The sequence below is a fragment of the Paenibacillus daejeonensis DSM 15491 genome (assembly GCF_000378385.1).
GTDB classification, from domain to species: domain Bacteria; phylum Bacillota; class Bacilli; order Paenibacillales; family Paenibacillaceae; genus Paenibacillus_D; species Paenibacillus_D daejeonensis.
Genome location: NZ_KB899677.1, coordinates 57672 through 106940, shown reverse-complemented (window position 1 = coordinate 106940; position 49269 = coordinate 57672). Strand labels below are relative to the sequence as shown.

General features: G+C 53.4%; 46 protein-coding genes, 1 pseudogene and 1 riboswitch (1 of these 48 cut by a window edge). Of the genes and pseudogenes, 34 read left to right on the top strand and 13 right to left on the bottom strand.

Features of this window, described 5'->3' with window-relative positions:
• Positions 1-601 precede the first annotated feature (601 nt).
• From F556_RS0130015 to F556_RS0130005, 3 genes are read left to right on the top strand one after another with little or no spacing between them, the layout of a single operon-like run.
• Positions 602-1372 (top strand): ABC transporter ATP-binding protein, encoded by a 771-nt coding sequence (locus F556_RS0130015; RefSeq protein ID WP_020620711.1) that lies wholly within the window; start codon positions 602-604, stop codon positions 1370-1372.
• Positions 1359-3209, top strand: coding sequence for an FtsX-like permease family protein (locus F556_RS0130010; RefSeq protein WP_020620710.1), 1851 nt, complete (start codon positions 1359-1361; stop codon positions 3207-3209). Before F556_RS0130015 ends, F556_RS0130010 begins: the two co-directional genes overlap by 14 nt.
• Positions 3210-3225: 16 nt before the next feature.
• The gene (locus F556_RS0130005; RefSeq protein WP_020620709.1) at positions 3226-3591 is read left to right on the top strand and encodes a YxeA family protein; all 366 of its coding nucleotides are present in this window, start codon (positions 3226-3228) and stop codon (positions 3589-3591) included.
• Positions 3592-3644: 53 nt separating this feature from the next.
• Here F556_RS0130005 and F556_RS0130000 read toward each other — a convergent pair whose 3' ends face one another.
• Together F556_RS0130000 and F556_RS0129995 are read right to left on the bottom strand one after the other, a co-directional pair.
• The gene (locus tag F556_RS0130000; RefSeq protein ID WP_020620708.1) at positions 3645-4274 is read right to left on the bottom strand and encodes a GyrI-like domain-containing protein; all 630 of its coding nucleotides are present in this window, start codon (positions 4272-4274) and stop codon (positions 3645-3647) included.
• Positions 4275-4341: 67 nt separating this feature from the next.
• Entirely contained in the window at positions 4342-5313 is a 972-nt protein-coding gene (locus tag F556_RS0129995; RefSeq protein ID WP_020620707.1) for a helix-turn-helix transcriptional regulator, read from the bottom strand.
• 497 nt (positions 5314-5810) lie between these two features.
• Between F556_RS0129995 and F556_RS0129990 the strand changes: the two genes are divergently transcribed.
• Positions 5811-6425 (top strand): TetR/AcrR family transcriptional regulator, encoded by a 615-nt coding sequence (locus F556_RS0129990; protein ID WP_020620706.1) that lies wholly within the window; start codon positions 5811-5813, stop codon positions 6423-6425.
• A complete protein-coding gene (locus tag F556_RS0129985; RefSeq protein ID WP_020620705.1) occupies positions 6418-6765 on the top strand; it encodes a DUF4260 domain-containing protein in 348 nt (115 codons plus the stop codon). The genes F556_RS0129990 and F556_RS0129985 overlap by 8 nt, the downstream gene beginning before the upstream one ends.
• 92 nt (positions 6766-6857) lie before the next feature.
• Here F556_RS0129985 and F556_RS0129980 read toward each other — a convergent pair whose 3' ends face one another.
• The 8 genes from F556_RS0129980 to F556_RS0129945 form a co-directional block, all read right to left on the bottom strand.
• The gene (locus F556_RS0129980; protein WP_020620704.1) at positions 6858-7610 is read right to left on the bottom strand and encodes an amino acid ABC transporter ATP-binding protein; all 753 of its coding nucleotides are present in this window, start codon (positions 7608-7610) and stop codon (positions 6858-6860) included.
• 15 nt (positions 7611-7625) lie between these two features.
• On the bottom strand, positions 7626-8297 hold the full coding sequence (locus tag F556_RS0129975; protein ID WP_020620703.1) for an amino acid ABC transporter permease: 672 nt from the start codon (positions 8295-8297) through the stop codon (positions 7626-7628).
• Between the two features lie 36 nt (positions 8298-8333).
• Positions 8334-9137 (bottom strand): amino acid ABC transporter substrate-binding protein, encoded by an 804-nt coding sequence (locus F556_RS0129970; RefSeq protein ID WP_020620702.1) that lies wholly within the window; start codon positions 9135-9137, stop codon positions 8334-8336.
• Between the two features lie 261 nt (positions 9138-9398).
• Complete coding sequence (locus F556_RS0129965; protein ID WP_026297584.1) at positions 9399-11321, bottom strand: copper amine oxidase N-terminal domain-containing protein; 1923 nt, start codon at positions 11319-11321, stop codon at positions 9399-9401.
• A 108-nt stretch (positions 11322-11429) separates the two neighbouring features.
• Entirely contained in the window at positions 11430-12284 is an 855-nt protein-coding gene (locus F556_RS0129960; RefSeq protein ID WP_020620700.1) for a cytochrome c oxidase assembly protein, read from the bottom strand.
• Complete coding sequence (locus tag F556_RS0129955) at positions 12285-12761, bottom strand: DUF2243 domain-containing protein (protein WP_020620699.1); 477 nt, start codon at positions 12759-12761, stop codon at positions 12285-12287. It abuts the gene before it with no gap.
• Between the two features lie 467 nt (positions 12762-13228).
• Positions 13229-13663, bottom strand: coding sequence for a hypothetical protein (locus F556_RS0129950; protein WP_020620698.1), 435 nt, complete (start codon positions 13661-13663; stop codon positions 13229-13231).
• Positions 13664-13695: 32 nt separating this feature from the next.
• On the bottom strand, positions 13696-14163 hold the full coding sequence (locus F556_RS0129945) for a hypothetical protein (protein WP_020620697.1): 468 nt from the start codon (positions 14161-14163) through the stop codon (positions 13696-13698).
• Between the two features lie 222 nt (positions 14164-14385).
• On the opposite strand from F556_RS0129945, the gene F556_RS0129940 reads away from it, so the two are divergent.
• The 24 genes and pseudogenes from F556_RS0129940 (at position 14386) to F556_RS0129825 (ending at position 42569) form a co-directional block, all read left to right on the top strand.
• Positions 14386-15363 (top strand): ABC transporter permease, encoded by a 978-nt coding sequence (locus F556_RS0129940; RefSeq protein ID WP_020620696.1) that lies wholly within the window; start codon positions 14386-14388, stop codon positions 15361-15363.
• A 24-nt stretch (positions 15364-15387) separates the two neighbouring features.
• Positions 15388-16263, top strand: coding sequence for a carbohydrate ABC transporter permease (locus F556_RS0129935; RefSeq protein ID WP_020620695.1), 876 nt, complete (start codon positions 15388-15390; stop codon positions 16261-16263).
• Positions 16264-16328: 65 nt separating this feature from the next.
• Positions 16329-17876: an extracellular solute-binding protein gene (locus F556_RS0129930; RefSeq protein ID WP_020620694.1), complete on the top strand. Its 1548-nt coding sequence runs from the start codon at positions 16329-16331 to the stop codon at positions 17874-17876.
• 148 nt (positions 17877-18024) lie between these two features.
• A complete protein-coding gene (locus tag F556_RS0129925; protein WP_040718902.1) occupies positions 18025-19782 on the top strand; it encodes a sensor histidine kinase in 1758 nt (585 codons plus the stop codon).
• Positions 19757-20497 carry a response regulator transcription factor gene (locus tag F556_RS0129920; RefSeq protein ID WP_020620692.1) on the top strand — a complete coding sequence of 247 codons (741 nt, stop codon included), beginning with the start codon at positions 19757-19759 and terminating at the stop codon, positions 20495-20497. The genes F556_RS0129925 and F556_RS0129920 overlap by 26 nt, the downstream gene beginning before the upstream one ends.
• A 227-nt stretch (positions 20498-20724) precedes the next feature.
• Positions 20725-20809, top strand: a riboswitch (cyclic di-GMP riboswitch).
• 73 nt (positions 20810-20882) lie between these two features.
• Positions 20883-22556 carry a pyridoxal phosphate-dependent decarboxylase family protein gene (locus F556_RS0129915; RefSeq protein WP_026297581.1) on the top strand — a complete coding sequence of 558 codons (1674 nt, stop codon included), beginning with the start codon at positions 20883-20885 and terminating at the stop codon, positions 22554-22556.
• A 1-nt stretch (position 22557) separates the two neighbouring features.
• Positions 22558-24294, top strand: a complete 1737-nt coding sequence (locus F556_RS0129910; RefSeq protein WP_020620690.1) for a methyl-accepting chemotaxis protein — start codon at positions 22558-22560, stop codon at positions 24292-24294.
• Positions 24295-24409: 115 nt separating this feature from the next.
• Positions 24410-25228 (top strand): AAA family ATPase, encoded by an 819-nt coding sequence (locus F556_RS0129905; RefSeq protein ID WP_020620689.1) that lies wholly within the window; start codon positions 24410-24412, stop codon positions 25226-25228.
• Positions 25229-25309: 81 nt separating this feature from the next.
• The gene (locus F556_RS0129900; RefSeq protein WP_020620688.1) at positions 25310-26356 is read left to right on the top strand and encodes an ABC transporter substrate-binding protein; all 1047 of its coding nucleotides are present in this window, start codon (positions 25310-25312) and stop codon (positions 26354-26356) included.
• Positions 26357-26371: 15 nt separating this feature from the next.
• A complete protein-coding gene (locus tag F556_RS0129895; protein WP_020620687.1) occupies positions 26372-27394 on the top strand; it encodes a FecCD family ABC transporter permease in 1023 nt (340 codons plus the stop codon).
• Entirely contained in the window at positions 27387-28463 is a 1077-nt protein-coding gene (locus tag F556_RS0129890; protein WP_020620686.1) for a FecCD family ABC transporter permease, read from the top strand. The genes F556_RS0129895 and F556_RS0129890 overlap by 8 nt, the downstream gene beginning before the upstream one ends.
• Before the next feature lie 94 nt (positions 28464-28557).
• Positions 28558-29511 (top strand): D-2-hydroxyacid dehydrogenase, encoded by a 954-nt coding sequence (locus F556_RS0129885; protein WP_020620685.1) that lies wholly within the window; start codon positions 28558-28560, stop codon positions 29509-29511.
• A gap of 295 nt (positions 29512-29806) precedes the next feature.
• Positions 29807-31474, top strand: a complete 1668-nt coding sequence (locus tag F556_RS0129880; RefSeq protein ID WP_083938208.1) for a cache domain-containing sensor histidine kinase — start codon at positions 29807-29809, stop codon at positions 31472-31474.
• Positions 31471-32604 (top strand): response regulator, encoded by a 1134-nt coding sequence (locus F556_RS0129875; protein WP_020620683.1) that lies wholly within the window; start codon positions 31471-31473, stop codon positions 32602-32604. Before F556_RS0129880 ends, F556_RS0129875 begins: the two co-directional genes overlap by 4 nt.
• 175 nt (positions 32605-32779) lie before the next feature.
• A complete protein-coding gene (locus tag F556_RS0129870) occupies positions 32780-34072 on the top strand; it encodes an ABC transporter substrate-binding protein (RefSeq protein ID WP_020620682.1) in 1293 nt (430 codons plus the stop codon).
• 68 nt (positions 34073-34140) lie between these two features.
• Entirely contained in the window at positions 34141-35022 is an 882-nt protein-coding gene (locus F556_RS0129865; protein ID WP_020620681.1) for a carbohydrate ABC transporter permease, read from the top strand.
• A complete protein-coding gene (locus tag F556_RS35635; RefSeq protein ID WP_020620680.1) occupies positions 35023-35850 on the top strand; it encodes a carbohydrate ABC transporter permease in 828 nt (275 codons plus the stop codon).
• A gap of 22 nt (positions 35851-35872) precedes the next feature.
• Positions 35873-37246 (top strand): mandelate racemase/muconate lactonizing enzyme family protein, encoded by a 1374-nt coding sequence (locus F556_RS0129855; protein WP_020620679.1) that lies wholly within the window; start codon positions 35873-35875, stop codon positions 37244-37246.
• 320 nt (positions 37247-37566) lie between these two features.
• On the top strand, positions 37567-38472 hold the full coding sequence (locus tag F556_RS0129850; protein ID WP_020620678.1) for an RraA family protein: 906 nt from the start codon (positions 37567-37569) through the stop codon (positions 38470-38472).
• A complete protein-coding gene (locus F556_RS0129845; RefSeq protein ID WP_020620677.1) occupies positions 38456-39466 on the top strand; it encodes an aldo/keto reductase in 1011 nt (336 codons plus the stop codon). Before F556_RS0129850 ends, F556_RS0129845 begins: the two co-directional genes overlap by 17 nt.
• A pseudogene (locus tag F556_RS35630) lies at positions 39463-40476 on the top strand (dihydroxyacetone kinase subunit DhaK). Before F556_RS0129845 ends, F556_RS35630 begins: the two are co-directional and overlap by 4 nt.
• Complete coding sequence (gene dhaL / locus F556_RS0129835) at positions 40476-41120, top strand: dihydroxyacetone kinase subunit DhaL (RefSeq protein ID WP_020620674.1); 645 nt, start codon at positions 40476-40478, stop codon at positions 41118-41120. The pseudogene F556_RS35630 and the gene dhaL overlap by 1 nt, the downstream one beginning before the upstream one ends.
• On the top strand, positions 41117-42070 hold the full coding sequence (locus F556_RS0129830; protein WP_020620673.1) for a D-2-hydroxyacid dehydrogenase: 954 nt from the start codon (positions 41117-41119) through the stop codon (positions 42068-42070). The genes dhaL and F556_RS0129830 overlap by 4 nt, the downstream gene beginning before the upstream one ends.
• Before the next feature lie 22 nt (positions 42071-42092).
• A complete protein-coding gene (locus F556_RS0129825; RefSeq protein WP_020620672.1) occupies positions 42093-42569 on the top strand; it encodes a heme-degrading domain-containing protein in 477 nt (158 codons plus the stop codon).
• Positions 42570-42665: 96 nt separating this feature from the next.
• Here F556_RS0129825 and F556_RS36775 read toward each other — a convergent pair whose 3' ends face one another.
• Positions 42666-44252: a copper amine oxidase N-terminal domain-containing protein gene (locus tag F556_RS36775; protein WP_020620671.1), complete on the bottom strand. Its 1587-nt coding sequence runs from the start codon at positions 44250-44252 to the stop codon at positions 42666-42668.
• 389 nt (positions 44253-44641) lie between these two features.
• On the opposite strand from F556_RS36775, the gene F556_RS0129815 reads away from it, so the two are divergent.
• Entirely contained in the window at positions 44642-45064 is a 423-nt protein-coding gene (locus F556_RS0129815) for a VOC family protein (RefSeq protein WP_020620670.1), read from the top strand.
• Here the strand turns inward: F556_RS0129815 and F556_RS35620 are convergent.
• Both F556_RS35620 and F556_RS0129805 read right to left on the bottom strand, forming a co-directional pair.
• Positions 45061-46143 carry a saccharopine dehydrogenase family protein gene (locus tag F556_RS35620; RefSeq protein ID WP_020620669.1) on the bottom strand — a complete coding sequence of 361 codons (1083 nt, stop codon included), beginning with the start codon at positions 46141-46143 and terminating at the stop codon, positions 45061-45063. The genes F556_RS0129815 and F556_RS35620 overlap by 4 nt on opposite strands.
• A gap of 33 nt (positions 46144-46176) precedes the next feature.
• Positions 46177-46623, bottom strand: a complete 447-nt coding sequence (locus F556_RS0129805) for a MarR family winged helix-turn-helix transcriptional regulator (protein WP_020620668.1) — start codon at positions 46621-46623, stop codon at positions 46177-46179.
• Between the two features lie 124 nt (positions 46624-46747).
• On the opposite strand from F556_RS0129805, the gene F556_RS0129800 reads away from it, so the two are divergent.
• From F556_RS0129800 to F556_RS0129785, 4 genes are all read left to right on the top strand, one after another.
• On the top strand, positions 46748-47332 hold the full coding sequence (locus F556_RS0129800) for a dihydrofolate reductase family protein (RefSeq protein ID WP_020620667.1): 585 nt from the start codon (positions 46748-46750) through the stop codon (positions 47330-47332).
• Complete coding sequence (locus F556_RS0129795; protein WP_020620666.1) at positions 47325-47885, top strand: dihydrofolate reductase family protein; 561 nt, start codon at positions 47325-47327, stop codon at positions 47883-47885. Before F556_RS0129800 ends, F556_RS0129795 begins: the two co-directional genes overlap by 8 nt.
• Before the next feature lie 99 nt (positions 47886-47984).
• The gene (locus F556_RS36770; RefSeq protein WP_020620665.1) at positions 47985-48602 is read left to right on the top strand and encodes a TetR/AcrR family transcriptional regulator; all 618 of its coding nucleotides are present in this window, start codon (positions 47985-47987) and stop codon (positions 48600-48602) included.
• A 117-nt stretch (positions 48603-48719) separates the two neighbouring features.
• Positions 48720-49269, top strand: the 5' portion of a protein-coding gene (locus F556_RS0129785; protein ID WP_020620664.1) for a hypothetical protein. It continues 47 nt past the right edge of the window; only the first 550 of its 597 coding nucleotides appear in the window; it begins with the start codon at positions 48720-48722; its stop codon lies beyond the right edge, outside the window.

Sequence of the window (49269 nt, the reverse complement as noted above, 5' to 3'; positions counted from 1 at the left end):
GAATTCATCCCAAACGGTATCCCAAGCGTCGGTTACTCTTCTATTAGAACCAAGTGATGAGGTTTTTAATTGCATAACTAACTAAAAAAAGTCTTGTTCTCCTAGCTTATTTGAGGTGTGTCCATTTAAAGTTACTGCTTGTGCGGTAGTAACAAAGACCACTCCATGCGGGCGTAACTACAAAAGAGTACGATGCCTCCAACTGCATGGAACATGAGGCCTTTGATTGAACACTTTTCGTCCTTGCATGTTAAATTGTTTGCAAGGTTTCTGGTGAAAACGCTGAAAATCCCAGAATAAGTGCTTCCATGGCCGTTAGAGTTTCTAAGCCCCGGTTTTGCACCAAATAAGTGCATCTGTGGCCGTTAGAAAACAAACCTACCCATCAGCGTTGACCAGCGCATGATGATCTACGCTCTATACTACCACTTTATCGTTATTAAAAAGTACCGAAGAGATCGGAAGAACAATCCATTACCTAGAGGCTCTTTTTAATAAATCCCCCCTAATTAAAGATTTTGTAAGGTTGGCGTGAATTGGGGTTAAGGTAGGGGCGGTATAGTTATGTCATCAGCTACTACGAACCCAAGAGGTGAGGGACATGACGGACGCTCTGCTCCAAGTGAAGAATGTAGAAAAAACCTATGGCAAAGGCGCGAATGCCTTTCAGGCGTTAAAAAACATCTCCTTTGATATGGCACCCGGCGAGTTTGTGGGAATCATGGGACCCTCCGGGTCCGGCAAATCGACGCTGCTGAATGTACTGGCTACGATCGACTCGCCAACAAAGGGTGAGATTCATATCGAGCAGGATGAGATCGCAAGCCTAAATGAAGATAAGCTGGCAGATTTCAGACGACATCATCTGGGCTTCATCTTCCAAGATTATAATCTGCTGGATTCCTTGACTGTCCGCGAGAATATTCTGCTGCCGCTGGCTGTAGCGAAACGGCCAGTGGCGGAGATGAAGCAGCGCGTGGACAGCATCACGGCCGCGTTCGGCATTAACACCCTACTGGATAAATATCCATACCAGATCTCCGGCGGTCAAAAGCAGCGTACAGCGGCCTGCCGCGCGCTCATCTCCGACCCCAAGCTGGTGTTCGCCGACGAACCGACGGGCGCGCTGGATTCGGCATCCGCGACGGATCTGCTGGAGAGACTCAGCAAACTCAATGAGACACAGGCCTCCACCATTATGATGGTGACGCATGATGCCTTTGCGGCCAGCTTTTGCCGGCGCATTCTATTCATCAAGGATGGCAGGCTATCGCAAGAGATCTTTCGGCGCAACCTGACGCGGAAGCAATTTTTTCAACAGATTCTGGACACTTTGTCCAGCATGGGCGGTGCTGCCGATGACATTATTTAGTCTAGCACTCAAAAACATAAGAAGAAATCTAAAGAGCTATGGCCTGTATATCGGTTCGACCATCTTTTCCATTTTGATTTACTTTAGTTTTGTTACCCTGCAGCACAGTGAGGAAATCAGCGCCTTAACAGAGTCCTCACAGCGGGTCAGCAGCCTCATGAACGCATCCGCCTTTGTCTTAGTTCTATTTGTGGCGATATTCATCGCGTATTCCAATTCGTTCTTTATCAAGAAACGGAAGAAGGAAATTGCATTGTACGCTCTGATGGGAGTGCGCAAACGTTCCATTGGCTGGATGCTCTTTTTCGAAAATATGGTGATGGGCATCCTCGCATTACTGGCGGGCATTGGATTAGGCTTTCTGGCTTCGCAACTGATGTTATCCCTGTTGCTCATGCTGATGGGACTCGAGACGACGATTGGTTTGGTTTTTTCTTCCCGTGCGGTCGTGCATACCTTGGTTGTCTTTTTGCTCATTTTCATCGTGACGTCGTTCCAAGCATATCGAGTTGTGTATCGCTTCCGGTTAATCGATCTGTTCCAGGCGGACAAGAAGGGCGATGAGCTTCCCCAAGCACGAATCCTCTCGGCATTAATGGGTGTCATCGCACTCGCTGGGAGCTATTGGCTGGCACTTCAAGATCTGACGTCTTCGGCAGCCTGGCGACAGTTGGGCATGTCCATGCCACTCGTAATCATCGTTCTGGCGGTTCTGGGATCCTACTTTATTTTTCGGAGCGTGTTGGTCTACGTGCTTCACATCATGAAGAACCGGCCGAAGCTAGCCTGGCGGGGTCTCAATCTCCTGTCCGTGTCTCAGTTGCTGTACCGAATCCGGGGCAATGCCCGCACCTTGACGATCATCGCGACCCTGAGCGCTACGACGATTACTGCGGGTGGTGCAGTGTTTGGCATGTACTACAACGCAGAGCAAAACGTACGAACCTCGACCCCATTTACGTTTATGTGGGAAGGCGAGGCGCAGGACATCGATTCTTCGCAGGTTGTATTCGAGACAGCCATTGCCAGCAAGTTTGTACGTGTAGAGCAGGACGGAAGGGAGCGGGAGTATGCGCTTCTCGACCAATCGACCTTTGAACAACTAGCTGGGCGTCTGGGCTGGGAGAACATCGCAACGCCACAGGACGGCCATGTCATAATGATTGATGCCTTCTATGACGAGCGTTGGTCGCCAGAAATCACCGCTGTGCCATTGGCAGGCGAGAACTTTCCGGTAGACGCTCTCTTCCAGGAGCCGGTGGTTAATGTTTCAACGGTGGGCGGGGTTACGCTGGTTGTCACGGATCAGGACTATGCTCTCATAGAGGCAGAAGAACGAGAGTTCCAAGCGGTCCTCATGACGGACTTCAAAAATCAGATGCCGTTGTCCCAGCAGTTGTCCGCTACAACTGAGAATTTCTCCAGTGCCACTGAGCAATATAGCGATACCATCGAGGCTTCGGGTTCCCTGCTCTTCGTTGGCAGCTTCCTGGGACTTGTGTTCCTGGTGGCGACGGGAAGCGTCATCTTCTTCAAGACAATGACCGAGGCGGAGGAGGATAAAGCGAAATATCAGGTGCTACGTAAGCTTGGGGTCTCTAAGAAAGAGATGAAGCGCAGCATTCGCCATCAGGTTGGGATGATGTTTGCGGCTCCCCTGGCTCTGGGTCTGCTGCACGGTGGCGTCGCGCTCGTGGCCTTCTCCAATCTGCTGCAAATGAACTTATGGATTCCTATTCTGATATGGATGCTGGTTTATACGATGATTTATCTGATCTATTATGCTGCCACGGCAAGAAGCTTCAGGCAAACCGTATTACACCGTACTCAACAATAATAAGGAGGCGTTTAACATGAAAAAAAGAATGGCAGTTATCGCTATGTGTTTGCTGATCGTTAGCATCATGTCCGCTTGTATAGATATCAACCGGATGTGGAAGTCAAATCTGTATGTTCAAATTACAGAGCCTGTCCGTGTGGAAGAGACACAAGTCGATTCAGGTGAGGTTCATAAGCGATACTGGTACGAAGTGCCGGCTTATGACGAGGACGGTGAACAGTCGCTGACCAGCTTCTCCGCCATTAGAGAGCTACGCGAGGGAGGCTATCTCATGCTTTATGTGAAAAGCGATGGCGGTGTCACCTCCTACGACGAAGTCCAGTGGGAAGCGATTCCTCAGAGAGCACGTGAACAGCTGCAGCGGGCTGACAATCAATAATCAGCACAAGCGCCGCCCGGTTCGGGCGGCGCTTGCTGGTGTCTGATATTCGCTTAGGATTCGTTCAATGGCGTAACAGGATATCGAATGATCGTCTTCATCTGATCCGGCTTGACCTTGCGAGGATCGGACAGATAGATCTCGTGATGCAGGCCAGCTTGAACGAGCCGACGAGCTTCGATATAGCTGTGCATTTGCTCAATCGTCTCCGGTTCTGTGCTGTAAGGACCGACGTGCAGCATTTGGACGCATGTTCCCTCATTCAGAATCTCGAAGGTTACGCGACGAATGGGTTCAAGTGTTTTCTTCTTGGCAGCGGCAAGCTTCGAGGCATCCTCCGTGTTACGGGCATCGACGTAATCTGGCATCCGGATAAGCAGCTTCCACTGCCACTGATCTCGCGGAATGTCGAGCATGTGACGCTCACCGTTAGCCCACCATAACCCCTCCAGTTTAGGGACGACGAAGTCCTGTGATTCCTTTTTGCAGCTATTCTTTATCGCATAAGCGACGGTGTACAACGATTCAACAGCCTGTACAAAAGGTTCACGATCTGGCGCACCCTGTCCCGTAATCGATAGATAAGGGATAGGGGTCAATTGAACTAATTGCGGAGCAGTTGTCGCTCCATAGTACGGTTTGTCCGATTTGAACAAGTCGAGCTTGGTTTGAAATAGGCTCATAATACTGATCTCCTCTCTGATGATGGAATGTATCCATCATACACAAACTCCCCTGACAGTATGGGTGTCAGGGGAGTTCGGAGGTCCCATAATAATGGGCCAAATCATAAGCAATTGAAGACAGTTGCTCCCGCAAGGCGAGGGGCTCCAGCACGCGAACATGTCTGCCGAAGGAGAGGAGAAGCGAGGGCATATACGTGTTCATGGTCTCCGGGGGCATGTTGAATACCAGCTCGCTTTCGTTACGTTCAGATACATATGCACGCAGATACCAATGATTCGCAATCTGATCCAATAGTTCCTCGTTTCCCGCCAGTCTCACATTTACCAAGCTACCTGTTGGCTCGGACTTGTGATGGAGTCGCTCGAAGATGAAGCGAATGTCCACATCCGCCGGTTTCTCGAATTGACTCTCGCTCAGAGTTAATCGGGTGATCCGGTCGACACGGAACACGCGCTCTTGCTGACGACTATGGCAAAAGGCAATAAGGTACCATTTGGTGCCGCTGAGCAATAGACCGTATGGATTGATGGAACGTTCTTGGATTGGCTGCGTAAGGGACTTGGCATAATGTATAGAGACGGTGGTTTGCTCCAGAATCGCTTGCTCCAGCTGGCGCAATTGCTCTTGCAGCGAATCCTGGCGAGACGGTTCAACTACATGAAGTCCCAGGCTCTGTCGTTGCAGTTCCTCTCGGTGCGAGTCCAATAAACGCTGGGAAATTTTACTCATTGCGCGCTCTAGGGAGTCGGCATGAGGATAATTGGCTTGGCGTGCAAACATCACACTTTGCGAAATCGCCTTGAGCTCGGTTGAATCAAAAAAGAGCGGCATGGCTGTAAAGGACTCCGGAAGCTTGTACCCGCCCCCGTGACCAGGCTCGGAGATAATAGGAACTCCGCTAATACAGAGGATATCAATATAACGATAGACCGTTCGCACGCTCATCTCCAATTGCTCTGCGATTTGTGCAGCCGTAGAAACGGGCTTGCTTCTAAGAATCCATAACACGGATAACAAATAGTCCAGTTTTTTCATGGGTACCTCCAGCATTTTTAACAATCGCATCCATCACCGTCGCAGATTATATGCAACCCACCATCATTCGAAGGATGGGCTTGGCATTTGCCTCCGCAGGAAATCGTTGAATCGCATCACGGCAGTATTTTAATTCCATTATATCGAAGTTTGGTACTCACAGTCCTGAATTTGCGACGAAATCGACTCCTTACACTCTAACGGCCACCACCGCAGTTATTTGGCACAAAACAGGCTGTTTAACATTCTAACGGACATGAGCGCACTTATTTTTGCTTTTTGGGGGGCATGGCCCCGAATTTGACTGAAATAACAGACTATATGTCCGTTAGCCGCTCAACCGTCACTAATTTAGCGAAATAAGCGCATTTGTGGCCGTTAGAGTCGGGGAGATGATGGTGTGTGGTTAGAATAAAGTGTTGACTGTTCGACCAAACAGTTTTATACTCATAAAAAAGTGACTGTTCGACCAAACAGTTTTTAGAGGGGGCAATAAGATGACCAATCAGGATGAACGAAGAAATGCCATTCTGCAAGCCGCGTTCACCATCTTCGGGCAGAAGGGCTATGCCAAGGCGACAATGAAGGAAATTGCAGCTCAGGCCGGAGTTGCACAAGGCCTTATCGGCTATCATTTTACGACGAAAGAAACGCTGTTAGTTGAAGTTGTGAGGGAGTGGATGCTTCATCGAGGCATGAAGGATGCATTCGCCAAGCTGGACCCGCTCGCATCCCCGGCAGAGTTGTTGCAGCAGGCTTTGCTGCATGTCGTGGAATTTCGCAAGCACAATCCGGAGTGGTTTACCTTGCTAATCAGTTTGTGGACAGAGAGCCTGAACAACGAAGCGCTGGCCCAGGAGTTAGTGAAGCTGTACAAGGAAATGAAAGCTGGGATGCTGATGGTTCTTGAGCAATTGGAGCTGCCATTGAATGATGCGGAGAAGGAAACCTTGGCCTCTGTCATTCAAGCTGTATTCGACGGACTCACGCTTCAAGCACCCATGATCATCTCCGAACAGCCGATCTCCCACGAACAAATCTCCAAGGGGATGCAATGGTTGCTGGACGGCGTTCGAGCTTCTGCACAGAAAGGGGAATCTAACGATGAATAGACAATTGATTCAGATCGAAGGCTTTGTCATCTTGGCGTTGGGCACGTACTTGTACTTCTCCCAAGGCTACAGCTGGGTTGTCTTCTTGCTGCTGCTGTTCGCGCCTGATGTGTTCATGCTCGGTTATGCGTTCAACAAGAAGATCGGTGCCTACCTCTATAATGCGGCCCATACGTTCATCACACCTTTGCTGTTGGTGGCGGCGGGGCTGGCTTTTTCGACCGGCTTTCTGATCATGATCGGTTTGATCTGGCTCGTGCACATCGGTATGGACCGCATGTTCGGGTATGGACTGAAATATGAAACGGACTTCAAAGACACACATATTCAGCGGCTGTAACAGGGAGCCATGTCGCCAAAATAAAGAGAGGATGGCCGCCATCATCTGGCAGTCATCCTCTCTTGTGTAACCGGTCATTAACCCTTATGTTGTTAGCCCCTGTTTTGCTTCTCCCCATAATAATTCCGCAAGAATTGCTTGGTGCGGTCTTTTTGGGGATTGTTGAAGAATTCGGAGGAGGTGCCTTCCTCGACAATGTAACCATCCGCCATGAAGATGACATGATCGGAGACCTCACGAGCGAATTCCATCTCATGCGTGACGATGATCATGGTCGTATCTAGCTCCGCGATGGACTTGATAACCTGCAGCACTTCGGAGACGAGCTCGGGGTCGAGCGAGGAGGTCGGCTCGTCGAACAGGATGGCATGCGGGCGCTGGGCCAAGGCACGGGCAATGCTGACCCGCTGTTGTTGTCCGCCGGATAGCGTAGCCGGATAATTATCGCGTTTCTCCACCAGTCCGACCTGCTTCAGCAGCTCCATGCCGAGCTCCTCGGCTTCTTTCTTCGGTATCTTTTTGACGACAATCAACGATTCGGTTACATTCTGCAGCGCGGTTTTATTCCGGTACAGGTTGTAATTTTGGAAGACCATGGCCGTTTGATCACGCAGCTGCTGAATCTCTTTGCGCGTTGGCTTTGTCGCATCCAGCTTGGCGGAGCCGATCTCGATGATGCCTTCCTCGGGCGTCTCCAAAAAGTTCAGACAGCGGATCAGTGTGGATTTACCGGAGCCGGACGGTCCGATAATCGACAGCACTTCCCGGTCTTTGATTTCGAAATCGATACCCTTCAGCACTTCTAAATCATTGAAGCGTTTCTTGAGGTTCGTCACTTTTATCATAGGTTACCCGCCCCTTTAGGTCCGATATGGACGGTCCAAGTATTTCTCGAGCCGCTCCTGCAAGTAAGAGTAGATGATGATGAGTACCCAATAGATTAAGGCAACAGCCAGATAGGCTTCAAAAAAGCGGAACGATTCCGCGGCTTGCATCTTGGCCTCTGCGAAAATTTCGACGACGCCAAGCGTAAAGGCCAGGGAGGTCTCTTTGATTAAACTGATGAAGATATTGCCCGTAGCTGGCAACGCATTACGAGCCGCCTGCGGCAGGATAATGCGACGGTAAGCCTGAACACGGGTCATCCCGCCGGTCAAACAAGCCTCCATCTGCCCTCTGTCGACGGACAAAAAGGCGGCACGGAAAATCTCGGCCAGAAAAGCCGCTTGCTTGAAGCCAAAAGCAATAATGGCAGCGGTCACCGCATCCATCTTCGTGAAAATCGGGAAAAGCTGTGGCAAGCCGTAATAGATCAAAAAGAGCTGGACGAGCATCGGAATCGCACGAAAAAAGGAAATATATACGCTAGCGGAAGAGCGCAACAGCGGATTATCGCTATTGCGCATCAGTCCAAGCACCATGCCCAGCACCACGGCAATAATCATGGCAACAACAGCCATAAACAAGGTGATGGGAATGTATTTTGCGATTGTCGGCAGCAGCTCAAGAATATACTCGGGGTGAAAATTCATTGTCGATGCCTGCTTTCATTCCGCAATTTGGTGGTGCTATTCTACCTTCTGGGTAACATCCTCGCCTGCAAAATATTTCTCGGAAAGCTCGGTGAGTACGCCTTCCTCCTGAAGAGCTGCAAGAGCTTCATTAATTTGTCCAACGAGCTCTGCATTTTTCTCATTTTTGACAAACGGGAAAGCTACACTTTCGTAGTGGAACGGGTCGCCTACAAATTTAAGTGGCAGATCGTTCTTCTCAATTTCGGCCAGCAACGAGTTTCTGGAGTTAACATAGCCATCTACCCGTTTGTTCAGGGCATCGTTTTGTGCGCCGTCACGGTTCTCGTACGTACGGACATTGATTTCGTTGTTAGCGTCGAAGTTCTGCAGATTCTTCACATTCTGCGAACCCAGTACGCCGGACACCGTTTTGCCCTTGAGATCATCAAGTGTATTGATATCTGTATTGTCGGTATGGGTTACGATGCTGACACCGACATAGGAATACGGATCAGAGAAATCGAACTTTTCCTGACGTTCTTCGGTTACTGCGACTGCATTTGCAATCGTGTCGATTTTACCGGTCTCCAGCTGGCCCATCAAGCCACTGAAATCGGTGTTCACCCATTGAGTGGTGTAGCCTAGACGGTCGGCAACTGCTTCGATGACTTCGACGTCAAACCCAACCAGCTTGTCCCCGTCCTTATAACTGTTCGGATACGACTGCCCCGTGGCACCTACCCGCAAGACTTTATTGTCTCCACTTCCTGACGTGCCGTTTCCTCCGGAGTTGCCGCAAGCTGCTGCGAGCAGACTGACCATCAGGAGTGTAATCAACGTTAAGTACGTTTTCTTCATGGTGTAATATCCCCTTCTTTTCTGTTACTTAAAAAAACATAAGCGTATTTTACAAATTCCGACCCGGTTAGTCAATTATATGCCCATTCATCTTTTTGTCAAGAGGGTGAGAATACCTATAGAATGCCACGGAATAGCGGGATTTAGTCCTGGATGGGAAAACAGGAAGAGTATAGAACAAGATAAGTTAAAAGCAATTCAGTAAAAAGAACTCGATAAAAAGCCCGGATCACATCGGTAGCGTCTGGGCTCTCCTCGAAATTATGGCGCCAGCCGGAATGGCTTGATGCCTGATTCTCCTCCAGCATACAAAATGTTCAATTCGGGTACCCAATAGCCATACGATGGTTCTGTACGTTTCCAAGACGCTCCGCCGTCGGTGGAATAGTAGGTGGCAGATTCCTTGAGAAAGGACGTGGCCAGCAAGACATTTGGATTGTTGGGGTGGACCTCTATACTGCTTATTTTAAATGGCAGCTTCCGCTCCTGCCAGCTTACGCCCTGGTCACGGCTCGTTAGCAGCCAGCTATGATACAAGCCATGCCTTACTGCAGTTAGAGCAACACCTTTCTCATCTTCTGACAGACCAGCAAGAGCATGAATTCCCTCTAGTTGTTTCCACGTTCGTCCAGCATCTTTGGAGACGGATATGGCTGTTTGTCCATTGTAGAAATGCTCACCTGAGGTCCACGACAACCAAGATTGCTGGTAAACCGTGCCTGGTGACTTGGGATCAGGGATAGCTGGTTCCGGGAACGTAAATTGGATGTTGTCTGACCCGTTAATCCCAGTCCAGAACCAGTTGGAGCCGCGATCTTCACTCATGAACAGTCCATTGACATAGGCAAATCTCGTATCATGCTGAAACGCGGTGTAGATACGGTTGGGATTGGTAGGGTCAGCAATATATTGGACTGGCGAATAATAATCGTTCGCTTCGGGCCAAGGATATTCCCATACTTGCTGCCAGTTTAATGGAGCACCGGGTGCGCCCGGCTCGGCACGGTAGATCCCGCCGTCTTTCCCATTAGTCATCAGGTAGGCCGGAGCGTTGCCTGAAGTTTGACCAAGTGCGAAGGGAGCAAGCTCCCCAAAGGAAATCGAGTTGTTTTGACGCCAGCTTATACCATCCGCGGAAGACCACAAATGTCCCATTTTCTCTTCATAAGAATAGTTCAGCATCTCCCACTCTCCGGTCACCGGATGTTTGGAAATGGGCCTCATTTGTTGAAAGGGCAGCTTGCTTTCGCTCAATGGCTGTAATGAGATGTGACCCGGTTTAATGTATGCGCCAGGCAAGGATGTTTTTTTGAGCGGTTGTGTGGGGAATCGTTCCGGTACCAGCTGTTGTGCTTTGTCCAAAGCTCGATTTAATTGATCATTGGCAAAATGCAAGAACACCGGACGCGCCAGCGTATTTTGCCAGACCAGCTTGGCATAGCTCCCTAAGATAAATAACTCCAGTCTGCCGCCATAGTGGCTTTTACCTTCATAATCGCGATAGTCCGTAAGATCCAGATGCACGTGACGAACTGGACTTTTTAATTCCTGGGGCCGGACACGTTTTCCTTCTTTGAGAACAGACAGCATCTCATCCAAGCTTCGGTCTTGCTGCTTCAACTGTGGATCCGTGGGAGGCGCGCCTATCGTACGACTAAACCCCCAATTGGACGGCAAGATAAACCCGATTCCGTTAAGCGGCCCAAGCTTCACCTGTTCCCACTCATTAGGACCCTTATAAGCCGAGTTGCGGATATAGACAACCCGCTGCTTGGCATCCCACTCTACCGTAGCGCCCAGGCCTTCGGCGATGAGGCGTGCCGGCACCAGCACGCGGCCTTGCTGCACGAGGACGGGGGTATCCTGAGGCAGACGGGTACCTTTGACCCAGATTTGGATGCCAGTGCTGGGCCGATCGAGATGAAACGTATCGGTATCCACCGTCACCATTTTTCTCTGCTGATCCCAGCCTACACGACTGCCAAGTGCCTCCGAGACCCAGCGCAGAGGAATCATGACGCGTCCTTGATGGACTTGGGGAGCTGAATCGACGGGGATAAATTCATCATCCACCATGAGGACAACCTCTGAATTTGCGGAGATTAGCTGTCCACCCAGCATACCAGTAACCATTGTTAGGCACATCACGCCTGCGAATAATAAATGCCATGCCTTTTTCTTCATACCTTCCACCTTCCGGAGCTCACCTACGATTTGCAGGATGGGCTCCATAGTCTAGTTGTAACATTAGACTGTCAGGGAAAGGAAAAAGTTTCTATTAAAAAGAAAAAGTTACACCTCAGGTTCTAACCTCGCTTTTTTTGCAGCCAAGGCGTGTCCTGCACTGCGGTACCACTGTCTGCAGAACAAGAGGATGATTGCGATATGAACGACATCTCCGCCATAGTACATGAGCATGCTCCCGGCCTCTGCCTGGGCGGAGGGGACGCCTACAGGGGGATGAGCGTAGAGATATTTGGCCAACATGCCGTGAGCCGCCAGCGCCAGGACCAGGACAACGGCCCGATACGGATAGCTCTTGCGGTGCGGAGCTGGATCGGTGTACAGGATAGAGGCTGTGAAGACATACGCTGCGAGGAAAATATGCACATGCACCAGTCCATAAATCAGGACGTTCTCATGCATCAGATGATAGAGATTTGTTAGATATAGAAAGGCTAATCCCCCGACATTCAGTACGGCAGCCGTAACCGGATGGGTTATCCATTGCAAGGGCTTGGCTCTAAGAACACCAGACAGACGCCGGGCTGTCGGAGTCCGAAGCGTGCGTAGCAGCAGGGTGACAGGGAAGCTCAAGACAATGAACAGCGGAGCAAGCATCCCGAGCAGTAGATGAGCCGCCATATGTGCTTCAAAAGAGTGGTGGCTCGCAGTTGCAAGAGGGCCAACCAAGGATGCCCCTGCAGTCATAACGCCAAGTAGCCAGAAGAGTACGCGATGTTGCGGCCATGGGCCATAGCGACGGGCCGACAAGGCCGCAGCAACAGGATAGATGGCGGCCAGGAGGAGGAACGGTGCGGACTGCAGAGCAATTGCGAGAACCTCCGAAGCCGTACCATCTGCAGGCAGGGAAGAAGCTGGTTCGGGATGATGATGTTGATCAGCACCATCATGAATCGCATCCATTTACGATCCCTCCCACGCAGCAGTCTTGTTTTCAACTGCCCGGTGCCTAAGTAGCAGTCCAGCCACAATCATCAGAACCGCGCTTACATTCCAAACCCAGTCATACACAATGACATGGTCTACGTAACGGATTTGATGGATACGCATGAGCTTGTGCTGAATGAGGCCGTCGTACAATTGAAAGGCCCCGCCGCCAATCAGCACGGCGCCCCACCATAATTTCTTATTCAAAACGCCCCTGCGCCGAAGATCAGCATACATGAACAGACCCCCAATTGTAGCAAACCAACTGAAGGCGTGAAAGAAGCCATCCGAGACCAAGCCAATCTCCGTCGACGACCGGTCATAGAAATGATGCCAATGCAGCAGCTGATGAAAGATCGTCTCATCTATAAATGCCACCAGCCCCAGTCCAAACAAAGCGCCAGATATCCCATTCCGCTTCGTACGTCCAGGCAGTGAATTGTGACGTTCCATATTCTCCCTCCATTCGAATGCTATTACCCCGATGTCGGCCATGAGATAACCATTCTGAGCAGATTTGATCCTACTTGGCAGTATGGACAGACCAGCCGTCCCACAGACTCCTAAAGAGAAAGGGTGGATAAGTGTAGCGTTTCAACATAGGTTTAAACATAGAAAAACCCCCTCCAGCCGAGCAAGACGGAGGGGTTTTTTTTGAAAGAATTCAGCTCGCCCTCAAAAGGCCGAAGAGGCACGGAATCGAATCTGGTCAACGCTTTCTGAAAGAAAGCGACTTCGGGAGCATGCGCTGCGGAGCGTTCGCCTGAAAGCTTTTCGCAGAAAAGCTAGCTTCGAAAGCATACGCTGTCCCCGGATTTCAACCGCTAAAGCGGTTAGAAAATCAAGAAATCCGGGGACAACAGCGATCGGAAGATCGATCCGTGACCGTAGGCGCCTTTTTGAAGGCAGCCTGAGAACTTCTACTGAGACCGACTTCGTCGCAGCGAGACGATGATCATCAGGGCCACCATGCCTGCCAGCTCGACCAGCAGGATATACGACGGCACCCGCACGCCGCTGAAATGCAGGGAAGAATGGATTGCGTCATATGCCGGGCTGATCTTCAGCACCCACATCAGATCGGGCAGCGCGCCCAGAAAGGCAGTCGCTAGCACGAGCACATCCTTATCCCGCCAGGCGATGAGACATAGCCAAGCGATCACGAGCAAGCCGATCGCGACATTGCCAGGCATCTGTAGCTCGCGATGGGGAATAGCGTCCAGGGCGAAGTGGGAGGCAAAAGATAGAATCAGAACAGCCGGAATCGCCGCAAGCCGCGCGGGACGGGACAACTTGTCAATGGAGCTCAGCTTGTAGAGGGCGGCCGCGGCCGCCATATGCGTGGCAACGAGCATAGGTAACGTCCTTTCTGGCTCGGCAGCATGGATTAGCCAAGGATGAAGAGCGTAAACATGACCGAGATGATAGGGATCGCGCCTGCAAAGGCGATCGCCAGAAATCCATAAGCCTGGATGGCCTGAGCTACGGGTTGCCCGACAATATCATGGTGAGACAAGGCTTGACGAAGGGCGCTCCAGATGCCGAAGATAGATGCCGCGAATACCCCGATAATGATCACGAGCGGCAGGATAATAGCCATGGTGTCACGCGTGGTGTCGGAATCCGCCCCTTGCATGAATCCGATGACGATAAGAATCATCGGCAGACTTTCAACAATAGCAGCTTTGAGCAGGAAGGAGGTCCGCTGCTTATCCACAAAGCCATGGCTGGCTGCCTGAGGGTCGCGATCCATTTCGGTTTGAATCGCAAGCATGGACTGACTGAATAGGACCGCAATTCCGATGGTAGCGATAACGCTGGCTGCCACCATGAACCAGACGGGATCAAAAGACATGGTGTACACCTCCTGTTGACTAGAATGAATTGGTATTGCATACGTAAACCAGTCTAGAAGATTTTGGAGAGTAGGGCAAGGGCCGTTTGGTCAAAAAAAACGACCATCAATTGAATGCGCTTACAAAAGTTCTAAGAAAATCACAACCTGTTCTAAATAATGATGACTGTCGGCACGAGTATCTCGCCTCTTATAATAAATGATAGAAAGGAGACGGTGCATATGAAGATGGCTGCCAAGCAACCTGAAATAAAAGCGGCTTCCGGGTCCCCGTTATGGAAACGCTTCAAAAAACAACAGGGTATGCATTATTTTGTATGGATAGGGCTGGTATTCTTGCTCGTATTTTCGTACACCCCCATGTTCGGGATCTTGATGGCCTTCAAAGATTACTCCATCACAAGTGGGGTCAAAGGAATCTTTACAAGTGAGTGGGTAGGTTTTCGGTATTTCGCTGAATTTTATAATGACTACCAATTCTACGAAATCATTCGTAATACGCTGATGCTTAGCTTTTTGAAGGTCATCTTTACGTTTCCGGTACCTATACTCTTTGCGATCATGCTGAATGAAGTCAAGAATCTGGCATTTAAGCGGGTGGTTCAAACGGCCAGCTACCTGCCTCACTTTATATCATGGGTCGTTGTGCTGGGCGTTGCATTCACTTTTCTCTCTGGTGATATCGGCATGATCAACAATCTTTTCATGTCCTGGGGATGGATTGAACAGCCGATTCCTTTCCTGACAAGCGGATCTTATTTCTGGGGAACGGCGATCGGAACAGCGATTTGGAAAGAAGCCGGATGGTGGGCTATCATCTTCCTCGCCTCGATTGCCGGAATTAATCCGGCCCTGTACGAAGCCGCACAGATTGACGGAGCAGGCCGATTATCTCGCATCTGGCATATCACTCTCCCAGGAATCAAGGGAACTGTTGTCGTTGTACTTATCCTGACGATTGGTAGTATTCTTGGCGGAGGGCTGATTGGCTCCAACTTTGACCAGGCCTATTTGTTCGGCAATGCAAGTAATAACAGTACCTCAGAAATTGTACAAACCTATGCGTTCAAGGCGGGTCTGGCTCAAGGAAGATTCTCTTATGCGGCTGCAATCGATTTATTTCAATCGGTCATTTCAGTCATCTTGATCTTCTCAAGTAATTATATTGCCAAGCGGGTTTCCGGAAACGGATTGTTCTAAGGCTTCGGCGGAGAGGGGGACACCATGTTCAAACGAAAAACAACCGAAGACATCGTGCTCGACAGTACCATTTATATCTTGTTGGTGATCGTTTTTATTGCGACCGTATTTCCGTTCTACTATCTGGTCATTACTTCATTTAACTCCGGCTCGAATGCGCTGCTGGGCGGCTCATATTTCTGGCCGGACAGCTTCACGCTGGATAACTACGCCATGTTCTTCAGCAGCCCGGAATGGACGAACGCCTTATTCATGAGTATAGCCAGGACAGCTGTTGGCGTAGCTACCGGGGTGCTCTTTACAAGTATGGTGGCTTACGGATTATCGCAGAGAGATCTTGCGTTTCGCAATGTGTATTTTGTCCTTGTTATTTTCGCCATGTACTTCTCCGGGGGACTGATCCCGTATTATGTGGTTCTGCGTTCGCTTGGACTGTTGAATTCCTTCGGCGTTTATATTATTCCGTCGTTGCTGAGCACTTTTTTCCTGCTGATTGCCATTTCGTTCTTCCGAGAGATTCCAAAGGAATTGAAGGAGAGCGCCCATATGGACGGGGCGAACGAATTGACGATATTCTTCCGTATCATCCTGCCCGTGTCCAAGCCACTGCTGGCTACCATGTCGCTGTTTCTTGGGGTGGGACAATGGAATTCATGGCTCGACTCCGCTTACTTCGTTCGGGATGATTATTTGAGAACCCTTACGTATCGGATGATTGAGATTATTAACCGCAGCCAAGTGCCGCAGGAATCACTTGCAGCAGCTGCCGGCTCTGGGGTCACCAGCTATTCTTTGCAGGTAACGGCCATGGTCGTGTCTGTGGTGCCGATTATGCTTGTATACCCGTTTTTGCAAAAGCATTTTGTATCCGGCATCATGCTGGGTTCCGTGAAAGAGTAACGAACATGCGATATTGGAGCGTCAGCTTTAATATAGACTAGCTATACGAAAATGGAGGGTTCGACATGAAAAAGAAAATCGCTTCATCCTTGTTGAGCTTCACGCTTGCTGCCTCGCTGTTGACAGCCTGCGCTGGGAATAATGAACCCAATGCACCTCAGACACCCGCCGAAGGCGGAGAAGGTGCGGGCAGCGATGAAATTGTGGAATTGGATTTATTCATTCATCATTCCTGGTATCCGGTTCAGTCGTGGCGGGGAACGATTGCCGACGAACTGACCAAGCGTACAGGCGTCAAGTTGAACGTTACAGTGGCGTCTGACGACCAGCAATTGCCCTTGATGATTGCCTCTGGCGATCTTCCTGACCTGATTTTCGCGAATCGGGAGACCCGCCTGGAGAACGAGGATCTCGCCTATCCATGGAATGAACTAATTGAGCAATATGCACCGGATTTTGTCATTGATCCGACGCGACTGGCTGTGAACACAGCACAAGACGGCAATGTCTATTCCGTCATGAATTCCTACGCCACCCCGGAGGAATGGGAGAGTAATCCGTTCGCCCTCGGCAACGATGGCAATCCGGGTATTGCGGTAAGGGAAGATATTATGGAGGCGCTCGGCAATCCGGCCATTGAGTCGCTGGAGGATTTCGAGAATATTCTGGATCAGGTAAAAGCGGAATATCCGGATATGGTCCCACTTACGATTGATATTAACTGGATTTATCATTACTTCCAAATGCAATTCGGCATGCCGCCTCACAGCAATTGGTATGAAGACGGGGGAACGCTGCATCATAAGCTGAAGCACCCAGCTATGTTGGAATACTACAAATTCATGAATAACATGTATCGCAAGGGCCATATCCTGGCTGAGAATTTCACCTATGGCAATGATCAGATAGACGATGAGTATGCGCAAAGCGGCAGAGCCTTTGCTCACATGCACACGGTAAGTGTTGCTGAGCGCAACAATGCTGCCCTTGCAGCACAAGGAGAAGAGTTCCGCTTCCGTATGATCCCATCGACCTTGACTGATAAGGCGATTAACATCAGTTCGTCCACCGGCTTCTCCGGGGTGTATATTACACGGAATAACTCCAATCCAGAGAAGTCGATCCAGTTCCTGGAGTACCTGGCCAGCGATGAAGGCAAGGAGCTCGTCATGTTTGGCATCGAAGGCGAACAGTGGGAATGGCATGAAGACGGCTATCCAGTGTTCACTTACGATGTGAATGACGAAGAATATGTCAATAATGAGGGTTTGAAATGGTGGTATCTGTACTCCGATGCGATTGTAGAGGGGTTACGTGCTTACGTGCCAGGGCTGCAGTCAACACAAGCGCTGGAAGAAATCAAGGCCGTCACGGAGTTCAGCCCGGCTATTGGTATGGTTCGTCTGCGTAGTGGTACAGATGAGCGGGTCATCTTCGACCGGATCGAAGAGATGCGGAAAAATGAAGAGGTCAAAATCTATCTGGCCACAAGTGAAGAAGCAGCAGAGCAGGCTTATCACAATATGATGAAGCTGGCCGACGGGATCGGCATCGATCGTCTGGAAGCGTATGCTGATGAGCAATACCAGAAAAACCTGCAAGAAATCGAGTAATTGAACGAAAATCACCCATGCAGAGGGGCCTTATATTAGGGCCTCTCTTGCTACTATACAAAAGCTTCAGTACACTTAATCCAAAAAGAAGTGAACACAGATGAAAACATGGGCAGCGAACTTGGCGCAAAAGGCTCGATTTAACAAAATGGGAATTGTAAAAAAAATGACGTTTGGTTATTTCATTATCATCTTTGTTCCCGTAATAACCTTCGGTCTCTACTATTACAATCAATTGAACAGCAGTCTGATGGAGGAATATGCTCGCGGCAAGCAGCAATTACTGACTCAGGCTCATGCCAGCTTGCAGATGGATTTGCTGCAGATCGAATCCAATTATGGCTTGTTTCAATACAACACCAACCTGGTCGGATACTTGAACAACGATTATAGAAGTGAAGTAGAATATGCTTATAATTACCTGCGGAATATCCGGCCCATTATGTCGTATGTTCATTCAGGCAATTCAAATATTGGAGATATCATCATCTACAAAAGAGACAGCGCGGTTTTCACGGTTCCGCAAAAAATTGTGCCCATGGAAAACTTGGATCAGGACTTGCAAGTGCAAATTGCTAGGCTCAAGCCGGGGGAAGGCGGCTGGTTTACAGTTCCCCATGAACAGGAGTATGCCTCATTGGCCTACTATCAGAACATGTATGCCGATCAGTTTACCAAGCATGTAGGCGTGCTGGCGGTTGAGCTGAATGATCATATGCTGCAGAAGTTTGAATCCACGGTCAGCAATGAGGGACGCTCTGCGGTCTATCTGCTGCCAGCGCTGCAACCCTTTGATCACTTGGCGGAATTACAGGAGATGCCGGACAATATCCGGGAACGCATCATCAATTCGGCCGATGGTTACTTTCATGAGGGCAATAACGGCATGATCGTGAATAGCTTGACCGTAGACAAGTTGGATTTGCGTGTGACGGTAGTCAGTCAGGCCAGTGAAGTGTTCCATAATATGCAATCCCAGAGGATTGTCCTGGCTGTGTCCATTGCTGGTCTGTTGTTATTGCTGTCGGCTATCTATTACTGGCTGGCTTCGTCAGTCACGAGAAGGATTCTGACACTTGCCAGGCATATGCGCAAGGTGGGAGCGGATAACTTTCGTATTCTGGAGCACGGGCAAGATCAGGATGAGATCGGGTATCTGACCTTCTCCTATAATCGGATGCTACAGCGGATGGATGAGCTCGTGAACACGGCGCAGCGATCGGAGCTGCTTCGCAAAGAAGCGGCCTACAAGGTACTGCAGGCGCAGATCAAACCACACTTTCTATACAATACACTAGAGACTATCCGAATGCTGGCGGAGAAAAATGAAGATCAGGAGGTCGCTGAGATTACATTTTCTTTTGGCCAATTAATGCGGTACAGCTTGTCCCATGAACGAGAGGATACCCGGCTGAAGGAGGAAATCAGAAATGTCGCCCACTATTTGAACATTCACAAGACCCGGCTCGGTCCAAGGCTGGCGTTTGATTTCAATGTTGACGAACAGGCAACGGGTTTGGCGTGTCCGCGATTTATTCTGCAACCGCTGGTAGAGAACAGTGTGATCCATGGCATTGCGCCTGCGTCCCGGGGCGGCAGCATTACACTGACTGTTGAACAGGATGCTGAGCAGGTGACAATAACGATTGCGGATAACGGTGCGGGAATGCAGGAGGAACGGCTGGAGATGATCCGGCTTGTACTTGCAGGCAGGGCAGACCGGGACCAGTTGGAGACGTCAGAGGGCGGGCATGGCCTGTACAATGTCAGTGAACGAGTCAAAGCGTACTATGGAGGCGATACCCGGCTGCACATTGAAAGTGCGGAAGGTGAAGGGACCGTTATCACATTATATCTGAACAAACAGAGGGTGCAATCCGATGCTGAAATTGTTGATCGTCGATGATGAAATGGTCATCCTGCAGGGCATTGTCAAGTTCGTGAAGGAAGGCAGGACACCATTTACTCAAATTGAAAGTGCGATGCATGCGACAGAGGCGCTGGAGGTCCTGGAGCGCTTCCGTCCCGATCTGATTATTACGGATATTAATATGCCGGAGATGAATGGACTGGCATTTATTGAAGAGGTCAAAAGCCGGAAGCTGTGCAACCGATTTATTATTCTGACCGGTCATGATGATTTTGCATATGCCAAGCAGGCGATACGAATCCAGGTGATTGAATACCTGCTCAAGCCCATCAACAAGCAGGAGCTGTGGGAGCTGCTGAAAAAGGTAGCCAAGGATATTATGGATAACGGTGGCCCAGTAGAAGGGGAAACCGGCGACCCCAGGGTGAACTATAGCTCTCACGTTTCCAAAATGCTGGACTGCATTGAGCGAGAGTACCAACAGGATTTATCGCTGGAAATGATGGCCGAGCTGACCGAACTTAATCCCAATTACATCAGCCAGCTGTTCAAGCGGGAAATCGGCACCAGCTTTATCCAATATCTCCAGGAGTTCCGGATCAATAAGGCCAAGGACATGCTGACGCAGCATCCGGCTTTGTCCGTGCAAGTGGTAGGCAATCAAGTCGGATATGAGAATTCACAGCATTTTATGAAGGTCTTCAAAAAGGTGACCGGGGTTACGCCGGGCAGTTATCGGGCGCTACGATGAAAAAACAAGAGGGTATCCGTTTCATCCACAGGATGAACGGATACCCTCTATTTGTGTTTTCCTGATTTGGAACCATGTGTCATAGAAGCGTAAAAACGCTAACATTAAGAGTGGATTAAACATTTGGTAAATTATGTTGCTAAACTAGTTCTTATATACTATAATGACTATCGGGATTGTCAGAATCATCATGTCTTTATACATAGAAAAGTCCAGGGCTGTTGAATTGAATAGGCAGGCAAACCTATTGAAAGATAGGGACGCAAAACTAAAGGGACTAACTCCTCGTGGATAAGTCAGCCAGTTGCACATGTGTAATTGGCGAATTGTAGGCTTTTTGTCCTGCATTCGCTTTTTTAATTTGCTTTGGGGAAGGGAGAGCAATATGAGAGAGAGTGAACTATCTGGAATGACTGCATTATTTCCTAGTGAGGACGGTAACCCGCAGGAGCGGCAGCAGCTAATGCAGCTGATCGAGCAAATCGTTAGCGGGGTGGACGCGCTTAAAAATCCGAACGGTGTCAACCTGAAAGGGGAGAAGTTACGAACCGATCATTTCTACCAAAACTTAATTCTGGAAAGTGCTATTCCGCAGAGTGGAGCTCCTCTTGCAGAGGTGGGGGACGAGTTGTTGAAGCTGCTGCACAATCATCCCTACCACACGCGGTATTTTCTGACAAATATTCTGCCGATGGCGAGTACACCTGGCATTCTTGGCATGATTACGGCCATGTTGGTCAACGGCAACAACCTCTGGGATGTCTATGGTCCTGCCGGAGCAGAAGCGGAGGTACGGGTGATCAGTATGATGTCCAAGCTGGTAGGCTACGACGCCCTGCGGAGCGGAGGGTATACGACATGGGGAGGACAAGGCGCCGTATTCACAGGATTGCGCCTGGCGATCGCCAAGTTTGCTCCGGATGCCCCGCGCACGGGCGTACCCGGCAATTTTTATGCCTTCTGCTCAGAGTCCGCCCATTACAGTCTCTTCAAGTCCATGGAAGCGACGGGGATCGGAAGCGATCATCTGATCAAGGTGCGCACAACGGCAGACAGTGCAATGGATACCGATGATCTGCGGTACAAGCTGGAGCAGGTTATTGCAGCTGGCGGCATCCCCGTCTATATCGTTGCGACAACGGGCACGACCGATGCGATGGGCATTGATGATGCTGAGCTGATCTATTCGGTAGCGGCAGATGTGGCCGTCAAGCACGGTCTTAAACGGCCGCATATTCATGCGGATTCAGCACTGGGCGGCTTCTTCGCCTTTTTCAACAGCTATCATTTCGAAGTAAATCCACTGGGCTTCACACCAGAGGTAAGTGCCGCGCTCCGGGCAATCGCAAACCGCATGAAGCACCTGCCGTACGCAGACTCCCTTTGCTTTGACTTCCAGAAGCTCGGTCAGACCCCTTATCTGACCAGTCTGTTCCTGGTGCGGGATGCTGCTGACCTCCAATTGCTTGATCTTGAGCCGGACGAGACCCCTTATGTGGGGCATCGCGGGTATGGACAGTATCATACCGGCTACACGTTGGAATGCTCCCGGATGGCTAGCTCGATCAGCATTTACAGCGCGCTGCTTGCATTTGGCGAGGAAGGGTATCAACGATTGCTTGCTCAGCTGGTAGAAGTGAATCTGGCGTTTAGGCGTGAGCTGCGTGTGCAGCTTCCCTACGTGGAGATTGTAAATGGGGACAATCCGGGCATTGTCACGCTCTTCCGGATCTATCCTCAGTGCGCACAAGGCTTCGAAACCGAGGTAGCCGGACGATGCACGCTGGCAGAAATCCAGGCGACGAACCAGCTCAATGAACGGCTGTTCGAGGCGCTGGGAGAGACGAGGGAGCACATGTTCTTTGGCGACACCAAGAAGCATTTGATCGTGCCTACCGCTGAGGGTGATTCTGTGGCGCTCTATGCGGCCAAAATCTTCGTCATCTCTCCCTATACAGAGACGGGAGATGTTGCGGAGATTATCAAGCATCTGAAGAACGTAATCGAGAAAGTATACGAAGCGCAAGAGACCGCTTCGATAACGAGTGGGAGGGAATGAGTTGGGACAGCAAGTGCAGACAACTCTGATGAACCGGCTTCGCGGCCGGATGGTTATCAAGATTATGGGGAGCATTCTAATCCTGGTGCTGCTGATGTGTACAATATTCTGGCTCACGGTCAACGAGCTGAACAAGAATTTGTCCACCAAGCTGGAGGATCAGTTCGATGTCCGCTTGAGTACGAATATTCAGGCGGTTAGTGCCTATCTGGCATCCATTCCGGAGCAGGTCTACGAGATTGATGGCCCAGACCATCCGGCGTATGTGAAGATCAAAGCTCAGCTGGAAGCATTCAAGAGTGACTATTCGTTGGAGAATGTCTATATTCTCTGGCAGGCTGCTGATCAGGAACAGATCCTCATCCTGACCGGTGTGGAAGACGACTACGGAATGGAATATCCGTTTACGGAAGAGATGCGAGCGTCGCTAGCGACGAACGAGCCGACCTTAAGTACGATTTATGAGGATGAGTATGGGATTCACAAGTCTGTTTTTATACCTCTAGTAGATGCGAATGGTCAAAATGCCGGGCTGGCCGGAATCGACCTGGATGCCTCCATCGTTCCGGAGACTCAAACGACTACCCATACGATCACGTTGTGGATCATGATCATTCTGGCGGTCGTCGGCGCCTCCATCGCTTACCTGATCAGCCGGGGGATGACCAGGCCGGTCGTCGGTCTGATGCAGGTGACGGAGAAGATTGCCGCGGGTGATCTCTCGGAGCGGGTCTCGATCCGGCGGTCTGATGAGATCGGCCGTCTAGGACAGTCCTTCACCGAGATGCGGGGCAACCTGGAGTCGTTGATTCGCCAGATCTCCACATCGGCTCAGACGGTGACGACAACAAGTGCCCAGCTCTACCAGGCAGCAGGAGAGATGAGCTCCAGCTCGCGGCAGGTCGCGGGCTCGATGAACCATATGCATGATGGCGTGGCCGAGGTCGCTTCCTCGATTACGAGCAGCGCGGCTTCCATTATCGAAGTCAACCATGATCTCGCGGCAGTGACGACCGAGGTCCGATCCATGCAGGAGATGGCCCAGACCGTCAGCCATCAGTCCGTGGGCGGCAGACAGTTGGTCGAACAGACCTTGCAGCAGATGAACGCCATCCAGCAGGAAATGCGGCAATCGCGGGAAGCGGCGGCACAGCTGGGCTCCCGATCCAAGGAGATCGGGGAGATCATCACCATTATTACCGACATTGCGCAGCAAACCAACCTGCTGGCCCTGAACGCCTCTATCGAAGCGGCAAGGGTTGGGGAGCAGGGCAAGGGCTTCGCCGTGGTAGCAGATGAGGTCAAGAAGCTGGCCGACCAGTCCTCCAAAGCTGCTGGCTCCGTAACGGCGCTAATCTCTGGTACGCAGCAGGACAGTGAGCTGGTGCTGACAAGCATCTCTCAGGGCTACCAGGCGGTCGAGCAAGGCCAGGTGTGGATTCAGGACATGCAGGAGAATTTTGACCAGATCTTTGGCGGCATCTCCGCATTTACGGATCGCATGAACTATCTTCAGTCTGCATTGGATAAGGCCGACCGCTCCTTCGAGACGATTACGGGCTCGATGCAGAGCATCTCGGGCATTACCCAGGAGCAATCGGCAGGCTACGAGGAGGTGGCGGCAGCCGTGCAGCAGCAGAGTGCGACGATGGAAGAAATCACGGGCGCGATCCGCCATTTGTCCGAGATGGCCGCCGACCTGCAGCAGTCCGTCCAGCGTTTCAAGATTGCCCAGTAAGAAGTGGCAGCCGTTCCTTTAGGGGAGCGGCTTTTTTTTCTGATTACTCAGCTTGAAAAAAATAGCGAGGCAGCTATAATAAAATGTAATGATTACGTATAAGAGGAGCGCAACGATGAATAAAGCTAAATCTAACGGACGGATGCCGAGGGCCAAAGGGATCGATACGGCAACCTATTATACGCCCAAGGAATGTGCCAAAAAAGTCAGGCGGATCGTATTGCCTACCGCCAACCGGCGCATTGTGGACGAGTTCCTGACCATTCTGAATATGAAAGAGAAGTTCGAAACGCATGATGTGCCAATCCCCAACAAGCTGCTCATGTTTGGTCCCCCAGGCACCGGGAAGACCTTGACGGCCTTCTACCTGGCGGCCAGGCTGGAGCTGCCGCTGGTGCTGGTCCGGCTGGATGCCATCATTCACAGCCATCTGGGCGAAACGGCAAGCAATGTCCGCAAAATCTTCGAGTATGCCAAGGCGTCGCCTTGCGTACTGTTCCTGGATGAGTTCGACGCGATTGCGAGAACACGGGAGAACAATGACGAGGTCAAGGAAATGTCGCGGGTGGTGAATACGCTGCTGCAGTGTCTGGACGAATTCGAGGGCGACAGTGTATGCGCCGCAGCGACCAATTTGGAAACGGAGCTGGATGGCGCGATCTGGCGTCGCTTCGATACGAAGATGGTGTATAGCATGCCGGAGGACGAGGCTAGAGAAGAATACATGGATCTGCTGATCGGTGAGTTTTCTTGCGATCAAGGCGTTCGTGACCTGGCTTCTGCACGTCTGGAAGGGTGCAGCTTCGCGGATATCGAGCAGATTCTGCTGAAGGCCAAGCGCAAGGCGATTATCGAGGATCGGGCCTTGTCGCTTAAGGATATTGAGGAATCCCATCATGAATACCAACCACGGGCGGCTCTTGTTGCAAAATGATTGACAGAATTAAGTGTAATGATTACAATTAAAAACGCATCATTTAATAGTAATTATTACGTATAGTTAAAGGGGATCAACATGAGAAGCAGCAAAAAGTATGTGTGGGTAAGTATGATGATGGTGGCCCTGCTATTCGCTGCCGCCTGCGGCAATGCGGGCAACAGCTCCAATGAGAATGGTGGACATGCAGAGAATGCGGCTCCTGTCGAAGCTGTGCCGGAAGCTCAAGCAGCGGAAGAAAGGGCAGAGGTGGCCGGGCCGATAACAGTGCAGGATGTGACGGGCGAGACGATCACGCTGGATGGGCCGGTACAGCAGATTGCTTGTATTGTATCGCTTTGTGTGGACGTTCTGGCGGAGCTGGAGATGGAGCCTGCTGCTGTTGCTGAAGGCGGTGTAAGGGTAATCGCCAGCGCTCCGGAGTTCTACGGCAGTGCAGGGGAGTCGTTTCCTTCCATCGGGGGCAGCTTCTTTGAACCTAGCCTGGAGGATCTCGTCACTGCAGCGCCTGATCTTGTCATCGGCCTGCAGGGCGTGCATGACTCGCTGCGTGAAGGACTGGGCGGCATCGCTCCGCTCTACCTGGTCAACCCGTCCCATTATAACGAGTCGTTGGACATACTGGAGGCGGTAGGACAGATGGCCGGCAAGACAGAAGCGGCAGCCGCTGCCAAGCAGCGGTTCATGGAGAAGCTGGAGCAGGCTGCTGCCGAGGCGCCAAAGGACAAAAAGGCAGTTATTATCTACGGTTCGGATGTGAATTTCTCCGTCATTACAGACTCCGGTCTCGGCGGAACGGTCATGACCGAAATTGCCGAATACCCATGGAAGGTAGAAAGGCCGGAGGATGATCCGTATGGAGAAGGGGCAGTTCCTTACTCGCTGGAGCGGCTCATCACCGAGGATCCGGATGTCATCTTCGTCCAGAGCTATAGCTTCAGTCCCGATGCAGCGCCGGTATCGGAGCAGCTGGCGGCGTCACCGCTGTGGGAGAAGCTCACAGCCGTGCAGAACGGCCAGGTCCATGAGGTTCGTTCTCCGATCTGGGGCGATGGCCGGGGCACGCGTTCGCTGGGCATTCTGATCGATGAGTCCATGGCGATCCTTTACCCGGAGCTCCAGTAGGAGGCGTCAGCGTTCATGGCTGGGAAAACATACACAACCGGAAGAAAGGTGATTCTTCCGGTTTTTCTTTTGCTTGTCGTCTTGGTAGCCACAGCGTCAGTCGGACTGCGATCCGGCACGCCTGTCTTGGGCTGGGGCGCGCTGGCCGATCTGCTGTGGATGGGCGGGGGTGAAGAACTCGCGCGCACCATTGTGCTTGACATCCGTCTGCCCCGTATCGTGCTCGGCCTGCTTGTCGGTGCCCTGCTGTCAGCGGCTGGTACCCTTATGCAAGGCGCGCTGAACAACCGATTGGCAGGACCTGAGCTGCTCGGCATTTCGGCTGGCGCGTCATTTGCAGTGGCTGCCATAACCGTCCTCCACCTGCCCATTCCGTTTCATCTGCATCCGATGTTGGCGCTTGCCGGTGGACTGACGGGCGGTGGCATTGTGGTTGTGGCGGCGAGAGGCAGCAAGGGCGCAACCGGCATGCTGCTGGTGGGCATGGCGGTGTCTGCGATGCTGAACGGGCTGCTCGTGGTGTTGATTGCGATGGGGACGAGTAATGACGTCAATCTGCTCTACACGTACCTGCTTGGCTCCTTGGCGAACCGGGGATGGGAGCAGGTGCTTCGTATCTTGCCTTGGTTCATCGTATTGCTGCCCTTGGCCCTGGCGCTTGCACGTTCGGTGAACCTGCTGCAGCTCGGGGACGAGACGGCCTCGGGATTAGGTGTCAAGGTCGATCGGGCCCGCTTGCTCGTGCTCATCGTCAGCGCTTTGCTAGTTGCCGTCACCGTAGCCCAATGCGGTCCCATCGGCTACATCGCGCTGCTGGCACCTCATCTGACCCGGGCGCTTACCCGATCACAGGATGTGAGACTGGTGCTGCCAGTCTCGGCCCTGTGCGGGGCGGTATTGCTAACGGCTGCTGATCAGATGGCCCGGCTGTGGTTGGAGCCGATGGAGCTGCCTGTCGGGGTATGGACCACATTGATCGGCGGCACGATCTTCTTGCTGTATATCGTCACCAGGAGAGGAGGGGGCGTACATGGCTGATCTGCGTAACGCAGCAGTGGGCGCTCCCGGCACCCGCCGCTTGCTCTGGACGCTAACCGTCTTGTCATTATTGCTGCTGTCGCTAGTGTTCCTGCATATTGCGTACGGGCGCACCGTAATGTCACTGCCTGAGGTCGTGAGCGCCTTGTTCAATTGGACGGAGGATGCAGGCAGCCGTCACATCGTCTGGAATCTGCGGCTGCCGCGCGTGTTGATAGCCATGGCTGCGGGCGCGATGCTGGGCCTTGCAGGAGCGATCCTGCAAATCGTACTGCGCAACCCGCTGGTGGAGCCTGGTCTGATCGGTGTGTCGGCTGGTTCTGTGCTGACGATCGTACTGGCAGTGCAATTGCTGCCAGCTGCGTCGCTGTCAGGCGGCCGTCTCTCGCTCCTTGCCATGCTTGGCGGGATGCTAACCGTGATTCTGATCTATGTACTGAATGGGAGAAAGGGCAACAGCGGCCCTCGATTAGCGTTAACAGGGATTGTGGTCACCTCGGTTCTTCAGTCGCTGACTTCTTTGCTGTTACTCAAGCAGCAGCAGGGACTCGCCTCAATTCTGCTGTGGAATTTTGGCTCGCTCAATGGCCGGGTATGGACGCATTGGCACACCTTGTGGCCGTGGGCATTGGCCCTGATCGTGCTGGCGCTGCTGCTGGCCCGGCGTGCTGCCGTGCTCCGGTTCAGCGATGCCACGGCTGTAGGCTTGGGATTGCCGGCAGGAAGAACCAAGCTGTGGCTGCTGCTGACCGCCGCAGCGCTGACGGCTGCTGCGGTCTCAGTGGTCGGGGCGATCGGCTTCATTGGTCTGATCGGACCACACATTGCCGGCAGGCTCGTCGGCGGTCATCCGCTGCGACTGTTTCCCGTCAGCGCTCTATTCTCGGCGGTGCTGCTGACCGCTGCGGATTGGATGGGTCAGAGCCTGACATTGACTCTGGCGCTGCCGGGACTGGAGCACCGCGTCTCCAGTCTCCCTGTGGGCGCGGTGACGACATTGCTTGGCGCGCCCTTCTTTCTCTATCTGCTGCGGCATAGCCTCGTGCACCGGCGGAGCGGCGGTTCATGAGCGCATCAGATGTATTGTTTTCATCTGGGAGAGATTGGGTAAGGGGTAAGAGGTAATACATAATCTAATCTAATCTGACTAGGAGTGGATCGAGATGTGTACCATTGTCGTATACCCCAAGCTCTCCGAGGCGGGTCTCCGCCGGATCCGCGAGGAGGCGCCTGAGGTCCGGATTGTACAGGCTGATCAATCGCAGGATTTGGCTGCTGATCTCAAGCAAGCTGAGGTGGTCGTAGGCTGGCAAGGTGAAGTCGAGAAGGCATGTGAGGCGGAAGGATCCCGTATTCAATGGATTCAGGCATGGGGCGCAGGCATTGACCGGATGCCGCTGGAGCTGTTCGCCCACAAGGGAATATCGCTTACAACCGCAAGCGGCGTGCATCCGCATCCCGTGTCCGAGACGGCCCTGGCGATGATGCTGGCCTTTGCCCGCAATTTGCATATCTCCATCCGCCATCAGGCGGAGCGTCGCTGGGAGAACCCAAGCGGCATGACAGAGCTCCATGGCAAAACCATTGGCATCATTGGCGTGGGAGCGATTGGTGAAGAGATTGCGCGGATGGCCCAAGCCTTCGGGATGAAGACACTGGGCATTCGGCGCTCCGGCGAGCCTGTGGGGGTCATCGACCAGATGTTTGACGGGACGGGGCTGGACAGCGTACTGGCAGAAAGTGATATCGTGGTCGCGATCATGCCGCTGACTGACGATACGCACCATATGTTCGGTCGCGAGCAGTTCGCCCGGATGAAGTCATCGGCTATCTTCATTAATGTTAGTCGCGGCGCCACGGTGGATACGGAAGCGCTGATAGATGCACTGCGCAGCGGCGACATCGCAGGTGCAGGTCTGGACGTCTTCGAACAAGAGCCGCTGCCAGCCGAGCACCCGCTGTGGGAGCTCACCAACGTCATCATCACACCTCACAACGGGGGCGCCACCGACCGGTATGAGGAACGGGTGCTAGATATCTTCCTGCAGAATCTGGCTGATTATCAGAAAGGTCAGAAGCCATCCCTCAATCTGGTGGACACGGAACGGCAGTATTGACGAACTAATCAGTGACCATCCCTTCCGGCAGGCACAAGCCCCGGAGGGGCTTTTTGTCGTGAAGTGCGGAAGGAAGTTATATGAAAAGCCACGGCGCTAACGCTCAATAAGCGTTAAAGGGAGTCGTTCCCAAACCTCATCGTCGTAGGATATGATAGGAACAAATACACAGACGTATTTATTGAAAGCGCTTCATACATTCACAATAGTCTGTTAGAGGAAGTGATGATCTATCCACTGGCGAAACTGGCGATCCATTAAATCCAAGCTTCTGGTCTCTTTTATCCTCCTGGTGATGATTCCGTTGTCGCTTATTGCCGTCATCAACTATATGAAAAGCGCTTCAATTCTTGAAGCCAAGGCACGGGAGCAATTTCAGTACTTGTCGGAGGGAACCAACCAGCAGGTCAATCAATATGTGAGCAATATCGACACGATTTCCTTGAATGTCATCGAAGCGCCGGTCATCCAGGAACGACTGGAGCAGAGTTATGTCCTGCCGCTGGAATGGACGATCCTTGAGGTGCGGGAAGAGGCTGAAGTCAAGAGTTTCCTCGCCGGCATCCACAAGCTGACGACAGGGCTGTCGGGCATCGCTGTCTATGGGTTCAATGGCATTTATGACTCCGTGCATCCCGCCCTCAGCTTATCCTTGGACTATGAACCAACAGGCGAAGCCTGGTATCGGGAGGCGATGGCGAGCGGCGGCAGTTGGGTGCTGAGCGGGCGACGAGTCGAGCGTGAATTTGTGAGCTTCCAGCGCGAGCCGCAGGAGGACGTGGTTACGTTTGCCCGGCAGATCAAGAATCTACATACACTGGAGCCCATGGGCGTGCTTGCTATAAATATCAAGGCCAGCGAGCTGGTGGCCATACTCGGGATCCCCGAGAGTCCGCGGCATGTTGTTGTTCTCGGACGGGACGGGCAACCGGTTATTATGAGCGAGGCAGCAGATACCTACATGCATAGTGATCAGTGGCTGCAGTCCAGCACCGTTTCTCCGGTCACGGGCTGGCGCTCCATTCATCTCATGTCCAGGGACGAGCTGTTTCGTGAGTCGCGGACAATTCGCAATTTTATTATGATCCTGACCATTGCCTTATCGGTAGCCGCGATCTTCGCGGCACGCCTCCTGTCCTCTGGCATCGTCAAGCCGCTGCTCAATCTGAAGCTGAAAATGCAGGATGTAGAGCGCGGCCGTCTGGACGGCAAGATTCAGGTGATCCATCGGGACGAGGTTGGCGAGCTGACCCAGCGCTTCAACCGGATGCTGGAGCGGATGGGGGAGCTGCTGGAGGAGAATGTTCAGCGCGAGCAGCAGAAGGCCCAACTGGAAATGGATGCTCTGCAAGCAAGAATCAATCCCCATTTTCTATACAATACGCTGATGGCGCTTCGCATCCAAGCGATTACGGACGGCAATGCCAAGCTGGGGGAGCAGATTGCCTCCCTCGTTCATCTGCTTCAATTCAGCGCCAAGAACAAACGCATGCTGGTGCCGCTTGGAGAAGAGCTTGAACTGATTCGGCGCTATACCTCCTTGCTGCATTTGCGCCATGAGAATTTTGAGCTGGAGATGCAGGTACAAGACGGGATGGCAGAACATCTGGTTATCCCTTTCCTTCTGCAGCCAATTGTGGAGAATGCCATCTTTCACGGCATCGGCCCGCTCGGCTCCAAAGGGACGGTTCGAATCATGCTCCGGCTGGAGGGGAACTCCAATATCGCGATGATTGTGGATGACGGTGTGGGCATGCCGGAGGAGAAGCTTCGTTCTCTGCTGGCGCCAGGCGATAGCGGAGAGGGACAGCCGGGTATGCACAAGATCGGAGTTCGCAATGTCTATGAACGGCTCAAGCTGCAATTTGGTCCGGAAGCCGAGATGATGGCTGCAAGCGGGATGAACCAAGGCACGACGATTACAGTAGCTTGGCCCGTTATCAAGGAGGGAGACATCACATGATGAAGGTGCTGCTGGTTGAGGATGAAGCGCTGGTGCGCCGTTTTTTGCGCACCTTGATTGACTGGGAGGCTAATGGCTACACAATCGTGGCCGAATCAGCCACGGGCGAGGAAGCCTGGGGGGTGCTGCAGCGCCAGAGCGTGGACCTTGTCCTGACAGATATTCGAATGCCTGTCATGGACGGGTTTGAATTAATTGAGAAGATCAATCAGGAGAAATTGCTGTGCGAGGTAGTTATCCTCAGCAGCTACGATGATTTCTCGTATGTACGCCAAGCACTGATGCTGGAGGTCAGCGACTATGTGCACAAAGCGACCATCTCTGAGGGGGAGTTAATCAGCTGTCTGGCGAAGGCCCGTGCACGCTGGGGCAAGCGGCAGGAGCAGTCGATCCTCCAGCGATTGGCAGGAGCGGGCGCCAGCTCCCGGCAGCAGCTGGCAGAGTATGTCCTGCGCCAGGCCTTGACTGGGGAGGCGGAGCTCGACTACTTGAATGAGCTTCGTGCGCAGTTTGGACTCTGGCAGGAGCCATTCGATGTTGCGCTGGCGACACATGCAACGGGGGGACAGTCACTCCTGTCTGCAGGGGACGGAGTCTTGGTATTCGAGCTGGCGGAGGAGATCTGCGTGGCTGCCGATGAAGGCCTTGCCCCCTGGATGGCTCGCCAGTCGGCGTCCATAGTCGCGACAGAAATCCGCAGCGGCATCCGATGGGAGCAATGGCCTGCTGTCTACCATGAGCTGAGGGAGGAGCTGGCCCAGCGAGTTCGAGAGCGGGACGGATTGGACGGCCTTCACGAATCGATTCGCAAGGCCATTCATTACCTGCAGACTCACTATAGTGAAGAGGTAACACTGGAGGTCATCAGTGAGCAGGTGCATGTCAGCCCCGCGTATTTCAGTCGACTGTTCATGCGGGAGACGGGGCGGACGTTTGTTGATTATTTGACGGGCTTGCGACTCGATGAGGCTAGGAAGCTGCTGCGGCACTCAGAGCTGACCGTCTATGAGGTTGCCGAGCGTGTTGGTTATCGCAACGCCCGTTATTTTCTGAAATTGTTCAAAGCCTCACAGGGCCTGACCCCGACGGAATACCGGCAAGCGGAAGGTCAAAAGGTTGGACCCGGATGACAAAAAAATGGACTTGAAACGTGCAGATGTATGCTATGCGCACAATACGGGGGCCCAAGTAGTCAAAAAAGGAGACAAGAAGATCATTCCTGTCTCCTTATGCATGTGACGCAAGTGATTTATGATAATCTCATGAAGCGGAAACGCTTACATGAAGGAAAGGGGAAACGAATTCATGAAAAGAACCTCCCTGCTGCTACTGTTAGTTGTGTTCGTCTTGGCAGCTTGCAGCACCAATGCTCCGCCTGCGGCAGAGCCGCCCTCAGGTAACGCGCCGCCTGCGACTGAGGGCCAATCATCTGGAACTCCTGATGAAGTGAAAGGTACGGTCAACGTGCTTACACAGGCACTGGAGCCAACACAGATGCTGGCCAAGTTCCATGAAGATTATCCAGGCATTACAGTAAACTGGGAGACCATTGGCGGCGGCAAGATCTCCGAGGTCATCAAAACCCGGCTCGCTGCTGGAGGTGAAGATGTCGATCTGATTACACCGCTGCGTCCGGATTATATCCAGCTTGCGAAGACGGGTCAGCTGGTTGATCTCAGCGATGTGACCTACAAGGAAAACTATAATCCAGCGGTTATCGAGAGCTCCAAGATCGACGGCAAGCTCTATGCGCTCTCCATTGCATTGAATTACTACGTTACTTGGTACAACAAGACAATCTTTGACGAACTCGGGTTATCGGAGCCTCAAAACTGGGAGGAGTTCCTGGCGCTCTGTGAGACATTGAAGGCAAACGGCGTTGCGCCGCTTGTAATCGGTTCCAAGGATCAGGGCGAGAATAACCATTTCAGTGCCATCCCTTACGGAGCGCTGCTTAGCGAGGATCCTACCTGGGTGCAAAAGGTCGGCCGAGGGGAGGCCAAATGGACGGATCCCGAATCCATTGATGCGATGGAGCGCTACAAATTGATTGTTGATAAAGGCTATTTCCTCGAAGGCGCACTCGGGATCGGCCGAGATCAGGCCTATCAGGCATTCTACCAGGGCAAAGCGGCGATGATCTCGCAGCAGGTCGGCGTGATCGAGTTTCTGGCTGCCAATACGCCGGAATTCGAAGTGGGTGCCTTTGCGCCCCCAGGCAACGACCCGGGACAAGAGCGGCGGGTACCCTTCTCGGCAGGCCACACGATGGCGCTGTACAACAAGAGCAAGAACAAGGATGCTTCGCTGATTTTCCTGGAGTACATCTCTCAGACGGAGAACGCACAGCTGATGTCGACCGAAATTAATTTGCCGAGCTCGGTGAACGGCGTCAACTACGATTTTCATCCAATCGCCCAGGTGCTGATGCCGCTGCTCGATATGCCGACCTCGGATCTGATGCACGCTGTCGTTCTGCCGCAGTCCAAGCCTGCACTTGCTACCGCCTTCCAACGGATTATTGGCAAGGATGGTACACCGCTTGAGGAGCTTGCCAAGGAAGTGCAAGCCGTAACGGATAAAGAAATCGCACCGTAAACTTGGCCAGAGTACCGGAGGGCCGTGTTGCTCCGGTACTCTTTTGCCGAATCGATGGGGATGACGCTATGAAACGAAGACGACTCGTCAACTTGTTCCTGTTTCTGTTCCCGGCTACGGCGTTATACACCTTGTTTGTCATGTATCCCAGCCTGAGCGGGCTCTACTATGCGCTCACGGATTGGGATGGCATTTCGCCTAGCTACCGCATGATCGGGATGGACAACTTCAAGGACATTTTGCAGGATAAATTGTTTTACAAGGCACTGCAAAATTCACTTATCTTCTCAATAGCTGTAGTTGTATTGAAAAATGTTCTGGCGCTGTTTTTTGCCATCATGCTGGACCGCAAGCTCCGGCTGACCGGTTTCTTTCGCAGCGTATTTTTTTTGCCTGCCATCCTGAGTTCCATCATCGTCGCCTACCTGTGGGTCACGATTTTCAATCCGGTTTTCGGTTTCTGGCAGGTATTCTTTGAAGCCATCGGCTGGGACAGAATTGCACAATGGGATCTGCTCGGCTCGACCTCGACAGCCTTGTTCACGGTGGTATTTGTCTCTGTGTGGCAGACGATGGGCTATGCCATGGTCATCTATCTGGCGGGGCTTCAGACGATCCCAGCAGAGCTCTATGACGCAGGGCAGATGGACGGTGCGAGCAAGTGGAAGCAATTCGTGCATATTACCTTCCCGCTCATTGCGCCGGCCATTACCATCAACATGATTCTCTCCACCATTAATGCCTTCAAAGAGTTCGATCTGGTCTACATTTTGACGGGCGGTGGTCCCTTCGACTCCTCTCAGGTCATTGGTACCGCGATTTACAAGGTTGCCTTTGAGACCAATCAATTCGGGTATGGGATTGCGATGTCGCTGATTTTGTTCTTCATTATAGCCGTGTTTGCGCTGGGACAGCTCTGGTATTTGAAGCGAAGGGAGGTCGACTACTAAATGCGCGTGCTGCATAGGCTGGAGCTGATAGCGAGCTACCTGCTGCTGGCTGCCGTGAGTGTGCTAATCCTGTTTCCGATTGGCATTATTGTCATGGCTTCGCTGAAGCCCAGCGTCGAATTCATGTCCAATCCCTTCGCGCTGCCCGTGAGGTGGACCCTTGAAAACTATGAGGCGGCGTGGAATAGCGCCAGCTTCTCGACCTATTTCTTCAACAGCTTCTCCATTACGTTCGTGAGCGTCCTGTTCACCGTCCTGTTCGGCTCCATGGCGGCTTATGCATTGAACTGGAACTTTCGCGGCAGCAAGCAGCTCTTCAGCTATTTCCTCCTGGGAATGATGATTCCGATTCAGGCCAAAATCATCACCCTGTTCATCCTGCTCAAGCAACTGGGTATCTTGAATACCCATGCGGGAATCAATCTGGTATTCGTCGCTTTTGATCTGCCGCTGGCGATCTTCATTTTCTACGGCTTTTTCAAGACGATTCCTACGGATCTCAAGGATGCGGCGCTGCTCGATGGCTGCACGGAGGTCGGCACCTTCTGGCGCATCGTCTTTCCGATTTCGCGGCCCATCATCGCAACGGTCGTCATTTTGACCGGATTGCATGTGTGGAACAGCTTTTTTCTACCGCTTATCCTGCTGCAGGACCGTCGTCTCTTCCCGGTCACCCTCGGACTGCAGCGGCTGAAGGGCGAGTTCTCGGTCGACTGGCCGTTGTTCTTCGCTGCGATGGTGATGCTGATGATCCCGATTATTCTGTTATTTATTTTTATGCAAAAGCAATTCATCAAAGGCTTGACCAGCGGAGCGGTCAAGGGCTAACCGCCAAAGGAGAATATCTGTCATGCACAACACTGAAACCTATGAATCAACGCTGGCTTACGTGAATACCCACTCCAAGCCGTCCGAGCTGCGCATTACCGACATCCGGTTCGCCGACATCTGTGGCATTCCCACCCATTGCAGCCTGATCAAGGTCTACACCAACCAGGGCATTGTCGGCTTCGGCGAAGTCCGGGACAATGCCGAGAAGCTGTATGCGCAGATGCTGAAGAGCCGGTTAATCGGCGAGAATCCATGCTATATCGACAAGCTGTTCCGGCGCATCAAGCAATTCGGCGGCCACGGGCGGCAAGGCGGCGGCGTCAGCGGCATTGAGATCGCGCTCTGGGATATCGCTGGCAAAGCCTATGGCATCCCGATTTATCAAATGCTGGGGGGCAAGTTCCGCGACCGTATTCGTATGTACTGCGACACCGACGTGGACGGCAAGGACACCGGTACAGCCATGGGACTGGCGCTCAAGAAGCGGATGGAACAGGGATACACGTTCCTCAAGATGGATCTGGGCATCGAACAGATTGCCCATGAGCAGGGGACGATCAGCGGACCGCCGGGCTTCCTGCAGGAGATGAAGGAGGTTACGCGCAAGTGGCGGGCACGCTTCGAGAAGCCGCTCACCCCGGATGAGATCCGGCGGCACTATGAGCTTCAGAACCTCGCCCATCCTTTCACAGGACTGCATGTGACGGAGAAGGGGCTGGATCTGCTGGAGGAATACGTGGCCAAGGTGCGCCACGAAATCGGGTATGAGGTGCCGCTGGCGATTGACCACTTCGGTCATATCGGGATCGAGGACTGTATTAAGCTGGGTAAACGGATTGAGAAATTTAACCTCGCCTGGATGGAGGATATGATCCCCTGGCAGTACACGCAGCAGTATGTCCGGCTGTCCCAATCGGTGACAACTCCGGTGTGTACGGGTGAAGATATTTATTTGAAGGAAAATTTCGCACCGCTCATTCAGTCGGGGGGCGTCTCCATCGTTCACCCTGATGTTCTAACCGCTGGCGGCATCCTGGAAACCAAGAAGATCGGCGATCTAGCCTACGAGCATGGAGTTGCCATGGCAATCCACATGGCAGAGAGTCCGATTGCCTGTCTGGCCGCCGTTCATGCGGCGGCGGCGACTGAGAACTTCCTGGCGCTGGAATTTCACTCCAATGAGGTGCCCTGGTGGGACGATCTTATTGTCAGCAAGCTGCCGAAGCCACTCGTCCAGAATGGCTTCATCACCGTCCCGGACGCGCCTGGGCTAGGCATCGAGGACCTCAACGACGAGACCATCGCCCAGCATCTTCATCCCGACATCCCTGGTCTATGGGAGCCGACCGAGCAGTGGGACCGTTACTGGTCCAATGATCGCCAATGGAGCTAGGCGGCACCTCTGGTGCAAGCGATTGAAAAGTGATGGCCTGCGCGATGTGGGTCATTCTTCCAATAGGCAGCCAGCTCTAACGGCCGCCACAGCACTTATTTAGTGAAATAACCGCCCCTCGGCAGGCTAACGGCCACAGGCGCAGTTATTGGCTCAATAATGGGCTCAGATCAGCACGAAACAGGTGAATAGCTGCGCTCATGGCCGTTAGAATTTCGAATCGCCAATTTGGTGCCGAATAGCTGCATATATGGCCGTTACAGCACCAGCCCCGTCTGGAATTTGATAAACCAATACCTTTACAGAGGAGTGTGTATAGATTGAACTACGACAACAAGGAAGACATTCTGCAAATCACGCCGCTATGGACCGGTGAACGGTTCGACAACGGACGCCCGAAAGTGCCTGCTGAGATTCTGGAGCGAATGCGGCGCATTACGCTGGAGGAGGCTTGGAGTCCGCTATGGCACAGGGGCTACGATTTTCAGTACCAAGGGGACTTTCGCTCCATTCATGCCGATGTGACAGTGGTTGGGCGAGCAGTAACTGCCGTGTTCGTTCCCGAGCGGCCGGATCTGAATGAGGCACTGCTGAAGCACGGGCATGAGCAAGAGGGCCGCAAAGGCTTCTTCAATCAATGGGTCATCGACAGCCTGGTAGAGGACGATGTTGTCGTCGTCGATATGTTCGACAAGATCTACAAAGGCACCTTCGTGGGCGGTAACCTGTCCACTGCGATCGCTACCCGGACGAAGCGAGGCGGCGCCGTGGTCTGGGGTGGTATGCGCGACACGCAGCAGGTCGAGAAGATCTCGTCGATCAACGTGTTCTACCGCGGCATCGATCCGACACCGATCCGCGACGTCACGATGACCGGCATGAACGTGCCGTGCCGGATCGGCAAAGCGCTCTGCCTGCCGGGCGACATCGTCATGGCGTCGTCGGCAGGGATATTGTTTATCCCGCCTCATCTGGCGGAGCTGGTTGTCGTGCTGGCGGAGAAGTCGCAGGTTCGCGACATCTTCGGCTTTGAGCGTCTGGAGGCTGGCGTCTATACGACGGCGGATGTCGATGGCACCTGGCCGCTCTCCATCTGGGAGGACTTCCTCGACTGGAGCGCATCCTCGGAGCAAGCGGAGCCATATCGTTCGCTTACTTGGGAGGAGGAGCTGGAGGAAGCGAGAGCCAGCGAAGGAAAGGGGCCGTCTAATGACGCGAGAGCTTAATCAGGAGGCGGCACGCGTGCGCAAGCCGATGCCTTATGAGCAGCGGGGCATTACGAGCAGCCGACTTGCATTCGGCTGCATGAAGCTCAGCGGCGGTCCGAAGGCGCTGCCGATATCGGAGGAAACCATCCTGCAGACGGAGCGGGCAATCGATGCGGCGCTGGAAGCGGGAATCACGATGTTCGATCATGCTGATGCCTATGCGAAGGGACAGGCGGAAGCGGTGTTCGGCGAAGCATTGCGCCGACGGCCGCAGCTGCGGGAGCAGATCACCATCCAGACTAAGTGCGGCTACCGGGTAGAGGAAGGGAAGGCCAAGCAGTATGACTTCTCAAGCCCGCATATCGTTGCCGCCGTTGACCGCAGCCTGAAACGTCTGGGCGTCGAGCGTCTGGATGTGCTGCTCCTGCACCGGCCCGACCCGCTCATGGAGCCTGAGGACATTGCCGAAGCGTTCGATCAGCTGCGTATCGCGGGCAAAGTTGCTCATTTTGGCGTATCCAATGTAGGGGCCGAGCAGATGCGCTTCCTCCAGCGGTACCTGCCAGTGCCACTGGTCGTTAACCAGCTGGATCTGAGCCTGGGCAAGCTCGACTGGCTGGACAGCGGCATCCTCATGAACCGCACGATCGCCAAGACCGTACGGTTCCCCGAGGGCACGCTTGAATATTGCCGCGCCGAGAACATCCAGCTGCAAGCCTGGGGCTCGCTGGCGCAGGGTCGTTTCTCGGGACGCGTGATGGAGAACGTCACAGAGGCAGAGCGGCAGACCACGGAGCTGGTGGGCCGCATGGCAAGCGAGAAGGAGACGACACCAGAGTCGATTATCCTGGGCTGGCTGATGAAGCACCCGGCCCGCATCCAGCCGGTAACGGGCACGTTGAACCCCGAGCGGATCCTCGCCTGCGCGGATGCTGCGCGGCAAGCCGAGCTGATGACCCGCGACGAGTGGTATGCGCTATATCAATCAAGCAGAGGAGAGGTGATTCCATGAAGAAGCTGTTGAACGACCCGGACCGTGTGGTCGAGGAGATGATTGAAGGGTATGTCGCGGCTTATCCTCACATGATTCGCCAATCGCCCAACCATCCGCGTGCGTTGATCCGCACCCGGCTGCAGCCGGGCAAGGTCGGTATCGTCATCGGCGGGGGCTCTGGTCACGAACCTGGCTTCTTGGGGTATGTAGGTGAAGGCTTCGCCGATGGCGTAGCAGTTGGCAATGTGTTCGCTTCGCCACCCCCGTCGCCGATTCTCGAGGTGACGCGCGCTGTGGAGCAGGGAGCGGGCGTGCTCTATCTCTACGGCAACTATGCTGGAGACGGTATGAATTTTGATATGAGCGCGGAGTTGGCCGAGATGGAGGGCATCCGCACCGAAACAGTTCGGGTAACGGACGACGTCGCCTCGGCTCCGCCAGCGGAGCGGGAGCAACGGCGCGGGATTGCTGGATTCGTGCTTCTATTCAAGGTGGCTGGCGCTGCAGCCGATGCTGGCTACTCCCTGGATGAGCTGGTCCGGATGTGCCGCAAGGCCAATGACCAGACTCGGACGATGGGCGTGGCACTCAGCGGCTGCTATCTTCCCTAGACGGGCAAGCAAGCCTTCGAGCTGGCGCCAGATGAGATGGAGCTGGGCTTGGGCATCCACGGTGAGCCTGGACTGTCCCGAAGCAAGCTCGCGACGGCCGACAATGTCGCCACCGAGCTGCTCCAGGCCATCCTGGCGGATCTGGACATCGCCTCGGGCGACAGGGTGGTTGTGCTTGTGAATAGCCTCGGATCGACGACGATGATGGAGCTCTACCTTGTATTCCGCAAGACGGCTCAGCTACTGGAGGAGCGGGGCATCCGCATTCATCGCTCCTATGTGGGGCCCTATGTCACCTCTATGGAGATGGGCGGCTGCTCACTGACCATTATGAAGCTCGATGACGAGCTGGCGGAGCTGATCGACCGGCCGGCGGACTGTCCGGCGCTGACCCAACGGGAAGGGAGGAGCGATTGATGCAGCTGAGCGTTCCACAGTTCATAGCGATCTTCCACCGAATTGGTAAAGCTGTTGAGGCGGAGCAGGCCTACCTGTCCGAGCTTGACCGGGTTATCGGTGACGGCGACCATGGTGTCTCTATGGCGATTGGCTGGCGCGCTATCGGGGAGCGGCTGGACCAATTGGCAGAGGTTGAAGATATCGGCACGATCGTGAAGGAGATTTCACGTGCATTCCTGGACAGCGTCGGTGCATCTGTAGGGCCGCTGTATGGCATGGGCTGGATGCGAGCAAGCGTAGTAGTTGCTGGCAAGCCGACGCTAAGCGAGGAGGAACTGGGCCAATTCTGGATTGCTGTTGTCCAAGGCATCCAGAAGATCGGCAAGGCAGAGCGTGGCGACAAGACGATGCTGGATACCTGGATTCCGATTGCTGAGGTGCTAGAGAAGGATACAGCATGGCCTGATGCCTGGGAGCAGGCGGTGTATGCTGGAAAGCGCGGTATGGAATCCACCAAGGACATGATTTCCCGCAAAGGGCGCTCCGGCCGGCTCGGCGACCGTTCCAAAGGCGGAATTGACCCGGGTGCAGCTTCTGCTCAGCTCATTTTTGCTGCTTTTGTAGAAGCCTACGCCGCCAGTAGAGGAGCGGAAGCCTCATGAGAACAATGGTCATCATTCCCCCGCTGAAGGAAGCGAGTCTGGCGAGAATCCAGGCGGTCGCGCCGGACTGCGAATTGCTGCACGGACTGGAGGGGGAAGCGCTCCGCGAGGGACTGGCGCGGGCAGAGATCGTCTGCGGCTGGAACAACGAGGTGGCAGAGGTTTGCGCAGCAGAGTCTACGCCAATCCAATGGATTCAGGTATGGGGCGCAGGGGTGGACCGGCTGCCTCTGTCGCTGCTGGCACGTCGGAACATGGTTCTGACTACGGCGAGTGGCGTGCATCCGCATCCGGTCTCGGAGACGGCATTGGCAATGATGCTGGCCTTCTCCCGCAAATTGAATGTCTCCATTCGGCAACAGATGAATCACCATTGGGAGAATCCAGGCGGTTTGACAGAGCTGCATGGCAAGACGATGGGTATTATCGGTGTAGGCTCGATAGGCGTGGAGCTGGCCCGGCTGGCCCAAGCCTTCGGGATGAAGACACTTGGCGTGCGCCGCACGGGCGCACGTGCAGAATCCGTCGACCGGATGTATGATCTGAGCGGACTCGATACCGTCCTGGCGGAGAGCGACGTCGTTGTAGCAATCATGCCACTGACGGATGAGTCGCGCCACATGTTCGGACGTGAGCAGTTTGCCATAATGAAGCCCGGTGCGGTCTTCATCAACGTCAGCCGGGGAGCGACGGTGGATACAGAGGCATTGGTTGAGGCGCTGCGCCAGGGGGAAATTGCAGGAGCAGGTCTGGATGTATTCGAGGAGGAGCCATTACCGCCCGAGCATCCGTTATGGGAGTTCTCCAATGTTATTATTACGCCGCACACTGGCGGTATGACCGACCGGTACGAGGAACGGGCGCTGGAGATTTTTGCAGTCAACCTGGAGGCTTGGGTCAAAGGGGAGAGGCTACCACTCAACCAGGTGGAGCTGAACAGGCAATACTAACCTGCCGAGAAGGAGGAATGACATGGATAGTCAGGCTGTCCTGCAGCAACTGCTCCAGCAGGAGGAAAATCTGCAATTTGAAACATTCACAAACGACACGGCCTATGAACTGGGAAGCCTTATCGTTACGCGGGCAAAACGCGAGGGCAAAGCTATCGTCGTCGATATCCGGCTGCGTGGCGAGCGGGTGTACTATACCCGGATGGAGGGCAAGTCATCCCGCAACGACGAGTGGGTGGACTGGAAAAACAATGTGGTGCAGCACTATGAGCATAGCTCCTATTACATACATCTGCTGCTCGCCGGCAGAGGGGGCACGGTGGAAGATGACGGCTTGGATCCTGAACAGTACAAAGCTGTAGGCGGCGCCGTTCCCTTGCGGATGCTGGGCGAGGGCGTGGTTGGCATAGCCACGGTGTCGGGGCTGACGGGGGAGCAGGATCACGCAATGGTCGCAGAGGCCTTGGCGGAGCTCATTCAGAAAGACGTACGACAGTAAAGAGTCATTCGCAACCCTAATTTCCACACAGAGAGACCCCGCACATCACGATCGATTTGCGGGGTCCTCTTGTTATGCATGTATACGCAATGCTCGCTAATCCAAGGTGTTGAAAATATCAAACACCAGCCACTGCTCACCAAACCAGGGTGCACCACCATTCAGCGTCAGGCCGCCAAGCGCCAGCTCGAAGCGGGTGAATTCGCTGTACCGGTCTTTGGGAAACAGGAATACCGCTAACTGCGTGGCTGCTTCATCCGTCTTGAGTGCACCGACGGGTGGCGGGACAAGATTCGGAGAAGCCAGCACCTCACCTGCAAAGTTATTCACCCGCAGCCGGGGCTCGAGCGTAGCAGTATCCAAGGTCTGCCCCGTCCGGTTTTGCACTTCATATCTGACCGTCAAAGCAATTACGCCCTCATTGCCGAAGCCCTGAAACGTGTGGGAATAATCCGGATGGATGTCCAGTTCGGCCCACTGGTAGGCCTGCAGCGTAACGAAAACGTCCTTCAGCTCCCGTTGACGGGATGGTGCTGCGGTACTGAACAGCTTTTTTTCAGCTTGACGTTCCGTGGTCAGCTTGTCGGGCAGCGGAGCAGTTTTGATACTTGGACCACTGGTATCTCGCGTATACATGCTGCCGCCAATCTGCAGCACGCGCTCATTGTGGTCCGGGCGGTAAAACATGCGTTTCTCCACCCGGCCACCGTCATGCTTCAGCAGGATGCCATAATTGATTACGGTATATGTTCCTGCGGATGCCGACTCGCCTTGTTCGGTAAACGTGCCGTCTGCCTGGAACACATACGTCTGATTGTTACTTAGGTTCCCTGCAATATTGGTCACGTAGGCTCCGTCGAGCTGCAACCGGCTTAAGGGCTCGTGGCGGACATAGGTCCTGCCGTCAAGCGTAAAGTGGTCGGCTGACAGTTGCTCGATCTTAAAGCTCTGGCCACTGCCCAGTATAAGCTGGCCGCCCTTGATCTCATAAGACTGGCATTGGCCGGCAGTACAGCGCACGGCGTCTGGTCCCTCGGGCGGCAGGCTAGTTGCGACCTGTCTGTCGTTCACAAAGTACAGCTGATCCATACACACCCCAACGCAATTCCGGTTGTCGGAGTAGTGCGTGTAACTGCGGCTATACAAGCCGCTGGGAGAAGTGGTGGTGGCGGATGTCCGGTTCCACGCGCCTTCTGTAACCTCGCGCTGGGCATCTTCCTGGCTTAACCCAATCAGCTCAATCAGCTCCTGGCTATAGACGCTGATCGTCCGAGTGTTGCCATTCCAGCCGACAGCGGCGCCAGTCGATTCACCAACGAAGCGAAGCGGGATCATCGTATGGCCGTTTACGCTGCGTCCCGGAACACTGAGGGCCAGGCGTTGGCCGTTCACCTGGGCGTGGGACTGATCCAATGTCAAGGAGAAGCGGTTATCGTCTTTGACTCCAGTGACGGTGCGTTGGGCTGCCGACCAGCTGATATCGACGCCAAGCGCCTCCAGCAGCGGTCTCAGCTGGACAAGTGTTGTCCCACGGTCGATCACAGGGTCGAGCGTGAAGACGACAGGCTCCCGGTCGACATAGACCTGAATCTTAGAGTTGGCCGATACATGTGCGGATAACATCAGGATGAGGGGGAGAGCCAATACAGTTACTAATGTGTACCAAGAATAACGAATACGCACAGTAGACTCCTTCCTTTTAACCTTTTTTTAAAAATTACCATAGTTCTCCCAGGTGCTCAATAGACCATTTGGTTGCATTTTCCAAACCAATAGTCCCAAAAGGGATCCCGATTATCCGGGAAAACAGCGTATTCTCTTTGTCCGATTTGAGTCATCATGTTAGGGTAAAGGCAAGCAGCAGTTAGAATAGGAGGAAGCCTTACCCCTGTCTTAAGGATTCACGAGCTGAGGATGTAACCGTAGTCGCTCAGCATACTTCCCTCGATTCTCCATGCGCTAACGAAACGGCTATGCCCCTCAGACGAAGGGGTGGCCGTTTTTTACAATCCTGTGCATTGTAACTGTGGCAAAATGAAGTCAGTGGAAGTTTACACGAGGAGATGAGTCGTATGAAGCCAAGGGTTACGGTACTTACACTGGGCGTTGATGATCTGGAGCGGTCGCTGCGGTTCTACAGGGAGGGACTCGGATTTCCGAGCGAGGGGATTATCGGCCGTGAGTTCGAGCATGGAGCGGTAGCTTTCTTCGAGCTGCAGGGGGGACTTAAGTTGGCGATCTGGCAGCGCAAGGATGTGGCTCATGAAGCGAAGGTGCCGCTGGGTCCGCCAAGCTCCACGGAGCTGACCATCGGACACAATGTCGGCAGCAAAGAGGAGGTTGATGCCGTCATGGCCCAGGCTGCTGAGGCCGGGGCTGTCATTACTGACCCGGCCCACGAGGCGTTCTGGGGCGGGTACTCGGGACACTTCCTCGATCCCGATGGCCATCTATGGGAAGTGGTCTGGAACCCGGCTTGGGAGCTGGACGACTAACGTCCCGGCTCCACCAGGGTCAGGTGAGCCACACCTTCGAGTGCATGCGCCAGCTCCGGATACGTGAAGCCTTGCTCAATATGCCGCACGCCGCCCGGCGCGCGGCCGGAGCAGACCTCCAGTGCCAAGGCAGCAGCGGTCAAGGCAGTAACCTCCGATTCATGGCGTCCGCGCAAGACGGCTGCGACGCTGGCAGGCTGACCATTTATGTGGCCATTCGCCTGAACGTGCAACGCATATAAGGGTTGGCCCATGCGCATCCCGCCGAAGGCGCGTACCGCCAGGGACCGACAGAAGGGCAGTCGCAACGGCAGCAGCAGACCCAGCCGTTTGGCGGCAGCCAGTAAGCCGGTCATCCAGCCCGGATCCAGGCTCAGCCGCGTGGCAACCTCCGGCACCTCCAACGTATCCGGCAGGATGTGCTGGTCGGCGAAGTTGAAACGGTAGGCGCGCTGCCTCCCGACTCCATTGCCCCAATTCACAGTTCTGCCATCACTAAGACTCACGAGCCGCCGCCGATCCCCGGTGGCGGTTCGTCCAGTCTCAAAATCCGATACAGCATTGTCCAATGTCCATTCCAGAGCGGCCTTCCCGTGTGCGTCTCCCAGCCCCAGCATAATCGTTATGTCAATGGCGGAAGTGTCATCCAGCTTGTCGCGGACCAGTCGAGCCAGCAGGTTGGTCAGGCCCGGCGCCAGACCGACGCTTAGCCATGCGGATGCTCCGTGCTCGGCCGCCAGATCATGCAGAGCCTCGACCTGCGAGAGGAAACCGTAGTCCGCTGAGATATCGATATAATGAATACCGCGTGCGAGGCAGGCCTGAGCAAAGCGTGTATCCTGCTGGTCCAGGCACATAATGATGAGCCCCGTCTCCTGCAGCAAACTTTCGGTCGGTGCCTGAGCAACGTCAAGGGCCAGGGGGAGGATGGTTCCTGCTGATGAAGCGCAGAAGGCTTCCGCGCGTTTCAGAGAACGGCCGGCGGCGATCACTTGGCCCGGGTAATGCTGTGCCAGGGTCTGGCAGATTCGTCCGCCAACATGGCCGTACCCTCCGATGACAACGATATTTTTTTTCATCCTGATGTTCCTTTCTATCCGCGAGCCATCAATCTAAGGTTCAAGCATGTCGTTTAGAATAACCAGACTTTTCTCAAAAGCTGCGATTTCCTGCTGTGTTAATTGCGACCGAAGGCGATCATAGAATTGATGATTAACGGCCAGATGGGTCTTGTAAGCCTCCTCTCCCAGGGAAGTCAGTGACAGCAGCGTGGATCGTGCATCCTCCGGATGAACGGCGCGTGCGACGAGGCTTTTGCCCTCCAGCCGCTGAATGATCTGGGTAATTGCGCCTTTGGTGACGCCCAGCCGCGTCGCTAGCTCGCTCATCAGAACAGGCGAGTCGATCCCGATGGCGTCAATCGTATGAATCTCGCTTGGTGACAGGGTGCCGGCTTGACCAAAGGTATGCGGTTGCCGCTCTAGCCGCTTGAGCTGCATAATGAGTTTGCCGAGTTCCCGGCTGCCGTTAGTGGTAGATGAATTAGGTTTAGGTGTCATGAATTTAGTTTAGTTCCTAAACTTAAGTTTGTCAAGGATGCCGCAATTGAAAAGAACCTCCGATTCAGTGGCTATGATATGTTAGAAGGTAGAATCCACATAAGCCAAACGGGAGGTTAACCTTATGAGCCGAAAAATCATTTATTCACAAATGGTTTCACTGGATGGTTACATTGAGGGTAAGGACGGTGATCTCAGCTGGAGCGAGCCGGATGAAGAGTTGTTTGCGTTTATACAAGACATGGAATCAGATGTGGATACGCATCTCTATGGCCGGCATACGTATGAGGCGATGGCGGGGTATTGGCCGCATCTGGAAGGGAATACGGCGGCTTCCGCTCGCGAGCTTGCCTTTGGACGCGATTGGGTGCAGCTGGAGAAAGTTGTATTCTCGCGGACACTGACCGAAGTACAGTGGAACACGACCCTTGTGCGCGATGAGGTCCAAAAGGCAGTAAAGCAGCTGAAAAATCGAGAGGGCGGAGATATGCTGCTCGGAGGCGCGGGGCTGGCTGCGAGTTTGATGCCGCTTGAACTCATTGATGAATACCAGATCTACTTGTTTCCTATCGTACTGGGCGGGGGCAAGCCATTTTTTCCACCGCTGCAGCATCACCTGGGGCTGGAGCTGATACAGACACGGTCGTTTGCAGGCGGCGTCGTGCTGCTGCGCTACCGGACAAGCCGGGAGGTGAGCAGCCATGGCTAAATGGATCTCACAAATGGTCGTATCTTTGGATGGAAAGGCGGAAGGAGCGAACGGATCAATCGATTGGCACCAAGTGGATGCGGATTACAACGCGTATGCTGCTGATTTACTCGAATCCGCAGAAGCAATTTTGTTTGGACGGATTACGTATGAATTAATGGCCGCTTACTGGACCACGGCCGAGGCGAAGGAGCGGGACCCCGTCATTGCGGAAGTCATGAACCGCCTCCCCAAGTATGTCATATCGCGAACGCTTAGCCAGGCCAACTGGCCGGGAACGACAGTGCTGCAGGATACGTCGGTACAGCTTGATGCTGAAATGAATAGCAATGGAAATGTAGTCATTCTGGGCAGCGGCAAGCTGGTTTCGGCCTTGTCGGCAGCCAATGCGATTGATGAGTATCAGCTCATGGTTAATCCGGTCGTACTTGCTAGCGGCCCTCCATTTCTCAGCACATTGAGTCCGAATCTGCTGCTCGACCTGGTCCGTGTCCAACCTTTTCCATCTGGCAATGTGCTACTGGTCTACCGCTCACGTAATGCGTCCCGTTGAGGGATAGAAGAGAGCAGCAAAAAAACAGATTGCGCGAAACTCTAAATGTGAGTATACTCAATATATGAGTATACTCATTTTTAGGTTACGGAGGAAGACATGGGACTGCGGGAACGGAAGAAAGAAGAGACGAGAAAATCCATTCTGGCTCAGGCAGGCAAGCTGTTTGAGGCAAGGGGATACCAACAGGTTACGACAGCTGAGATTGCGAAGACAGCAGGCATTGCTGAGGGTACCTTGTTTAACTACTATCGCAGCAAAGGCGAGTTGTTCGTGGCAGCAATGATGCCTGAGCGCGAAGGAGCCTCCGAAGCACCGGCTGTGCTAGAGACGGTTAGTAGCCAGCATCTGACAGCGGCAATCGTAAGCATGCTTGGACAGGAGCTGGCTATGCTGCAGCGCGTAAGCCGCAGCTTGCTGCAGGACTATTTTTCCCTGGTGTATAGCGGAGCCTCGCGTGATAGCTTGGATGCCCGGGCCGGCCTGTTCGCGGCAGACGATCGGATGCTGCAGCAGCTCCAGGCATACCTGGAAGAGCAGAGAGCAGCACATCCCATGGCGTTGAATAAGCTGGATGTGCCGCTGGCGTCGGCTTGCATCTTTGGCTGTGTGGTGACCCTGCTCTCGCAGTATGTCATGGTCGAATCGTGGTCTTATGAGACACTGCTCGAGTCGATGACAGACCAGATCGACTTTATCTTGACCGGTCACGTATGACAGACAAGCAAGCTCCAGAGACAGGCCCTTGGGCGGCCTATCTGCGTAGTGTGCTGGAGGGCTTATTTTTTTGGCATAAAAATGAGTATCCTCATTAATTGTGGATAGGGGTGTTCCATGAATCAGCAGCCTCGAATCGATTGGCATTACGAAGGCAAAACAGATTATTCGGCGGGCACAGGCGCCACCCCAGCTGAGCGTCGGCTCAGCCTACTGGCAGCCCTGATTGTTCCAATCTTCGTTACGGCAGGCTTATGGAGAGGCGAGGTCTTGTGGACAACCGCCCAGACAGTCGTCGCGCTGCTCCTTGCTGCGGACATTAGCGGTGGGCTAGTTGCCAATGCACTCAACTCTTGCAAACGATTCTATCATACGCCGCCCAAACCGCATGAGGGTCTGACGGGCAGACTGCTCAAGCATCCGGTATGGTTTGGTGTGCTGCATGTTCATCCGATTGTTGTCGGTCTGTGGCACGGACAAGGGAACTGGATCTACGCCGCCTGTTGGTATGCGTTCTACCTGATTTCATTGGCCGTAGTACTGCGGACACCGCTGTACCTCAAGCGTCCTGTTTCGATGCTGCTTATCCTGCTGGCTTTTCTGGTGAACAGTTATATTCTGGATCCGGTTACGGGATTCGAGTGGCTGATGCCATTATTATTTATAA

What these genes read in the sequence shown, in the direction of transcription:
- F556_RS0130015 (WP_020620711.1), top strand. Translation starts at nt 602, where the DNA reads ATGACGGACGCTCTGCTCCAAGTGAAGAATGTAGAAAAAACCTATGGC.
- F556_RS0130010 (WP_020620710.1), top strand. Translation starts at nt 1,359, where the DNA reads ATGACATTATTTAGTCTAGCACTCAAAAACATAAGAAGAAATCTAAAG.
- F556_RS0130005 (WP_020620709.1), top strand. Translation starts at nt 3,226, where the DNA reads ATGAAAAAAAGAATGGCAGTTATCGCTATGTGTTTGCTGATCGTTAGC.
- F556_RS0130000 (WP_020620708.1), bottom strand. Translation starts at nt 4,274, where the DNA reads ATGAGCCTATTTCAAACCAAGCTCGACTTGTTCAAATCGGACAAACCG.
- F556_RS0129995 (WP_020620707.1), bottom strand. Translation starts at nt 5,313, where the DNA reads ATGAAAAAACTGGACTATTTGTTATCCGTGTTATGGATTCTTAGAAGC.
- F556_RS0129990 (WP_020620706.1), top strand. Translation starts at nt 5,811, where the DNA reads ATGACCAATCAGGATGAACGAAGAAATGCCATTCTGCAAGCCGCGTTC.
- F556_RS0129985 (WP_020620705.1), top strand. Translation starts at nt 6,418, where the DNA reads ATGAATAGACAATTGATTCAGATCGAAGGCTTTGTCATCTTGGCGTTG.
- F556_RS0129980 (WP_020620704.1), bottom strand. Translation starts at nt 7,610, where the DNA reads ATGATAAAAGTGACGAACCTCAAGAAACGCTTCAATGATTTAGAAGTG.
- F556_RS0129975 (WP_020620703.1), bottom strand. Translation starts at nt 8,297, where the DNA reads ATGAATTTTCACCCCGAGTATATTCTTGAGCTGCTGCCGACAATCGCA.
- F556_RS0129970 (WP_020620702.1), bottom strand. Translation starts at nt 9,137, where the DNA reads ATGAAGAAAACGTACTTAACGTTGATTACACTCCTGATGGTCAGTCTG.
- F556_RS0129965 (WP_026297584.1), bottom strand. Translation starts at nt 11,321, where the DNA reads ATGAAGAAAAAGGCATGGCATTTATTATTCGCAGGCGTGATGTGCCTA.
- F556_RS0129960 (WP_020620700.1), bottom strand. Translation starts at nt 12,284, where the DNA reads ATGGATGCGATTCATGATGGTGCTGATCAACATCATCATCCCGAACCA.
- F556_RS0129955 (WP_020620699.1), bottom strand. Translation starts at nt 12,761, where the DNA reads ATGGAACGTCACAATTCACTGCCTGGACGTACGAAGCGGAATGGGATA.
- F556_RS0129950 (WP_020620698.1), bottom strand. Translation starts at nt 13,663, where the DNA reads ATGCTCGTTGCCACGCATATGGCGGCCGCGGCCGCCCTCTACAAGCTG.
- F556_RS0129945 (WP_020620697.1), bottom strand. Translation starts at nt 14,163, where the DNA reads ATGTCTTTTGATCCCGTCTGGTTCATGGTGGCAGCCAGCGTTATCGCT.
- F556_RS0129940 (WP_020620696.1), top strand. Translation starts at nt 14,386, where the DNA reads ATGAAGATGGCTGCCAAGCAACCTGAAATAAAAGCGGCTTCCGGGTCC.
- F556_RS0129935 (WP_020620695.1), top strand. Translation starts at nt 15,388, where the DNA reads ATGTTCAAACGAAAAACAACCGAAGACATCGTGCTCGACAGTACCATT.
- F556_RS0129930 (WP_020620694.1), top strand. Translation starts at nt 16,329, where the DNA reads ATGAAAAAGAAAATCGCTTCATCCTTGTTGAGCTTCACGCTTGCTGCC.
- F556_RS0129925 (WP_040718902.1), top strand. Translation starts at nt 18,025, where the DNA reads ATGGGAATTGTAAAAAAAATGACGTTTGGTTATTTCATTATCATCTTT.
- F556_RS0129920 (WP_020620692.1), top strand. Translation starts at nt 19,757, where the DNA reads ATGCTGAAATTGTTGATCGTCGATGATGAAATGGTCATCCTGCAGGGC.
- F556_RS0129915 (WP_026297581.1), top strand. Translation starts at nt 20,883, where the DNA reads ATGAGAGAGAGTGAACTATCTGGAATGACTGCATTATTTCCTAGTGAG.
- F556_RS0129905 (WP_020620689.1), top strand. Translation starts at nt 24,410, where the DNA reads ATGAATAAAGCTAAATCTAACGGACGGATGCCGAGGGCCAAAGGGATC.
- F556_RS0129900 (WP_020620688.1), top strand. Translation starts at nt 25,310, where the DNA reads ATGAGAAGCAGCAAAAAGTATGTGTGGGTAAGTATGATGATGGTGGCC.
- F556_RS0129895 (WP_020620687.1), top strand. Translation starts at nt 26,372, where the DNA reads ATGGCTGGGAAAACATACACAACCGGAAGAAAGGTGATTCTTCCGGTT.
- F556_RS0129890 (WP_020620686.1), top strand. Translation starts at nt 27,387, where the DNA reads ATGGCTGATCTGCGTAACGCAGCAGTGGGCGCTCCCGGCACCCGCCGC.
- F556_RS0129885 (WP_020620685.1), top strand. Translation starts at nt 28,558, where the DNA reads ATGTGTACCATTGTCGTATACCCCAAGCTCTCCGAGGCGGGTCTCCGC.
- F556_RS0129880 (WP_083938208.1), top strand. Translation starts at nt 29,807, where the DNA reads ATGATTCCGTTGTCGCTTATTGCCGTCATCAACTATATGAAAAGCGCT.
- F556_RS0129875 (WP_020620683.1), top strand. Translation starts at nt 31,471, where the DNA reads ATGATGAAGGTGCTGCTGGTTGAGGATGAAGCGCTGGTGCGCCGTTTT.
- F556_RS0129870 (WP_020620682.1), top strand. Translation starts at nt 32,780, where the DNA reads ATGAAAAGAACCTCCCTGCTGCTACTGTTAGTTGTGTTCGTCTTGGCA.
- F556_RS0129865 (WP_020620681.1), top strand. Translation starts at nt 34,141, where the DNA reads ATGAAACGAAGACGACTCGTCAACTTGTTCCTGTTTCTGTTCCCGGCT.
- F556_RS35635 (WP_020620680.1), top strand. Translation starts at nt 35,023, where the DNA reads ATGCGCGTGCTGCATAGGCTGGAGCTGATAGCGAGCTACCTGCTGCTG.
- F556_RS0129855 (WP_020620679.1), top strand. Translation starts at nt 35,873, where the DNA reads ATGCACAACACTGAAACCTATGAATCAACGCTGGCTTACGTGAATACC.
- F556_RS0129845 (WP_020620677.1), top strand. Translation starts at nt 38,456, where the DNA reads ATGACGCGAGAGCTTAATCAGGAGGCGGCACGCGTGCGCAAGCCGATG.
- dhaL (WP_020620674.1), top strand. Translation starts at nt 40,476, where the DNA reads ATGCAGCTGAGCGTTCCACAGTTCATAGCGATCTTCCACCGAATTGGT.
- F556_RS0129830 (WP_020620673.1), top strand. Translation starts at nt 41,117, where the DNA reads ATGAGAACAATGGTCATCATTCCCCCGCTGAAGGAAGCGAGTCTGGCG.
- F556_RS0129825 (WP_020620672.1), top strand. Translation starts at nt 42,093, where the DNA reads ATGGATAGTCAGGCTGTCCTGCAGCAACTGCTCCAGCAGGAGGAAAAT.
- F556_RS0129815 (WP_020620670.1), top strand. Translation starts at nt 44,642, where the DNA reads ATGAAGCCAAGGGTTACGGTACTTACACTGGGCGTTGATGATCTGGAG.
- F556_RS35620 (WP_020620669.1), bottom strand. Translation starts at nt 46,143, where the DNA reads ATGAAAAAAAATATCGTTGTCATCGGAGGGTACGGCCATGTTGGCGGA.
- F556_RS0129805 (WP_020620668.1), bottom strand. Translation starts at nt 46,623, where the DNA reads ATGACACCTAAACCTAATTCATCTACCACTAACGGCAGCCGGGAACTC.
- F556_RS0129800 (WP_020620667.1), top strand. Translation starts at nt 46,748, where the DNA reads ATGAGCCGAAAAATCATTTATTCACAAATGGTTTCACTGGATGGTTAC.
- F556_RS0129795 (WP_020620666.1), top strand. Translation starts at nt 47,325, where the DNA reads ATGGCTAAATGGATCTCACAAATGGTCGTATCTTTGGATGGAAAGGCG.
- F556_RS36770 (WP_020620665.1), top strand. Translation starts at nt 47,985, where the DNA reads ATGGGACTGCGGGAACGGAAGAAAGAAGAGACGAGAAAATCCATTCTG.